Origin of the sequence: Halomonas citrativorans (assembly GCF_900163645.1) — a bacterium.
GTDB classification, from domain to species: Bacteria; Pseudomonadota; Gammaproteobacteria; order Pseudomonadales; family Halomonadaceae; genus Vreelandella; species Vreelandella citrativorans.
This window is the reverse complement of sequence record NZ_FUKM01000046.1, coordinates 115,344-172,473: the sequence shown is the minus strand read 5'-3', so window position 1 is coordinate 172,473 and position 57,130 is coordinate 115,344. Positions and strand designations below refer to the sequence as shown.

At 55.6% G+C, this 57,130-nt stretch carries 53 protein-coding genes, 1 CRISPR repeat array and 1 riboswitch (2 of these 55 only partly in view); of the genes, 23 read left to right on the top strand and 30 right to left on the bottom strand.

All coding sequences use genetic code 11. From position 1 onward, the window contains the following. From rpsD to CZ787_RS10550, 4 genes are all read left to right on the top strand, one after another. A protein-coding gene (rpsD, locus tag CZ787_RS10565; RefSeq protein WP_087108925.1) for a 30S ribosomal protein S4 crosses the window boundary here: on the top strand, positions 1-196 show its end. The gene continues 425 nt to the left of window position 1, outside the view; only the last 196 of its 621 coding nucleotides appear in the window; its start codon lies beyond the left edge, outside the window; it ends in the stop codon at positions 194-196. Between the two features lie 120 nt (positions 197-316). Further along, the gene (locus CZ787_RS10560; RefSeq protein WP_016915790.1) at positions 317-1,312 is read left to right on the top strand and encodes a DNA-directed RNA polymerase subunit alpha; all 996 of its coding nucleotides are present in this window, start codon (positions 317-319) and stop codon (positions 1,310-1,312) included. 39 nt (positions 1,313-1,351) lie between these two features. Beyond that, a complete protein-coding gene (rplQ, locus tag CZ787_RS10555) occupies positions 1,352-1,738 on the top strand; it encodes a 50S ribosomal protein L17 (protein WP_018917717.1) in 387 nt (128 codons plus the stop codon). A gap of 331 nt (positions 1,739-2,069) precedes the next feature. Then, complete coding sequence (locus CZ787_RS10550; protein WP_087108922.1) at positions 2,070-3,371, top strand: D-alanyl-D-alanine carboxypeptidase family protein; 1,302 nt, start codon at positions 2,070-2,072, stop codon at positions 3,369-3,371. 114 nt (positions 3,372-3,485) lie between these two features. On the opposite strand, the gene CZ787_RS10545 is transcribed toward CZ787_RS10550, so the two are convergent. The 5 genes from CZ787_RS10545 to thiM form a co-directional block, all read right to left on the bottom strand. Then, positions 3,486-4,223 (bottom strand): DODA-type extradiol aromatic ring-opening family dioxygenase, encoded by a 738-nt coding sequence (locus CZ787_RS10545; protein WP_087108920.1) that lies wholly within the window; start codon positions 4,221-4,223, stop codon positions 3,486-3,488. Positions 4,224-4,327: 104 nt separating this feature from the next. Beyond that, complete coding sequence (locus tag CZ787_RS10540; protein WP_087108918.1) at positions 4,328-4,756, bottom strand: DoxX family protein; 429 nt, start codon at positions 4,754-4,756, stop codon at positions 4,328-4,330. A 73-nt stretch (positions 4,757-4,829) separates the two neighbouring features. Next, positions 4,830-5,750, bottom strand: coding sequence for a LysR family transcriptional regulator (locus CZ787_RS10535; protein ID WP_087108916.1), 921 nt, complete (start codon positions 5,748-5,750; stop codon positions 4,830-4,832). Beyond that, positions 5,747-6,361, bottom strand: coding sequence for a thiamine phosphate synthase (gene thiE, locus CZ787_RS10530; RefSeq protein ID WP_087108914.1), 615 nt, complete (start codon positions 6,359-6,361; stop codon positions 5,747-5,749). Before thiE ends, CZ787_RS10535 begins: the two co-directional genes overlap by 4 nt. After that, positions 6,361-7,161, bottom strand: a complete 801-nt coding sequence (thiM, locus tag CZ787_RS10525; protein ID WP_087109153.1) for a hydroxyethylthiazole kinase — start codon at positions 7,159-7,161, stop codon at positions 6,361-6,363. Before thiM ends, thiE begins: the two co-directional genes overlap by 1 nt. A 24-nt stretch (positions 7,162-7,185) precedes the next feature. Then, a riboswitch (TPP riboswitch) is annotated at positions 7,186-7,281 on the bottom strand. Between the two features lie 227 nt (positions 7,282-7,508). On the opposite strand from thiM, the gene gloA reads away from it, so the two are divergent. Then, positions 7,509-8,042, top strand: a complete 534-nt coding sequence (gene gloA / locus CZ787_RS10520) for a lactoylglutathione lyase (protein WP_087108912.1) — start codon at positions 7,509-7,511, stop codon at positions 8,040-8,042. A gap of 1 nt (position 8,043) precedes the next feature. Next, positions 8,044-8,409 (top strand): DUF6164 family protein, encoded by a 366-nt coding sequence (locus CZ787_RS10515; protein WP_087108910.1) that lies wholly within the window; start codon positions 8,044-8,046, stop codon positions 8,407-8,409. On the opposite strand, the gene CZ787_RS10510 is transcribed toward CZ787_RS10515, so the two are convergent. Beyond that, the gene (locus CZ787_RS10510; RefSeq protein ID WP_087108908.1) at positions 8,406-9,071 is read right to left on the bottom strand and encodes a cupin domain-containing protein; all 666 of its coding nucleotides are present in this window, start codon (positions 9,069-9,071) and stop codon (positions 8,406-8,408) included. The two genes, CZ787_RS10515 and CZ787_RS10510, sit on opposite strands and share 4 nt — an antisense overlap. Before the next feature lie 134 nt (positions 9,072-9,205). Further along, positions 9,206-10,369: a class C beta-lactamase gene (gene ampC / locus CZ787_RS10505; RefSeq protein ID WP_254908613.1), complete on the bottom strand. Its 1,164-nt coding sequence runs from the start codon at positions 10,367-10,369 to the stop codon at positions 9,206-9,208. Positions 10,370-10,516: 147 nt separating this feature from the next. Between ampC and CZ787_RS10500 the strand changes: the two genes are divergently transcribed. Then, on the top strand, positions 10,517-11,389 hold the full coding sequence (locus CZ787_RS10500) for a LysR family transcriptional regulator (protein ID WP_303393865.1): 873 nt from the start codon (positions 10,517-10,519) through the stop codon (positions 11,387-11,389). Here CZ787_RS10500 and CZ787_RS10495 read toward each other — a convergent pair. The 4 genes from CZ787_RS10495 to CZ787_RS10480 all read right to left on the bottom strand — a co-directional run bounded on the left by CZ787_RS10495 (position 11,386) and on the right by CZ787_RS10480 (position 15,012). Beyond that, positions 11,386-12,435, bottom strand: a complete 1,050-nt coding sequence (locus CZ787_RS10495) for a metal ABC transporter substrate-binding protein (protein ID WP_087108904.1) — start codon at positions 12,433-12,435, stop codon at positions 11,386-11,388. The two genes, CZ787_RS10500 and CZ787_RS10495, sit on opposite strands and share 4 nt — an antisense overlap. A gap of 21 nt (positions 12,436-12,456) precedes the next feature. Beyond that, positions 12,457-13,347 carry a metal ABC transporter permease gene (locus tag CZ787_RS10490; protein WP_087108902.1) on the bottom strand — a complete coding sequence of 297 codons (891 nt, stop codon included), beginning with the start codon at positions 13,345-13,347 and terminating at the stop codon, positions 12,457-12,459. Continuing rightward, positions 13,331-14,065 (bottom strand): metal ABC transporter ATP-binding protein, encoded by a 735-nt coding sequence (locus CZ787_RS10485; protein WP_087108900.1) that lies wholly within the window; start codon positions 14,063-14,065, stop codon positions 13,331-13,333. Before CZ787_RS10485 ends, CZ787_RS10490 begins: the two co-directional genes overlap by 17 nt. 293 nt (positions 14,066-14,358) lie before the next feature. Then, positions 14,359-15,012 (bottom strand): hypothetical protein, encoded by a 654-nt coding sequence (locus CZ787_RS10480; RefSeq protein WP_087108896.1) that lies wholly within the window; start codon positions 15,010-15,012, stop codon positions 14,359-14,361. Between the two features lie 153 nt (positions 15,013-15,165). On the opposite strand from CZ787_RS10480, the gene cas1f reads away from it, so the two are divergent. From cas1f to cas6f, 6 genes are read left to right on the top strand one after another with little or no spacing between them, the layout of a single operon-like run. Then, positions 15,166-16,140 (top strand): type I-F CRISPR-associated endonuclease Cas1f, encoded by a 975-nt coding sequence (gene cas1f / locus CZ787_RS10475; protein ID WP_087108894.1) that lies wholly within the window; start codon positions 15,166-15,168, stop codon positions 16,138-16,140. After that, entirely contained in the window at positions 16,137-19,460 is a 3,324-nt protein-coding gene (gene cas3f / locus CZ787_RS10470) for a type I-F CRISPR-associated helicase Cas3f (RefSeq protein ID WP_087108892.1), read from the top strand. Before cas1f ends, cas3f begins: the two co-directional genes overlap by 4 nt. Positions 19,461-19,493: 33 nt before the next feature. Next, complete coding sequence (gene csy1, locus CZ787_RS10465; protein WP_087108890.1) at positions 19,494-20,885, top strand: type I-F CRISPR-associated protein Csy1; 1,392 nt, start codon at positions 19,494-19,496, stop codon at positions 20,883-20,885. After that, on the top strand, positions 20,882-21,853 hold the full coding sequence (gene csy2, locus CZ787_RS10460) for a type I-F CRISPR-associated protein Csy2 (protein ID WP_087108888.1): 972 nt from the start codon (positions 20,882-20,884) through the stop codon (positions 21,851-21,853). The genes csy1 and csy2 overlap by 4 nt, the downstream gene beginning before the upstream one ends. Before the next feature lie 27 nt (positions 21,854-21,880). Continuing rightward, complete coding sequence (csy3, locus tag CZ787_RS10455; protein WP_087108886.1) at positions 21,881-22,915, top strand: type I-F CRISPR-associated protein Csy3; 1,035 nt, start codon at positions 21,881-21,883, stop codon at positions 22,913-22,915. A 3-nt stretch (positions 22,916-22,918) separates the two neighbouring features. Further along, the gene (cas6f, locus tag CZ787_RS10450; RefSeq protein WP_087108884.1) at positions 22,919-23,488 is read left to right on the top strand and encodes a type I-F CRISPR-associated endoribonuclease Cas6/Csy4; all 570 of its coding nucleotides are present in this window, start codon (positions 22,919-22,921) and stop codon (positions 23,486-23,488) included. Positions 23,489-23,617: 129 nt separating this feature from the next. Continuing rightward, positions 23,618-30,191: a CRISPR direct-repeat array (repeat unit 28 nt; unit sequence GTTCGCTGCCGCCCAGGCAGCTCAGAAA). Positions 30,192-30,302: 111 nt separating this feature from the next. Here the strand turns inward: cas6f and CZ787_RS10445 are convergent. Next, a complete protein-coding gene (locus CZ787_RS10445) occupies positions 30,303-30,608 on the bottom strand; it encodes a hypothetical protein (protein WP_087108882.1) in 306 nt (101 codons plus the stop codon). 64 nt (positions 30,609-30,672) lie between these two features. Continuing rightward, positions 30,673-31,548 (bottom strand): alpha/beta hydrolase, encoded by an 876-nt coding sequence (locus CZ787_RS10440; protein WP_419866536.1) that lies wholly within the window; start codon positions 31,546-31,548, stop codon positions 30,673-30,675. 165 nt (positions 31,549-31,713) lie between these two features. Here CZ787_RS10440 and CZ787_RS10435 point away from each other — a divergent pair, with 165 nt between their 5' ends. The 4 genes from CZ787_RS10435 to ntrC all read left to right on the top strand — a co-directional run bounded on the left by CZ787_RS10435 (position 31,714) and on the right by ntrC (position 37,389). Next, positions 31,714-32,742, top strand: a complete 1,029-nt coding sequence (locus CZ787_RS10435) for an acyltransferase family protein (RefSeq protein WP_087108880.1) — start codon at positions 31,714-31,716, stop codon at positions 32,740-32,742. 487 nt (positions 32,743-33,229) lie between these two features. Beyond that, a complete protein-coding gene (gene glnA, locus CZ787_RS10430) occupies positions 33,230-34,636 on the top strand; it encodes a glutamate--ammonia ligase (protein WP_087108878.1) in 1,407 nt (468 codons plus the stop codon). Between the two features lie 270 nt (positions 34,637-34,906). Then, a complete protein-coding gene (gene glnL / locus CZ787_RS10425; protein WP_087109146.1) occupies positions 34,907-35,965 on the top strand; it encodes a nitrogen regulation protein NR(II) in 1,059 nt (352 codons plus the stop codon). Further along, a complete protein-coding gene (gene ntrC, locus CZ787_RS10420) occupies positions 35,962-37,389 on the top strand; it encodes a nitrogen regulation protein NR(I) (RefSeq protein WP_087108876.1) in 1,428 nt (475 codons plus the stop codon). The genes glnL and ntrC overlap by 4 nt, the downstream gene beginning before the upstream one ends. A gap of 17 nt (positions 37,390-37,406) precedes the next feature. On the opposite strand, the gene CZ787_RS10415 is transcribed toward ntrC, so the two are convergent. The 4 genes from CZ787_RS10415 to CZ787_RS10400 form a co-directional block, all read right to left on the bottom strand. After that, on the bottom strand, positions 37,407-37,943 hold the full coding sequence (locus tag CZ787_RS10415) for an alpha/beta fold hydrolase (protein WP_087108874.1): 537 nt from the start codon (positions 37,941-37,943) through the stop codon (positions 37,407-37,409). A 5-nt stretch (positions 37,944-37,948) separates the two neighbouring features. After that, positions 37,949-38,080 (bottom strand): entericidin A/B family lipoprotein, encoded by a 132-nt coding sequence (locus CZ787_RS10410; RefSeq protein WP_087108872.1) that lies wholly within the window; start codon positions 38,078-38,080, stop codon positions 37,949-37,951. 1,153 nt (positions 38,081-39,233) lie between these two features. Next, entirely contained in the window at positions 39,234-39,773 is a 540-nt protein-coding gene (locus CZ787_RS10405) for a phosphatase PAP2 family protein (RefSeq protein WP_087108870.1), read from the bottom strand. After that, positions 39,736-40,899, bottom strand: coding sequence for a glycosyltransferase family 4 protein (locus CZ787_RS10400; protein ID WP_087108868.1), 1,164 nt, complete (start codon positions 40,897-40,899; stop codon positions 39,736-39,738). Before CZ787_RS10400 ends, CZ787_RS10405 begins: the two co-directional genes overlap by 38 nt. 486 nt (positions 40,900-41,385) lie before the next feature. Between CZ787_RS10400 and CZ787_RS10395 the strand changes: the two genes are divergently transcribed. Then, positions 41,386-42,384, top strand: a complete 999-nt coding sequence (locus CZ787_RS10395; RefSeq protein ID WP_087108866.1) for a mechanosensitive ion channel family protein — start codon at positions 41,386-41,388, stop codon at positions 42,382-42,384. Between the two features lie 2 nt (positions 42,385-42,386). On the opposite strand, the gene CZ787_RS19100 is transcribed toward CZ787_RS10395, so the two are convergent. From CZ787_RS19100 to phnD, 4 genes are all read right to left on the bottom strand, one after another. After that, the gene (locus CZ787_RS19100) at positions 42,387-42,512 is read right to left on the bottom strand and encodes a hypothetical protein (RefSeq protein WP_254908610.1); all 126 of its coding nucleotides are present in this window, start codon (positions 42,510-42,512) and stop codon (positions 42,387-42,389) included. 19 nt (positions 42,513-42,531) lie between these two features. Next, on the bottom strand, positions 42,532-43,335 hold the full coding sequence (gene phnE / locus CZ787_RS10390; RefSeq protein ID WP_087108864.1) for a phosphonate ABC transporter, permease protein PhnE: 804 nt from the start codon (positions 43,333-43,335) through the stop codon (positions 42,532-42,534). Positions 43,336-43,351: 16 nt separating this feature from the next. Then, positions 43,352-44,155, bottom strand: coding sequence for a phosphonate ABC transporter ATP-binding protein (gene phnC / locus CZ787_RS10385; protein WP_087108861.1), 804 nt, complete (start codon positions 44,153-44,155; stop codon positions 43,352-43,354). Between the two features lie 100 nt (positions 44,156-44,255). Further along, complete coding sequence (phnD, locus tag CZ787_RS10380) at positions 44,256-45,137, bottom strand: phosphate/phosphite/phosphonate ABC transporter substrate-binding protein (protein WP_087108859.1); 882 nt, start codon at positions 45,135-45,137, stop codon at positions 44,256-44,258. A gap of 337 nt (positions 45,138-45,474) precedes the next feature. Between phnD and CZ787_RS10375 the strand changes: the two genes are divergently transcribed. After that, positions 45,475-47,121, top strand: coding sequence for a bifunctional metallophosphatase/5'-nucleotidase (locus tag CZ787_RS10375; RefSeq protein ID WP_087108857.1), 1,647 nt, complete (start codon positions 45,475-45,477; stop codon positions 47,119-47,121). Positions 47,122-47,198: 77 nt separating this feature from the next. Here the strand turns inward: CZ787_RS10375 and CZ787_RS10370 are convergent, their stop codons facing one another. From CZ787_RS10370 to ugpA, 7 genes are all read right to left on the bottom strand, one after another. Continuing rightward, a complete protein-coding gene (locus tag CZ787_RS10370; RefSeq protein ID WP_087108855.1) occupies positions 47,199-47,567 on the bottom strand; it encodes a DUF1428 domain-containing protein in 369 nt (122 codons plus the stop codon). After that, positions 47,564-47,941 (bottom strand): YciI family protein, encoded by a 378-nt coding sequence (locus tag CZ787_RS10365; RefSeq protein WP_087108853.1) that lies wholly within the window; start codon positions 47,939-47,941, stop codon positions 47,564-47,566. The genes CZ787_RS10370 and CZ787_RS10365 overlap by 4 nt, the downstream gene beginning before the upstream one ends. Next, positions 47,938-48,780, bottom strand: coding sequence for a YciI family protein (locus CZ787_RS10360; RefSeq protein ID WP_087108851.1), 843 nt, complete (start codon positions 48,778-48,780; stop codon positions 47,938-47,940). The genes CZ787_RS10365 and CZ787_RS10360 overlap by 4 nt, the downstream gene beginning before the upstream one ends. Positions 48,781-48,885: 105 nt before the next feature. Continuing rightward, positions 48,886-50,103: an RNA polymerase sigma factor gene (locus CZ787_RS10355; protein WP_087108849.1), complete on the bottom strand. Its 1,218-nt coding sequence runs from the start codon at positions 50,101-50,103 to the stop codon at positions 48,886-48,888. A 132-nt stretch (positions 50,104-50,235) separates the two neighbouring features. Next, positions 50,236-51,291: a sn-glycerol-3-phosphate import ATP-binding protein UgpC gene (locus CZ787_RS10350; protein ID WP_087108847.1), complete on the bottom strand. Its 1,056-nt coding sequence runs from the start codon at positions 51,289-51,291 to the stop codon at positions 50,236-50,238. Between the two features lies 1 nt (position 51,292). Continuing rightward, the gene (ugpE, locus tag CZ787_RS10345; protein ID WP_087108845.1) at positions 51,293-52,141 is read right to left on the bottom strand and encodes a sn-glycerol-3-phosphate ABC transporter permease UgpE; all 849 of its coding nucleotides are present in this window, start codon (positions 52,139-52,141) and stop codon (positions 51,293-51,295) included. Between the two features lie 18 nt (positions 52,142-52,159). Next, positions 52,160-53,044, bottom strand: coding sequence for a sn-glycerol-3-phosphate ABC transporter permease UgpA (ugpA, locus tag CZ787_RS10340; RefSeq protein WP_087108843.1), 885 nt, complete (start codon positions 53,042-53,044; stop codon positions 52,160-52,162). Between ugpA and CZ787_RS19095 the strand changes: the two genes are divergently transcribed. Then, complete coding sequence (locus CZ787_RS19095; RefSeq protein WP_254908609.1) at positions 53,043-53,171, top strand: hypothetical protein; 129 nt, start codon at positions 53,043-53,045, stop codon at positions 53,169-53,171. The two genes, ugpA and CZ787_RS19095, sit on opposite strands and share 2 nt — an antisense overlap. 34 nt (positions 53,172-53,205) lie before the next feature. On the opposite strand, the gene ugpB is transcribed toward CZ787_RS19095, so the two are convergent. Beyond that, the gene (ugpB, locus tag CZ787_RS10335) at positions 53,206-54,534 is read right to left on the bottom strand and encodes a sn-glycerol-3-phosphate ABC transporter substrate-binding protein UgpB (protein ID WP_087108841.1); all 1,329 of its coding nucleotides are present in this window, start codon (positions 54,532-54,534) and stop codon (positions 53,206-53,208) included. A gap of 219 nt (positions 54,535-54,753) precedes the next feature. Here ugpB and argE point away from each other — a divergent pair, with 219 nt between their 5' ends. Then, on the top strand, positions 54,754-55,926 hold the full coding sequence (argE, locus tag CZ787_RS10330; protein ID WP_087108839.1) for an acetylornithine deacetylase: 1,173 nt from the start codon (positions 54,754-54,756) through the stop codon (positions 55,924-55,926). A 109-nt stretch (positions 55,927-56,035) separates the two neighbouring features. Here the strand turns inward: argE and CZ787_RS10325 are convergent, their stop codons facing one another. Next, the gene (locus CZ787_RS10325) at positions 56,036-56,350 is read right to left on the bottom strand and encodes a hypothetical protein (RefSeq protein WP_087108837.1); all 315 of its coding nucleotides are present in this window, start codon (positions 56,348-56,350) and stop codon (positions 56,036-56,038) included. Positions 56,351-56,535: 185 nt separating this feature from the next. Between CZ787_RS10325 and CZ787_RS10320 the strand changes: the two genes are divergently transcribed. Together CZ787_RS10320 and CZ787_RS10315 are read left to right on the top strand one after the other, a co-directional pair. Continuing rightward, positions 56,536-57,009 (top strand): YchJ family protein, encoded by a 474-nt coding sequence (locus tag CZ787_RS10320; protein WP_087108835.1) that lies wholly within the window; start codon positions 56,536-56,538, stop codon positions 57,007-57,009. A gap of 36 nt (positions 57,010-57,045) precedes the next feature. Beyond that, positions 57,046-57,130, top strand: the 5' end (the start) of a protein-coding gene (locus CZ787_RS10315; protein WP_087108833.1) for a tripartite tricarboxylate transporter substrate binding protein. 908 nt of this gene lie beyond the right edge of the window; the window shows 85 of its 993 coding nt (coding positions 1-85); its start codon is at positions 57,046-57,048; its stop codon lies beyond the right edge, outside the window.

Genomic DNA, 57,130 nt, shown 5'->3' with positions numbered 1-57,130 from the left:
TGTTGCTATTCGCGAAAAGGCGAAGAACCAGGCACGTATTCAAAACGCGTTGACCATTGCGGCCAACCGTGGCGATATCCTCTGGATTGAAATCGACGCCAAGAAGATGGAAGGCACTTTCAAGGCTCTGCCTGAACGCGGTGACCTGACTGCCGACATCAACGAAAACCTGATCGTCGAGCTGTACTCCAAGTAAGCGGCGTTAATTAATCTGCTTCTTGAAGCCTGGGCGGGATAGCAAAGCTAACCGCCCAGATGCTCTTGAGTACGGTTCTTAAGAACTCAGTATCCGTTTGGCAGCCTGAAAGGTGTTCATATGCAGCGTTCAGTGACAGAGTTTCTTCGTCCTCGCGACATCAAGGTCGAAGAAATCAGCGCACATCATGCCAAGATCGTTCTCGAACCGTTCGAGCGTGGTTTTGGTCACACCCTGGGGAATGCACTGCGTCGCATTCTGCTTTCGTCTATGCCCGGCGCTGCCGTGGTAGAGGCTGAAATTGCGGGTGTAGAGCACGAGTACAGTGCGCTCGAAGGGGTGCAGGAAGATGTCATCGAAATCCTCCTGAACTTGAAAGATGTTGCGATCAAGATGCACAGCCGCGATGAGGCGGTGCTCTCGCTGAACAAGCAGGGCCCAGCCGTCGTCACTGCTGGCGACATTGCGCTTGATCATAGCGTCGAAATCGTCAACCCGGATCACGTCATTGCACACGTCAATGAAGGTGCCGAGCTGAAAATTCAGCTTAAGGTAGCGCTGGGTCGTGGCTACGAACCGGCTGACGCCCGTGGCTCTGATGAAGAGACCCGTGCTATTGGCCGCCTGCAGCTGGATGCCACCTTCAGCCCTGTCCGCCGCGTTTCCTACTCGGTTGAAGCCGCTCGTGTTGAGCAGCGCACCGATCTCGATAAGCTGATTATCGATTTGGAAACCGACGGTACTTTGGATCCGGAAGAGGCTATCCGTCGCAGTGCGACCATTCTGCAAGAGCAGCTGGCCGCCTTCGTCGACCTGGAAGCTGATAAAGAGCAGGAAGTCGAAGAGGAAGAAGATCACGTTGATCCAATCCTATTGCGCCCCGTAGACGATCTTGAGTTGACCGTTCGCAGCGCGAACTGCCTAAAAGCCGAGAATATTTACTATATCGGTGATCTTATCCAGCGCACTGAAGTTGAGCTGTTGAAGACACCGAACCTCGGTAAAAAATCCTTGAATGAAATCAAGGACGTTTTGGCGGCGCGCGGCTTGTCCCTCGGCATGCGGTTGGAAAATTGGCCGCCCGCTAGCCTGAAGGACGACAAGGCCTCCGCGTGAGTGTCGACTCGAGTCCCAGTTTGGTAAGGAATTACAACCATGCGTCATCGTAAGAGTGGTCGTCATCTGAATCGCACCAGCTCGCATCGTCAGGCCATGTTCAAGAACATGTCTGTCTCGCTGGTCGAACATGAAGTCATCAAGACAACCCTGCCCAAGGCCAAGGAACTGCGTCGCGTTATCGAGCCGCTGATCACCTTAGCCAAGCAGGATAGCGTTGCGAACCGTCGTTTGGCGTTCTCTCGCACACGTTCCAAAGAAGCCGTTGGCAAACTGTTCAATGAGCTGGGTCCGCGTTATGCCGAGCGTCCGGGTGGTTACATCCGTATTCTCAAGTGCGGTTTCCGCACCGGCGACAACGCGCCTATGGCGTACGTTGAGCTAGTAGACCGTCCGGTTGCTGAAGAAGCCGCTGCTGAAGAGTAAATCTTTAGTTGCTGCATCTTTAAAGCAGAATGAAAACCGACCCAGCTGGGTCGGTTTTTTTATGCCTGACGTATCGAGTAATGCCGCTATAAAGCGTTAAATTGTCCGACGAGCGTGCTAGTCTAGAGTGAATTGACGGGGCCATCGGCGCTGCAGTTGTTTACCCTTGGGAGATGATTCATGGCGCATTATTCAATGCGGGGGTGTACGCGTGCAGGTCGAGGAAAAAGAGTGCGTCTCGTTTCCAGCGTAAATGAATCATCAAGGGGCAAACATGGTGACGAGGGGAGTAAACGATAATAAGGCGTCGAGGGCATGGCTTGCGGTAACGATGTTACTGCTATTGATCATCACCACCTCGACCGTGCAGGCGAATCCACGTTACGCAGGTATTGTGGTCGATCTTGATAACGGTGAAGTTTTATACGCAGAAAATGTGGATGCACCGCGTTATCCTGCTTCGCTGACCAAAATGATGACGCTGTACATGACCTTTGAGGCGCTGGAAAGCGGCACTTTAACGCTCAATGAACCCCTCGCTGTTTCTGCCCAGGCCGCGGCTATGCCCGCTACCAAGTTATGGCTTTCAGCGGGCAGTACTATTCCTGTCGATACCGCTATCCGCGCCCTGGCTGTACGTTCGGCGAATGATGTGGCCGTTGTGGTGGCTGAAGCGTTGGGCGGTAGCGAGCAGCGCTTTGCGCGGCTTATGACCGAAAAGGCGCGAGAGTTAGGTATGACTGCCACGACCTTCCGCAATGCCTCGGGACTTCCTGATGACCAGCAAATCACCTCCGCGCGGGACATGCTCACGCTCTCGGTGCGTGTCATGCAGGATTTTCCACAGTATTACCACTATTTTGGGCTTCAGGAATTTACCTATCGGGATAAACGTCATACCAGCCATAACCGTCTGGTACGTGACTATCCCGGCGCCGATGGTTTAAAAACCGGCTTTATTCGTGCCTCTGGCTTTAACGTAGCGACGACAGCGGCGCATGACGGCCGCCGTTTAGTCGCCATTGTAATGGGCGGCTTTAGCGCTGCATCGCGTGACACTCATATGGCCAATTTATTGGATAGAGGCTTTATGCGCGCTGAGCTGCGCGATCATCGTACGTGGATCGCCAATACCAGTTTTTCTCAGGAGTTTATGGGGTTTGGCGGTTCTACACCTCCCATGGCGCCTCCCAAGGTGCCAACACCCGCGCCAAGCCAAATGCTTGCCAGTATTGAAACGACCGCGTTGTCACCTGCCCCCAGTACTAGTGTAGATGAGCAACTTGCCACGATCACCGTTGAAGGCCCAGCCGAGGGAGCTCGCGCGTCTAATGCTGATCCTTTACAGGTCTTTATTCAAAGTGAACGCTTGGTGGAAGCCCCCCCGGCCGGCGCCTGGGGTATCCAAGTGGGTGCATTTAGCCAGCAAGGGCAGGCTCAGCAGCTGGCACAACAAGCGGCCCAACGCTTAACGCAAAATTTAGCCGGGCGCGTAGAGGTGGACACGCTTGAAGGCCAAACGCCGGTATACCGTGCTCGCCTGGTGGCTTTGGATGAGCGCCGCGCCCGTGAAGCCTGCCGTGAACTACAACTGCAAGGCATGGAGTGCATGGTGGTCAACGCAAGCCTTTAAGCCTTCTTTTAAATGTAAAAAAACCCCACCAGCATAAAGCTGGTGGGGTTTTTTATGGTTGATGCCACAACCCACAACGGCTTTTCACCCATGCACGCGTACGCGCACAACCACTTAGGCAAAGGCGTACGCGTTCATTGCCAGCACGCCATGCTCAACACTGCGATGGAGCGGTGTGACATCACCGCCTGCGCCCATGGCTACCAGTAACGGCTGAAAATGCTCGGGCGTTGGATGGTTTCTGCTCGCTTCAGGGGCCGCTTGCCAGGCAAGCAACGCCTCACGGTCATTGTTCACAAGCTGGGTATCGACCCACTCTGCAAAAGTGCCGACCCAGTTGGGCATTGGGTTATCGAGCGGCATGGTTTCGTAAAGGTTATGGGTCAGGCTGCCCGACCCGATTACCAGAATGCCTTCTTCACGCAGTGGTGCTAGGCGCTTGCCCAGCTCAATCAGCTTGTCGTTGGACCAACGCACAGGCAGCGATAGCGTAACGACAGGAATATCCGCCTTGGGAAACATCAACGAAAGAGGTGCCCAGGTGCCGTGGTCGAATCCTCGTTCAACTTCTGAGGCACCCAGTAATTTGGCCAAGCGGTTGGCCAGTGCAGGCTCGCCAGGTGCCGGGTACTGCTGCTCGAACAGTTCGCGGGGAAAGCCGCCGAAGTCATGAAGGGTTTCTGGCGAGGGGCTGTTACTGACTTTCAGCGTCTGACTTTCCCAGTGCGCCGAAACGACAATGATCGCCTTGGGCGTCAGTTGCTTGCCCAGCGAACGTAAAAAGTGATGGGCAGGCGTAGGGGTGAGGATCAGCATGGGAGAGCCGTGGGATATAAAAAGACTGGGTAGCATAACAACGTCTCCTGGCAGAAGGCCTTGGCAGTTACCAAGGCGCGAGCAAAGGTATGGCGGAGAAAATTTGATAAATAAAAGTCGCTAGGGTGCGCCTAAAGCGATTAGCTAACGCCACGGCTCAGTGTAAAGCTGCCGCCGCCTAAGCCTGCCTGCACGAGCAGGGCAACGGTCCAGAACGCCGGGAATTCCCAACCACCACCCACATTGGAAAACATCCAGCCGTTGCCAAGATGCACGGACGTAGCACCCAGCAATAAAGGAATCATCGCAAGGCTAATCCAGCGCGTATAAATACCCAGAATCAAGGCCAGGCCGCCGCCAACTTCGCCCAGAATCGTTAAGTAAGCTATAAAGCCTGGCAGGCCCAGTGACTCAAAGTAGCCGACCGTGCCTGGCAGGGTAAACACAAACACTTTGGTCAGGCCATGGGCGAGTGCCATCACGCCAAGTGATAGTCGCAGCAGCGCGATGGCGTGGGGCTGAAGGCTGGTCTCATGGTGGAAGTAGATGCATTCATGGGCTATCTCCATTGGGCTGTGGTGCAAGTGCAATGGAGATACTTTACGTCCGTTTGCGGCAGAGATAATCCACGCGTATTAGACATCACTGTTGCGAAATAGGCGACAATCCCATCTCCTGTTCCCAGTGAGGCGGGCTGCCCCACGCATCCGCTAACACTTCAATAAACCGTTCTACCTTGGCCGGTAAAAAGCGCCGCGCAGGATAAATAGCATGAATATCCAGCATTTTAGGAGGGATCTGTGGCAGTACCTGAACCAGGCGCCCAGCGATAATGCTCTCCGTTACCAAAAAGCTGGGTTGATGAGCGATACCGATGCCTGCCTCGGCGGCATGGGTTAAAACATCGCCATTGTTGCTTTCAAGCGGGCCTTGGGGTGTCAGCGTCATATTCTCAAAACGCCAGTCGTTATTGGCTAAACCGCTGCGGTAACGCAGGCAGCGGTGGTGCGAAAGCGCCTCAGCGTTTGCCGGCACGCCATGGGTTTCAAGGTACGCCGGAGATGCGCAAAACAGCATTTGGCAGCGCGTCAGACGCCTGGCGACCAGGCTTGAGTCGGGCAGGCTGCCAATACGAATGGCCACATCGTAGCCCTCTTCGAGAAGATCCACGCGGCGGTCACTTAAATCCAGGCGTACATCCAGGCCAGGATACGCCACCATAAAACGCGCTACCAGCGGGGAGAGGTGACGCATGCCAAAACTCATGGGGCCGTTGATGCGCAAACGGCCGCTTATTTCAGAAATACCGCTGCCTACGTCGGCGGCAGCCTCATCAAGCGCCTGTAAAATTGCTTGGGCATGCGCAAGGTAGCGCTCGCCCTCGGCGGTTAAATGCAGGCGCCGCGTGGTGCGCTGAATAAGCCGCACCCCGAGCGTTTCTTCAAGGGCCATGACAATGCGTGATACCCGCGTGCGGGAAAGATCCAGCGCCTCGGCGGCCCGCGTGTAGCTGCCAAGCTCGGCAACTTTGACAAAAGCGGCAATATGATCGAGCTGGTTCATGGTCGAGCAAACGCCCGTGCGGCCTGGTAAGGGTCAGGCTGGCCACAAATGGCGGAGATAACCGCCAAGCCATTGGCACCGGCTGCAACGACCTGCTGGGCGTGATCAGCCTTTAGCCCGCCGATGGCCACGCTTGGCAAGGTGCAGGCCGCGGCTAGCTGAGCCAGGCCTTCAAACCCTAACGGTTTAGCATGGTCCTGCTTGCTTTGGGTGGCAAACACCGGGCCCAGGCCCACGTAGTCGAGCAGTGCCACGGGGGCTGCGTGAAGCTGCTCAAGGGTATTAATCGAAAGCCCGATGATTGCCTCTGGCCCCATGGCCGTGCGCGCCTCTTGAACCGCTGTATCGCTTTGGCCGACATGCAGCCCATCGGCGCCGCTTTTCAAGGCAACGTTCAAGCGGTCATTAATCACCAGTGGTACCCCGCTACCCGCCAAGGCCGCTTTCAAGCGCTTGGCTTGTTCAATCATGTCGGTATCGCTTGCGTGTTTATCGCGCAGTTGAACAAAACTGACGCCGCCTTTGACGGCCTCAATAACGGTGCGCTCTAGCCCTGCGGCTTTACAGAGTTGAGCGTCAGTTACCAGATAAAGCGAAAGATCAAAACGCATTAGCCTTCCTCCAGCCCGGTAAACTGACGGACGTCTGTAGGCGTTAGCTGATACAAGGCGTCCAGCAGTGCTACCTGAAAACTGCCCGGGCCTTCCGCCTGTTGTCCAGCGCCGCTACCCGCGATAGCAAAGCTTGTAAGTGCGGCTAACGTGGCGTTCAAAGGAGCTTCGGGGCTGGCCGCTACAAAGGCAGCAACGGTGGCACTTAACGCGCAGCCAAGCGTAGTGACACGTGGCATAAGCGCGTGCCCGCCGCTCAGGTGCCAGTGCTGGGTTCCATCGGTAATAAAATCCTGCACACCGGTCATCGCGACAACACAGCGCTGCTGCATGGCGAGGCTAATGGCGGCCTCACGTGCTTCATCCGTAGAGGCTGTGGCATCCACTCCTCGGCCCGCGTGGGTCAAGCCGGAAAGCGTCATGATTTCTGAGGTATTGCCACGGATCACGCTGGGCTTAAAAGCCAATAGCGTTTGTGAAAGCGTTTGACGGTAGTAAGTGGCGCCCACCGCAACCGGGTCCAATACCCAAGGCGTATTGCTCTCGTTGGCCGTTCTAGCGGCAAGCTGCATACCTTCTGCCCAGTGCGGTGAAGGCGTACCGATATTGATTGAAAGTGCCCCGGCCAAGCGAGTAAATTCAGCAACTTCCTCGATAGAATGCAGCATGGCAGGGGAAGCGCCGACAGCCAGCAAGCAGTTAGCTGTGCTGTTCATCGCCACAAAATTGGTAATACAGTGCACTAACGGTGTGGTGCGTTGTACAGCGGAAAGCGCGTCGCTCAGGGGGAGTGATGTCATGGCCACCTCACAGCGTAGATCGGGTGTGATGACACCGCGACTTCCTACGCCGGTATTATCCGGTTCAGGTTCTAAGGGTGCATCTCAGCTTGAGCGTCTCAAGCGCCCCTGTCGTCTGGCTACTATCCTTGCCTTGGGCGGTGCTGTAAAGCGCAGGCGATGGGTAAGGGGGAATCCGGTAGGGTAAACGGGGCTGGAATAATGGCTGTCCTGCCCTCATGGTATGTCATCACAACGGCATCATGCGGTGTAAAACGGTTAGCTATAAGCTTGTGCACGGTATGGTTTTTGTCAAAGATAACCGCTCAATCAACTCGTTTAGCAGATAATCCCATAAGGAGCCTAAGATGACATTGCAAGGTGAACAGCATAAAGGCGTTCGTCCGGCCCCTGCGCAAACCCAAGGGTTTCGCTTAAACCATACGATGCTGCGGGCGAAAGACCCCGAGCGTTCATTGGCCTTTTACTCCCAGGTATTTGGCATGCAGGTACTGCGTCGGCTGGATTTTGAAGAGATGCAGTTTTCGCTCTACTTTCTGGCGAACCTGGAAGCCAGCGACCAGGTACCGGAAGATACCCAAGCGCGTACGGCCTGGACCTTCAGCCAAAAGGGGCTGTTAGAACTTACCCATAACTGGGGCACCGAAGACCAGGACGATTTTGCCTACCACGATGGCAATGCCGAACCGCAGGGTTTTGGACATATCTGCTTTAGCGTGCCGGATTTGGAAGCGGCCCAGGCGTGGTTTGATGAGCACGATGTGACATTCATAAAGCGGGCGGATCAAGGCAAAATGCAGGGCGTCATATTTGTGAAAGACCCGGACGGCTACTGGATCGAAGTTATCCAGGCCGACCTAATGGCGGCGATGGGCGACTGATATGGCACACCTGCTGTTTCGGTTGCGCTACGTTACCGATGAAGAAGCCATGGAAGTGCGCTCGCTACTGGCAGAACATGGCTTTGATACCTATGAAACGCAGGCCGGTTTTTTCCGCTTAGGGGTGGACGCGATCTGGCTGCGTGATGAAACCCAGCGGGAGGCGGCCGAAGCAGCACTGGCGGTGTATCAAGCCGAGCGCTTCACCAAGGCTCGGCAAGCGCACGCCGAGGCCGTGAGCCAAGGCGATGCACCTACCTTATGGCGCCGCCTGGCGGCGCATCCCTTTCAGGTCACCTTGGTAATGGTGGCGGTCGTCATGGTGGCACTGCTTACGCTGCTGCCATTTCTTGGCCTGACACGTTAATCAAGCCGCAGGTGCCCGCGTTTTAAGTAGAGCTTGACCCCTGTGCTGCCCGCACTAAGTTGGGGGGCGGCGCCGGGAGGATAGCGACACCAGCTGCCCGTCGGGTATTCGGTATCGCCGTCACACAAGGCGCCTTCCAGAACAAATGCTTCCAGGCCGCCGCCAAGCGTTGGGTAGGCAATCGTCACGCCCGCCTCCCACTGCTCCAGGCTGGCACGCTCCTGGCCAAAGGTATGTAGCATTTTATAGGTAATGCCTGGGCGACGGTCCGGCTGCCAAGGTAACCGGTGAGCAGGAACGGCCAGTTGAAGAATGTCATTGGCAGCAAACTGGTGAAGCTTCACCAGGATGAGCGCACCCTCATCGCCTATGTGTGGGGTGTGGCCCGTGCCGATAGGATTACGCAGATAGGTGCCCGCGGGGTAGCGGCCATGTTCATCACCAAACACGCCCTCTAGTACAAGAATCTCTTCCCCGCCGTCGTGGGTATGTGCGGTGAACCGGCTATTGGGCGCGTAGCGTACCAGACTGGTCGCTCTGGCTACTTCCTCGCCGATGCGATCAAGCATCATGCGCGTAACGCCTGCACTGGGCGAATCGACCCATTGGTATTGGTCCGGCGTTACGCAGGCAAAGTGGCTAAAGTCGGCGTTAAGGCGCATGGTATTGGCTCTTTGCAGTGGGGTGGTTATCGCGGTAGTGCAAGTCTCCTTATCCACAACCCAAAATGCAACGCAAAAAGACCGCCTTAATGACGAGCCTCGAAGAAGGCTCGCTGCATAAAAGCGGTCTTTTTTCAGGGGGTAGCCGCAAGCGTTGTCAGAATATGATGGGCGGCCTCAATACGCGCCTGGTTGGGATAATTGCGGTTAGCGAGCATCACGATGCCCATTCGCTGGCTGGGTACAAAGGCGACATAAGCGCCAAAGCCATTGGTTGAGCCGGTCTTGTTAAACCATACATCTTTATCTGCCGGTAACGGTGGCTGAAGCTGCTCGGCCTCGTTAGCCTCTAGCACCATCTCCATCGAATTGCCTGCTTGTAGTTGGTCAAGCGACACAGGGTAGGCGTAGCGTTCCCAACCAAGCCCCTGGGTCATATCGCCCATATTGACGTAGCCCATCCGTGTTGCCTCCAGTGCTTCGCGCAGGGGTTCGTCTACTGCTGAGCTGTCCATGTTGGCGTCAATGAAGGCCAGCATATCGGCGGTATTCGACTTTACCCCATAGGCCTCTGCGTCCAACACGCCGGGATTCACCCGAATCGGTTCATCCTCTTTTGAGTACCCGAAGGCGTAGTTCGCCTGCGCGTCTTCAGGTACCTGCAGGTAGCTGTGCTCAAGGCCGAGTGCTGAAAACACATGCGTTTCCATCAACTGAGCGTAAGGTTTTCCAAGCCGCTGGGCGGTCAGGTAACCGAGTAATCCAATGCTCGGGTTTGAATAGAGCCGATGGGTGCCTGGCGCATACGTCGGTGTCCACTGGCGATAGTAGGCGATCATGTCGTCTTCGTTGTTGACGCTATCAGGAAACTGCAACGGCAGCCCGCCCGCCGTGTAGGTGCCCAGTTCTAACAGGCTGGTGTTATCAAAGGCGCTCCCTTCAAGGGCTGGCAGGTACTGGCTGGCGGGGTCAGAAAGTGACAGAGCACCGCTGGCCTGAGCGTAAGCCGCCAGCGTCGCCGTAAACGTCTTGCTGACAGAGCCTAGCTCAAACAGCGTATCGGTGGTTACCGGCACGCCTGCTTCTTGATCGGCGACCCCATAATTAAAGTAATAGGGCGTGCCATTAACGCTCACCGCCACGGCCATGCCCGGGATACTGTGCGCATCCATCAAGTCAACGATGGTGTCGTTGACCACCGACGCTACCGGAAGGCTGCGTGGCTCATCATTCGCATAGCCAAAAGCGCTGACAAGGAGCGAACCTGCCACGATAAGCGCATTCTTTGCTGTTAACATCTTGTTCATCAGAAAACCCGTTACGTGTTGTTGATTAACATCGGGCGTTGGCCCCGCTGATTCGTTGCTTACGTTACGGCGAACCGTACAAGGTGACAAACAGCGATATTTTGCATAAGCCATTAGAAAAATTTGGGGGTCTGTATCGTGCGTCCCTACTTACCGCTAAAAGCCCTGCGCGCCTTTGAAGCGTCGGCCAGGCACTTGAGTTTTACCCGAGCGGCCGCCGAGCTGTGCGTGACGCAAGCGGCCGTTAGTCATCAAGTAAAATTGCTGGAAAGCCAGTTGAAGGTAGCGCTGTTTACCCGCCTGCCGCGCGGGCTGATGTTAACGCAAGAGGGCGAAATGTTACTGCCGGTCCTCAAGGCGTCGTTTGATCAGATTACGCACACGTTGGATCAATTAGGCGAGCAGAACTATCGGGAGGTATTGAATGTGGGCGCGGTGGGCACGTTCGCTGTCGGCTGGTTGCTGCCCAGGCTTGCTGACTTTCAGGAGCGTTATCCGTTTATTGATCTGCGCCTTTCGACCCATAACAACCGTACGGATATGGCCGCGGAAGGGTTCGACTTTGCTATCCGCTTTGGAACAGGCGCCTGGCACGGTATTGCGGCCCAGCCCTTGTTGCCAGCCTCGCTGTCGGTCAGGTGCACGCCTGACATCGCCACCCGGCTAAAGACGCCGGCCGATGTCGTGGGTGAAACATGGCTACGCTCTTATCGCACCGATGAGTGGACGCAGTGGCTACTGGCGGCGGGATTATCAAGCAGTGTTTCTGTGCCAAGAAGTATCGTGTTTGACTCTTCTATTGCCATGATAGAAGCCGCACAGCAGGGTGTAGGCATTGCCCTGGCGCCGCCTTCAATGTTCTCACGCCCGCTCACCAGCGGTGCTTTGGTACAACCGTTCAGCACCGCGGTGAGTTTAGGCGGGTACTGGCTGACGCGCTTACAGTCGCGGCCAGAAACCCAGGCCATGGCCTGTTTTAGAGAGTGGCTGACCATGGCAACCAATGCCTAGTGGCTATGGCTATGCTCGCTGTGATCATGCCCGTGGTCATGGTCATGGTCATGGTCATGGTCATGTGCATGGTCGTGGCCGTCATGCGCATGGTCATCATGGCCCGGCTGGGCCAGTGCTTCGTGCAGCACTACCGCATTGTGGCGCATCATGCCAAGGTAGGTGCTCGCTTCGCCCCCGGAAGAGAGCGCATCGGCATACAGCGTTCCGGCAATCGGCAGGCTCGTCTCTTCAGAAAGTTGCTGAATGACCGCAGGATTGGTCATGTTTTCATGGAACAGGGCTTGTACGTTCTGGTCGTTGATCACGTCCACCAGCTCGGCCATGCTGGCGCCGCTGGGTTCTACTTCGGTCGATAAGCCGGTAGGTGCCAAAAAGTTGACGCCGTAAGCATTCGAGAAGTAGCCAAAGGAGTCGTGACCAGTAATCACGCTGGTCGAGGCCGGGATCTCGCTGATGAGCTCACGAATTTCAGCATCGACTTCTGCCATGTTGGCCAGGTAGTTATCGGCGTTAGCCTGGTACTCATCGGCGTTAGTTTCATCGGCCTCAATCAATCCGTCACGAATATTGGCAACGTAAATCCGCGCTTGGGCCATATCCTGCCAGGCATGAGGGTCAAATTCACCATGCGCCTGGTCGTGTCCGTGATCATGGTCATGCCCATGGTCGTGATCGTGGTCGTGTCCATGATCATGGTAGTCGAGCTTGTTAATGCCATCGGTGGCCGTTATCAATGCGTCGTTGTAGCCGCTGGATTCAATGAGCCGCTCCATCCAGCCTTCGAACAGTAGGCCGTTGAACACCACAAGGTCCGCTTCTGTCAGTGCGCGTGCATCGCTTGGGCGAGGGGAGTAGACGTGCGAATCACCGTCAGGCCCCACCAGCGATGTTACTTCAACGTGCTCGCCGCCCACGTTCTCGACCATATCGGCCAGGATGGAGATGCTTGTCACCACCTGAACGCGGTCTGCTGCGATGGCCGCGGGCAGTGCCAGCATGGCGGATACACCAACCAATAAGCGCGAAGATAACCGTAAAGACATACCGACTCCTGTTGAATGATGTTACGTAGATGCCTCAGCGCTGAGCGGGGCTGTTTTACGCCTTAGCCGGGCAGCCAGACTGTGGTAGCGCCCAAACATCGCCGAGAAAAGATAGCCCACGCCGGCCAGCAGAATAATGCTCGGCCCCGAGGGGATATCCAGATGAAAAGAGAGCAGCAAGCCACCGGTACTGGCGACCATGGCGATCACAACGGCAATGGCCATTAGCCCCTCAAGGCGCCTGCTCCAAAAACGCGCGGCGGTGGCGGGCAGCATCATTAAACCCACCGCCATCATCGTGCCCAGCGTTTGAAAGCCCGCCGTCATGTTGAGTACCAGCAAGGCTAAAAACACGCTATGCACCCAGCCGTTGCGGCGGTTTTGGCCGCGTAAAAAAAGCGGGTCCAAACACTCCACCACCAGTGCGCGGAAGATGATGGCCAGGGTCACCAAAATCAGCGTGCTGATGCCTGCAATCAGTAGTAATGCGGTGGCGTTAACGGCCAAAATCGACCCAAACAGAACATGGGTTAAATCAACGCTGCTGCCACCCATAGAGATCAGCATGACCCCCGCCGCCAGCGAGATAATAAAAAAGCTCGCCATGGCCGCATCTTCACGCTGGCCGCCTATCTTCGATACTGCCCCGGCAAGTAGTGCCACCATTAATCCGCACAAGACGCCGCTAATACTCATAATGGGCAGCGAGAACCCGGCCAGTAGAAAGCCGATTGCCACGCCCGGCATAATGGCATGCGCCAAGGCATCGCCAATCAGGCTCATGCCGCGTAGCACCAGAAAAACGCCCAAGGGCGGGGCCGCAATGGACAGCGCTAACCCGCCGACCACCGCGCGGCGCATAAAGCCGTAATCAAACGGCGCAATCAGCCACGTATTAAGCAGTTCCAGCATGGTGCTCTCCCAGTGAAAAAGGGACTGCCTGGGCGGGCAGTTGCTGATGATGCAGTTCACTGGGTGCCACCCAGCGGGCATGGCCGCCGTTTAACATCAATATTTCATCGGCCAAGCGGCGCAAATGGTCCATATCGTGCAGAACGATAATAATCGTCGTACCGTCATCGGCCATCTGGCGCAGGATACGGATTAAAATATCGACCGTGTCGCTGTCCACGTTGGCAAAAGGCTCATCCAGCAGTAGCAGCTCGGCTTCCTGCATTAACGTACGCCCAATCAAGGCCCGCTGGCGCTGGCCACCGGAAAGCTCGCCTAAAGGGCGGTGAGCCAAGTGCGAAATACCCAAGCGCGCCATGATGTCGCGACCTTTACGGTAGTGCACCGCACAGTAGCCTTTCAGTGCCCCATGGCTTGGCCAACTCCCAGTCATGACCAGCTCTTCCACGCTCATGGGAAAGGTTAAATCCAGCGCCAACTGCTGGGGCAGCCAGGCACGGCGCTCAGAAGGAACGCTGCATATTACGTTGCCACCTGCCGGGCGAAGTTCGCCCATAATCGCCTGGATCAGAGTGCTTTTACCGGCCCCATTGGCACCAATTAACGCCGTAATAGCCCCCGGCCTGATATCGCCATCCACATGCTCAAGCACGGTGCGATGCCCCTGGGCCAAGTGCAAATTCTTAAGCTGTAAGCGTGATGACGTGCGCTGACTCATTTGGGCCACCCGCCAGCCCACACCACCAGCGCCCACAGCGCCACAAGCGGTATCGTCACCAATAGCAGCCGTTTCGTGGCCGACAATGACATTAAAGAGAAGTGGCAAGGCCCCTCCCGGTTATGGCGGTGTGTGCGATGACTCACAGAGTACCCTCTTAACAATAGAATAAGTTATAACATAACAATTGGCGAAGCCAAAAAAATTGCTGAATATTTTACGTGCTTACTGCGGCGTGACAATGGCAAACGCGCTTACTCACTCATCCCAAAGTAACTTATCCACAGGGCGTTTTAGTAACGCCATGTAGCGCTAATCTGCTGGGGAGAGACCAGCAGCGCATACTCGCCGTCCATCGTCACTGGGCCAAGCGAAACGCGGGCAGGCTGAAAGCGGTTAATAGCGGAAGACGCCTGGTTGGGCTGGGTCCAAATCTGAAGCTCATTGACCAGCATGCCCATGGCAAAGTTCATCGCCCCGTCACGCTCGCGGCCATCGGCCGCAATAATACCGCCCGCAATGCCGTTAATCACCAGCGAGTTCACCCGCTCACCCCAGCCACGGCGTGCCCGCTCGGCCTGGGCAAGTTCCAATCCCAGCGCTTGCACACCGCTTAGCTCACCACGGGCTTTTAAACGCTCATACTGCGCCAACGCCGCCTGGTGTGGCTGGCTATCCAACAATACCCCGCCAAGCGCCAATGCTGATTTCACCACACCGATCCGCGCATCAAAACGGTCATCGCGGTCGCTTGCCTCGCTTGCTTGGTAAGCATCCACCACAAGGCTTGCGCCATAAATACCTGTCCAACCCCACTCCCACACATTGGCCTGCCGAGCACCGCGCTCAAATACATCGTCGTAACCCGCCCATTCATTGGTGGGTTGCGCCAAGGCTGGTAGCGCCACAACGCACAGCAGTACGCCTAAAAGAGGGTGTAAACGCATCGGGAAAGTCCTGTCATCAAAGGGGGATGGCATTAAGCGTAGCATGTACTGGAAGGGGATTTTCGCGGAAGCCTGACGCTAAGTATGACTAAGGTCAATGGCGCTTAAAGGCGAAGGATGGTTAGATGTAAAAAAGAGTAAAGGGCGCATGTAATGGATGATTTTTCACCATCAGATCTAAAAACTATCCTGCACTCCAAGCGTGCAAATCTTTATTACTTGCAGCACTGCCGGGTGCTGGTCAATGGCGGCCGTGTGGAATATGTCACCGATGAAGGGAGCAAATCTCGCTATTGGAACATCCCCATTGCCAACACCACCTCGATACTGTTGGGCACCGGCACTTCTATCACTCAGGCAGCCATGCGTGAACTGGCCAAGGCAGGCGTGTTGGTTGGGTTCTGCGGAGGCGGTGGCACGCCGCTGTTCGCTGCTAACGAAGTCGATGTAGACGTCGCCTGGCTGACCCCGCAAAGCGAGTACCGGCCCACCGAGTACCTACAATATTGGGTACGTTTCTGGTTTGACGATGTAAAACGCCTAAACGCCGCTCGGGCATTCCAGCAAGCCCGTTTAACGCGTATTGAAGCGCTTTGGACAAACCGCGTAATGAAAGATGCTGGATTCAATATTGATAAGGAGCATCTACACAGCGCACTTCATCACCACCGCCAAGCGATCACACAAGCGCCCAGTACCGTGGATTTACTGACGCTGGAAGCACGCTTAACCAAAACGCTCTTTAAATTGGCGGTTAATGCCACCGATTACGGCGACTTCACCCGTGCCAAACGTGGCACAGGCGCCGACCCCGCCAACCGCTTTCTCGACCACGGCAACTATCTGGCCTACGGCTTGGCCGCCACCGCCACGTGGGTGCTGGGCATTCCGCATGGCCTTGCCGTACTGCATGGTAAAACCCGCCGGGGCGGCTTGGTGTTTGACGTGGCAGACCTAGTCAAGGACGCCGTTATTTTGCCTCAGACGTTTATCTCCGCCATGCGCGGTGATGAAGAACAAGAATTTCGCCAAGCATGTATTGAGCGCTTAACGCGCACTGAATCCCTCGACTTTATGATCGACACGCTCAAGGACGTGGCACAAGCGCTAGGGAGCGGTGAACCATGAACGTGCTGCTGATTTCCCAGTGCAATAAAAATGCGCTGAAAGAAACCCGCCGCATTCTCGACCAGTTCGCCGAGCGCCGGGGCGACCGCACCTGGCAAACGCCCATCACTCAGGCGGGGCTTGATACGCTGCGTAAACTACTGCGCAAATCCGCCCGAAAGAACACCGCCGTGGCCTGCCACTGGATTCGTGGCCACGACCACAGCGAGCTGGTTTGGGTAGTGGGGGATGCCGCGAAGTTCAACCGGCGCGGTGCTACGCCGACCAATACCACGCGGCGTAATATCCTGCGCGCAGAAGACGAGAACGATTGGCACAGCGGCCAGTTGATTCACCTTCTGGCCTCTATGGCCGCGCTCTTTCATGATCTGGGTAAGGCCAGCGAGGCTTTTCAGCTTCGCTTGCAGGGCAAACTTGAAGGCCGCAATCGTTACCGCCATGAGTGGGTATCGCTGCGCTTGCTGGAGGCTTTCGTTGGTGAAGATGACGATGCAGCGTGGCTAGCGCGTCTTGAAAGCCTGGAGGAAGAAGACGACGCCCACTGGCTTGAAAACCTCCGGTGTGACGCGCCGGTTAATTCGGAGCAAGTACAGCCATTCGGCCGTTTACACCCGGTGGCAGCGGCGATTGGTTGGCTGATCGTCAGTCACCACCGCCTTCCCGCCTTGCCCGCTTACGATGATGAGGGCAACCAGAAATGGCTAGGCGCCAAAGCGCCACTCAATACAGGTAATTTGCCAACGTTGCCAAAGGCTATTTCCGCCGCTTGGAACGAGCGCGTAGAACCCGCTGCCGAGAAAGACGTAGCCCCTTACTGGCGCTTTCTTCACGGCTTACCGGTAACGGAAAAACCGTGGCGCGAGCGGGCGCAGCGCTTGGCCCGCCAATTAGGGAAGCTACAGCCTGCACGGCCCCCGCTTGAGTCTCCCTACGTGATGCACTTGGCCCGTATGGCACTGATGCTGGCGGATCATTACTACTCCAGCCTGGCGGGGATGGGGCGGCTAACCGGACCTTGGAAGAAAACGCTGTATGCCAATACGGCCACGGTTAACGGCAAGCGCCAGATGAGCCAGCCATTAACGGAGCATCTGCTGGGTGTGACACGTGCGGTGGGGGAAATTGTTCACCGCTTACCTGATATGACCAAGGCGATGAGTGGTATTACGGGGCATAAAGGCTTCAAGGCCCGTAGTAAAAATCCGCGTTTTCGCTGGCAGGATAAAGCGTATGATTTAGCCGTAGGCCTGCGTGAGAAAAGTCACCGTCAGGGTTTTTTCGGTATCAACATGGCCTCGACTGGATGCGGCAAAACGATTGCCAACGGACGCATCATTTATGGCCTGAGCGAGCCTGACCTTGGGGCACGCTTTTCGATTGCTCTAGGGCTTCGCACGCTGACGCTGCAAACGGGGCAAGCCTACCGTGAGCGCTTGGGGCTGGGCAGCGATGACCTCGCGGTACGTGTGGGCGGGTCCGCCAGCCGTGCGCTGTTCGAGCACCAGCAGTCGCAGGGTGGTTCGGATTCGCGGGCTGATTTGTTAGACGAGCAAAGCCATGTTCACTTCGAAGGCAACGTGGATGCGCATCCTCTCTTGAGCAAGGCGGTGGCCGACCCTCGCGCACGCTCCCTCATCTGTGCCCCCATTCTCGTTTCCACTATTGATCATCTGGTACCCGCCACCGAAAGCCTGCGTGGGGGCCATCAGATAGCTCCGATGCTGCGCCTGATGAGCAGTGACCTGGTACTGGATGAGCCGGACGACTTCGATATTGCTGATCTGCCCGCGCTTACAAGGCTGGTCTATTGGGCGGGCATGTTGGGTTCAAGGGTACTGCTTTCCTCCGCCACGCTGCCTCCTGCGCTGGTTCGCGGCCTTTTTGACGCCTACCGGGAAGGCCGCGCTGAATACCAGCGGCACCGGGGTGAGCCGGGTGCACCCGTCGAGCCGGTTTGTGCCTGGTTTGATGAGCACAGCTGCACACAGGAAAGCTGTGTCGATGGCGCACGCTTTGTTGCCGCACACGACACGTTTGCCCGCAAGCGCGCTGCTAAACTAGCGTCGCAGCCGCCACTACGCCGTGGTTACCTCGTGCCTTTTTCGGCGCCTTCATCACTGGAAGCCATCGCTGACGCTTTGGCACAAACGGTAATTGACCAAGCCATCGCGTTGCACGAAGTGCATCACACGCAGGATCCGCAAAGTGAAAAACGGGTCAGTTTCGGCCTGGTACGCATGGCCAATATCGCGCCACTGGTCGCCGTGGCGCAGGCGCTTTATCTATCCGAAATTCCCGAAGGAAAGCAGATTCATCTATGCGTTTACCACTCGCAGTTTCCACTACTGCTGCGCTCGCGGCTGGAGGCGCGGCTTGATCGTGTGCTGGACCGCCGAGATGAATGGGGCGTTTTTACGCAGCCGGATATTCAAACGCAGTTAAAGGGCGAGGCAGCCGATCACTTATTTATCGTATTGGGCTCGCCCGTTACTGAGGTAGGGCGCGATCACGATTACGATTGGGCTATCGTTGAGCCGTCTTCCATGCGCTCGATTATTCAACTGGCTGGGCGTGTTCGCCGCCATCGTCCAACGGCTGTCAGTAAACCCAATATCGCGCTGCTTGATACCAACGTGAAACATCTTGAAGGAAGGCGACCCGCTTTCAGCCACCCAGGCTTTGAGACCGAGCAATTCTGGCCATTAAGTGCGCACAGGCTCACCGACTTACTGCGTAAAAATGAAATCGACCCAATTGATTCACGCCCACGCCTGACACCCGCTGAGGCGCTTGATCCCGCTGGCAAGCTGGTCGATCTGGAGCACGCACGCCTGGCCTCATTGATGGTTGAGGGCGCAGAACCGGTAGGCGCGCGGCGACGCAAGCGTCGGGGCGAGGCGCCCAAGGTCGATCTCGGTGCTTATCTTTTCTATCGGCCTGCCACGATGACGCTAAGCGCCGCTGCTCTACAACACGCCCCGTTTCGCGAAGATAACGCTCAGGAGAGCGAATTTGTGCTGATGCCGGACGAGGCGGAAGAGGATTACCTGTTTTACAGCATCGAACAGAGCGGCCTTGAAGAGAAGCTGACCCCTGCAGAGCGAGAACTGGATCGGTTGCCGGATACGCTACTGGAAAATCCGCGCATCACGCCTTGGAACGAACCGGACTATATGACGGCTCTTACAGAACAAGCGGACGCCATGGACATGAGCCTTGAACGCTGCGCCAAGCGCTTTGGCCGAATTCGACTGAAAACCGACTACGCCCCTTACGGATGGCACTTTCATCCTGCGTTGGGGTTTGTGAGAAAAAAGTAAACTCAAACTAAAAACAGGGGAAAAAGGAGCGTTATGACTGAACCACCAAACGAAACGTTATCGCTTAAAGTGCTTATTCATGACTTCATTCAGAACCGCTTTGCGACCAAGACAGAAAAGCTGGCAGCGGACGAACCCGCCTATCTCAAGCTGCAAGAACAGTTCGCTCCGCAAACCTGGCTGGCCGATGCCGCGCGGCGTGTCAGTCAGCTTCAGGTCGTCACGCATTCGCTCAAGGCGGTCCATCCGGATGCCAAGGGCACCAACCTCTATGTGGAGCCCGGATCGCTCGACCGTGGCAGCTTGATCGGCAGCCACTGCTTGCCTAGTGACTTTCAGGGCGACGTGGTCGGCAACGCCGCCGCGTTGGACGTCTACAAGTTTCTCAAGCTTGAATGGCAGGGGCGTTCGCTGCTGGAGCGGGCGCTTGACCAGGATAGTGAATTGGTCGATGCGCTCAGCAAGAATAGTGAAGAAGCGCAGGAGTGGATGTGCGCTTTTGCCAATATCGTTGAGCCAAAAGGAACACCCAGTTCACATGCGCGGGGTAAACAGGTGTACTGGCTGGTGGGCGACGAACCTGTTGATAATGCCAACTACCATCTACTAGCGCCGCTTTATGCCACCGCCTTAACGCATCCGTTTCATGCCCGGCTGAGCGAAGCACGCTTTGGCGAGCATGCGAAGGCAGGGCGCAAGGCACGCCGTGATAGCGCTGCCTTCGAGGGTGGTTACAGTGACTATCTTAACTTGGCCGTACAAAAACTGGGTGGCACCAAGCCACAGAATATTTCCCAGCTCAACAGTGAGCGCGGTGGGCAGAACTACCTGCTTGCCTCGCTCCCGCCGAGCTGGGTTTCTCGTGATGTAACCCCGCCGCTTCGCACGGAGTCGGCTCTACCTCACTTTGGCCGACGAGCGCCGGTTCGCCAACTGGTTAATGATTTAGTCAGTTGGATAAAACAAAATATGCAAGAGGATGAGCGGCGCGCCTTGTCTGGAAAAGCGCCAAGGAAAACGTATCAGGATAGAGATTTGCACGACGATCTAACGGCAATGTTATCCGATGAGCTTTTGATGTTTACCCATGAGCTTCATCGTTTAGCGCCGGGCTGGTCAAAAGACAGTGAGTGTCGATTAGTAACAGCTGAGTGCTATTGGCTCGACCCCGGGCGAAGCGAGTTGGATTCCGATTTTGCAACCGCACGACGTCAATCTGATTGGCATGAAGAAGTCTCTCGGCGTGTCGCGGGTTGGCTAAAAAATACGCTGACCAAACGCCTGAATATCAGTTTGGGTGACCCGGAGCATGAGTTTTGGGCAAACAAGATTGAGCTGGTTTTGGAAAAATTCCGACGTCAGTTGGAAGATCTGGAGGACGCTTTGCGCGACGATGACGGAAGCCTTCTGGGAGATTCCCCATGATTGATCATCTCCTTTTGCTTCCTCGGCTGCGCATCCAGAACGCCAATGTCATTTCCAGCCCGATGACCTGGGGCTTTCCCGCCATGAGCGCGTTCGTCGGTGTTCAGCAAGTGCTGGAGCGCAATCTGCCTGACGACATCAAACTGGTCTTTAACGAGATTGGCGTGGTGTGCCACCACATTGAGCCACAAGTGACCGAAGGTGGTTTCATCAAGGCGTTTCACTTGACGCGTAACCCGGTCGACAAGAGTGGTTCTACAGCCGCCATTGTCGAAGAAGGGCGTGCGCACTTGGAAGTCAGCCTGTTGATTGGCGTGGAGTCGGAAGGCGGCGACCTTGGCAGCGCTGAACGCCGCCGCGATATCGCGCAGGCGCTTTACGAGCAGGTTCAGGGCATGCGTATCGCGGGTGGCAGCGTGATGCCTTCGCTCGACACTCAAAAGCGCCACCGCCCGGAGCTGGTCAGCTTTAGCGCCATTGAAGTAGACAGAAAAAAACAGTGGCAGCGCCTCAAGCGTCGTCTTCTCCCCGGTTTTGCTCTGGTGCTGCGCGACGATCTACTTGCCGAGCACACCGCCACGCTAAAAAAACACGACGAAACCGCCACGGCTCTGGATGCCTGGCTCGACCTTTCCCGGCTTAACCACGAATGTCACGTCGAGCAGGTGAAGGGCAACAACGACGACAAAGAGAAAGAGGTGGTGCGATGGAACGTGCGCCGCCCTTACCCTGGCTGGCTAGTGCCGATTCCGGTTGGCTACGGTGCTATCTCGGAGCTATACGCGCCCGGCGATGTTACCAACGCCCGCGACCCTAAGGTGCCATTTCAATTTGTGGAAAGCCTCTACTCCATTGGCGAGTGGGTAAGCCCGCATCGCTTTCAAACACCCGAGGATCTGATGTGGTTCGTGGAGAACGACCTGGATCGCGGTATTTATCGTCTGCAAAACGACTACGCCAAGCGCTGACACAAGACTAATCAAAGGGGAAATGACATGGCCAAGAATGACACACTCAAAACCGCTTCTGTGCTCGCTTTCGAGCGCAAGCTCGATCCTTCCGACGCGCTGTTCCGTGCCGGAAACTGGGAAGACCGCACGCAGGTAGCACAATGGAACTTCGTACCGGTACGTGAAAAATCGGTGCGCGGTACGATTTCCAATCGCCTGAAAGCCAAGGACCAAGACCCGCTCAAACTCGATGCCGCTATTGAGAGCCCCAACCTCCAAACGGTAGATGTCGCGACTCTGCCCCACGACGCCGACACGCTGGCGGTTCGCTTTACGCTACGGGTACTGGCTGGTGCCGGTACACCTTCTGCCTGCAATAACGCTGAATATCAGAAGCAATTGGCGCAGACAGTATCGGGCTACGTGAGCGAACACGGCTTTGGCGAGCTGGCTCATCGATACGCCTGCAATCTTGCCAATGGCCGCTTCCTGTGGCGTAACCGCATGGGCGCTGAGGAGGTTGAGGTTGTCGTTAGCCAGATGAAGGAGGGCCAGCCCGAGAAGACTTGGACCTTCAATGCACTTGAACAGTCCACTCGCGATTTTACCGGCGATAAACAGACCCAAGAGCTGGGAGCTGCTATCGCCCAAGCGCTGGCAGGCAAGCAGTACCTATTGCTTGATGTTGTCGCGTTCGCCCGTATTGGTGCTGGTCAGGAAGTTTTCCCCTCGCAGGAACTGATTCTGGATCGCTCCCGTGGCGACAAGAGCAAGACGCTCTACAGCATCGGTGATGACAAGCAGGCGGCCATTCACTCCCAGAAACTCGGGAACGCCTTGCGCACTATCGATACCTGGTACCCGGCGCCTGAAGATGGCAATCACCTGGGTCCCATTGCCGTCGAACCCTACGGTTCGGTGACCACGCAAGGTACGGCTTATCGCCAGCCCAAACAGAAGGTGGATTTCTACAACCTGCTGGATAACTGGCTGCTGAAAGACCAGGTTCCGTCCGCCGAGCAGCAGCACTTTGTTATGGCCACCCTGATTCGCGGCGGCGTGTTCGGCGATGCGGGGTAAGCCATGGATCACTATATCGATATCCGCCTAAGGCCAGACCCGGATTTTCCCGAGCCAATGCTGATGGGCGCGCTTTATAACAAGCTGCATCGGGCGCTTTTCGATCTGGAATCAAATGCTATCGGCGTCAGCTTTCCGCTGTGTAAACACGGCGTTCGCGCCCGCAGCTTGGGCGGACACCTACGCTTGCACGGCACCCAAGCGAGCCTTGAACAACTGATGGCTGTTCAGTGGCTAACCGGCATGCGAGATCACGTTAGTGTTAGCGACGCGTTGGCGACCCCGGCCAATGCGAAGCATATCAACGTCGCGCGCAAGCAGTTCAATACAGGAAGCCCCAGCCGTGCGAAGCGCTATGCCAAGCGGCATGATATTTCAGAAGAAGCAGCGCGTGATATCTACGCAAAAGTAGCGGAAAAGCGTATTGAGTTGCCGTTTGTGCAGATCAGTAGCCGCTCTACACAACAGCGTTTTTGCTTATTCATTGAACATGGAAAGCCGCAGGAAAAAGCGGTGGCAGGCACATTTAACCATTATGGCTTAAGCAGTAACGCCACCGTGCCCTGGTTTTGACCCTTTTTCTTTGTATGAATAAGGACCGCGATTAATCAACCACTTAGCGGTATCTCCCAGGAAAGGGTGATACCGCTTTTTTTGGGCAAAGCTCTTTAACAATCAGTAGATTATTTTTGGTAAGCTCTAGTTCGCTGCCGCCCAGGCAGCTCAGAAATCCAATTCTTCACGATGCAGGCGCGCGGTTTCGTTCGCTGCCGCCCAGGCAGCTCAGAAAACTGTACAACTGGCCTCGATGTATGACGTGATGTTCGCTGCCGCCCAGGCAGCTCAGAAATGATGAAGTAGCGTTCAAAGTTGAGCCTGAGTGTTCGCTGCCGCCCAGGCAGCTCAGAAAGACAGATTGAAAGGCTTACGAAAGGTTATAGAGTTCGCTGCCGCCCAGGCAGCTCAGAAAGAATAGCTTTTCAAGCACCCGTATTTCGTTGAGTTCGCTGCCGCCCAGGCAGCTCAGAAATCTACGGGCGCTCTAACCGATCTTAGCTTTAAGTTCGCTGCCGCCCAGGCAGCTCAGAAAACGGGGCGCTCAATAATCGTATGGCCGACGATGTTCGCTGCCGCCCAGGCAGCTCAGAAACGCAGCTCATAGCGCGCGTTTTTCCACGCATCGTTCGCTGCCGCCCAGGCAGCTCAGAAATCAAGAAAATTAAGTGGCCAGACAAGGTTAAAGTTCGCTGCCGCCCAGGCAGCTCAGAAAGTTACGGGCCAGAGATTGCCCAGCTTTACCAAGTTCGCTGCCGCCCAGGCAGCTCAGAAATGCAATATCCAGGCTGTGCGATGGCTCTAACGGTTCGCTGCCGCCCAGGCAGCTCAGAAATAGGGTGATTGGTGCCTACTTTGTGGCGGCGGGTTCGCTGCCGCCCAGGCAGCTCAGAAAATGAGCTTAAGACAAAGCTGACAGTAGCGTCGGTTCGCTGCCGCCCAGGCAGCTCAGAAATGAGCGCTGTTACATCGTCGCAACATCGGCCCGTTCGCTGCCGCCCAGGCAGCTCAGAAACGATAGCGCAGGAAATGGCGCGCTCTTGGGAAGTTCGCTGCCGCCCAGGCAGCTCAGAAATTCTTGCTCAAAAAGGCATGATGAAACTTCATGTTCGCTGCCGCCCAGGCAGCTCAGAAATACTGGGCGCTAATGGAGCGTGAGAAACGGCTGTTCGCTGCCGCCCAGGCAGCTCAGAAATATACCAGCTTGGCGGCGGCGGAAAAGAATACGTTCGCTGCCGCCCAGGCAGCTCAGAAATGGATCGAAACCATTTTCTAGCTTGAACCGATGTTCGCTGCCGCCCAGGCAGCTCAGAAATGATATCCAGATGATCATTTTGATAGTGCAGAGTTCGCTGCCGCCCAGGCAGCTCAGAAATACAAAGAAGCGAGGGCCGCGTGATGCTTAAAGTTCGCTGCCGCCCAGGCAGCTCAGAAATACCCTCGCCTACCTACCTCCAGTCGAGTCTGGTTCGCTGCCGCCCAGGCAGCTCAGAAAACCATGCCCAAGTCCTCAAGCGCACGATCAACGTTCGCTGCCGCCCAGGCAGCTCAGAAAAAGCAAGCGCAAACCAACACTGATGGATAACCGTTCGCTGCCGCCCAGGCAGCTCAGAAAACTAATCTCGTTTAGTATCGCAAACTGATCAGGTTCGCTGCCGCCCAGGCAGCTCAGAAAGTTACGCCGCCAGACTTTGGCGATGCCGAGCTGTTCGCTGCCGCCCAGGCAGCTCAGAAATAGCGCGGCTGAATTTGAAGCGTCATGGAAAGGTTCGCTGCCGCCCAGGCAGCTCAGAAATGAAACGAAAGAAGCCCCAGGTGCTGTAACACGTTCGCTGCCGCCCAGGCAGCTCAGAAAGTCATCGCGCACCTTGCCTAGTCCGTAGCAGTGTTCGCTGCCGCCCAGGCAGCTCAGAAAGAAACAGCGGCTCAAATGCACGCGATTTATAAAGTTCGCTGCCGCCCAGGCAGCTCAGAAAATGTGGTCGCTGACGCTCGACGGAATTTCCGTGTTCGCTGCCGCCCAGGCAGCTCAGAAAAGCGGGTACGCTCAGCTGCCAGTGGCTTTTATGTTCGCTGCCGCCCAGGCAGCTCAGAAAGCGATGAATTGATTGACTCGGCATCTGTATGCGTTCGCTGCCGCCCAGGCAGCTCAGAAAGCTACAGCACCAATGCGGCGGTTACCCCCACTGTTCGCTGCCGCCCAGGCAGCTCAGAAAAACATGACGGCGCGGGCAGCATCGTTGATACGTGTTCGCTGCCGCCCAGGCAGCTCAGAAAGCTCAAGGCGTCGAGGTTGCATCCCGCAACTTCGTTCGCTGCCGCCCAGGCAGCTCAGAAAATAGTGTTGATTACCCGCTGGAATGTAGAGAAGTTCGCTGCCGCCCAGGCAGCTCAGAAAACCTGTTGCATCGGATGCTTTCAGGATTGAGTGTTCGCTGCCGCCCAGGCAGCTCAGAAACATTGGTACCCGCGTGATGCGCCGGGAATACGGTTCGCTGCCGCCCAGGCAGCTCAGAAATGACCGATGGTGCCGAGCGGGCCGGCGAAGCCGTTCGCTGCCGCCCAGGCAGCTCAGAAAGATAAGACGCAGTACAACGCGTGGCTGGGGGAGTTCGCTGCCGCCCAGGCAGCTCAGAAAAGCTTGAGCTAAAGCGAGAATTCCCCGATCTCGTTCGCTGCCGCCCAGGCAGCTCAGAAAGCTGAAATCAAAGTGGCCAAAATTGAAAAGGGGTTCGCTGCCGCCCAGGCAGCTCAGAAAAAACTCTATTAGGCGGTCGCGTGTTGCGTACAGTTCGCTGCCGCCCAGGCAGCTCAGAAACAGACGCGCCGCCAAACAGGCCGCCAACATAATGTTCGCTGCCGCCCAGGCAGCTCAGAAAGGCACCCGTGCGATAGCTAATATTTTTCGCGGGTTCGCTGCCGCCCAGGCAGCTCAGAAAGGTATCAGAGATAGAGAACCTTCTTCTGTTACGTTCGCTGCCGCCCAGGAAGCTCAGAAAATACTCAGCCCCTTTACCACGTGGGAGCGCATGTTCGCTGCCGCCCAGGCAGCTCAGAAAAACCACCGCACGGCTTACCCTCACTGCCCGGCGTTCGCTGCCGCCCAGGCAGCTCAGAAAACGAGGGGCGCTGGACGACGCTTCCGTTTCAGGTTCGCTGCCGCCCAGGCAGCTCAGAAACGGACGAGTGGGAGGAGTTCGTCGATTACTGCGTTCGCTGCCGCCCAGGCAGCTCAGAAAATTCATACAGTCGCTTACGGGCGCGCTTTCCTGTTCGCTGCCGCCCAGGCAGCTCAGAAAGCGAGCCAAGTGCCACTCACGAATTTCAGACAGTTCGCTGCCGCCCAGGCAGCTCAGAAAAAGCGCGGGATGCTGCGCGAGCGTCTGCAAGCGTTCGCTGCCGCCCAGGCAGCTCAGAAAGACCAGCTTAGCGGCGCGTTTTACCAGCATATGTTCGCTGCCGCCCAGGCAGCTCAGAAAAGCCGCCACTCGAAGTGGCAGCGGGCATAACAAGTTCGCTGCCGCCCAGGCAGCTCAGAAAAGTGGCCACGAGTGAGCCACACGCGACTGGGTGTTCGCTGCCGCCCAGGCAGCTCAGAAATGAAGAGACACACAATTTAATGGGCCCCGATGGTTCGCTGCCGCCCAGGCAGCTCAGAAATGAGCAAGATCAAACCAGCCGGTAGCTAAACCGTTCGCTGCCGCCCAGGCAGCTCAGAAATACACCAAGGCCACGGCACCGGCTCCAAAACCGTTCGCTGCCGCCCAGGCAGCTCAGAAAGCCACCAGCGCCGCTGAATAAAGCCAGCTCATGTTCGCTGCCGCCCAGGCAGCTCAGAAAACATCAATTTTGACTTCCAGATTCAGGCGCTTGTTCGCTGCCGCCCAGGCAGCTCAGAAACGACAAAATGACGGCATTCTCCCGCCCTTCCCGTTCGCTGCCGCCCAGGCAGCTCAGAAAAAGCCTCCGACGATGACCAGTAGCGCCGCGACGTTCGCTGCCGCCCAGGCAGCTCAGAAATCATCGAAAACCGCATCACCGAGCAGATGATGGTTCGCTGCCGCCCAGGCAGCTCAGAAATATCCCATGCGCAAGAGGATTTAGCGGCGTCGGTTCGCTGCCGCCCAGGCAGCTCAGAAAAGCATGATTAAGCTGGAGGTTGAGCATGCCGCGTTCGCTGCCGCCCAGGCAGCTCAGAAAGGAAGGGTCGGCCTTGGTGGCAAGCTCTGCCAGTTCGCTGCCGCCCAGGCAGCTCAGAAATGAGCGCGTCGATGCGATGCGCAGGAGCATCGGTTCGCTGCCGCCCAGGCAGCTCAGAAACTGATTTCAACGGTCTATCAAAGCAGATCGTGGTTCGCTGCCGCCCAGGCAGCTCAGAAAATGATGTCGCCCTGCCCCAGATCGATGAACTGGTTCGCTGCCGCCCAGGCAGCTCAGAAACTCAAATTCCGTCGTGAATATCCTGACGCTTTGTTCGCTGCCGCCCAGGCAGCTCAGAAACACGGCACGCTGCTCTATCGTTAGCTCAACGTGTTCGCTGCCGCCCAGGCAGCTCAGAAAAACATCATCGTAGGCGACCAGCATCAATCGACGTTCGCTGCCGCCCAGGCAGCTCAGAAAATTGGCGACAACTCTTCGGAAATTGAAAATACGTTCGCTGCCGCCCAGGCAGCTCAGAAATCAACGCAACCAACATAGATGTGGACAATCTCGTTCGCTGCCGCCCAGGCAGCTCAGAAAACCGGAGCGGCTGAAATGTTGCGATGCACTGGGTTCGCTGCCGCCCAGGCAGCTCAGAAAATCGACACTTTCCGCAACGCCGTCAATGGTGTGTTCGCTGCCGCCCAGGCAGCTCAGAAACAAAGCCACCGCCGCCGCCGTATGCGCCTGCGGTTCGCTGCCGCCCAGGCAGCTCAGAAAATAGAGACCGTCCTGCATGCTGAACGACCCTTGTTCGCTGCCGCCCAGGCAGCTCAGAAATCAGCCTCGCGGCCCATGCCCAGCAAGCGCTGGTTCGCTGCCGCCCAGGCAGCTCAGAAAATCACGGCGGCGGAAAGTGAGCAGGCGCGCAAGTTCGCTGCCGCCCAGGCAGCTCAGAAAGCATGGCCGAGATTTCCGACCGCATGGATCAGGTTCGCTGCCGCCCAGGCAGCTCAGAAATCACCAACGGCACTGCTAAGCGACTTCATCGAGTTCGCTGCCGCCCAGGCAGCTCAGAAACAACCCCCACTCGAAGTGGCGGCGGGCATAACGTTCGCTGCCGCCCAGGCAGCTCAGAAAGATATCGATGCACCAGATCATTAAGGTCATGAGTTCGCTGCCGCCCAGGCAGCTCAGAAACGGTGATGTGCAGCAACGACAACCGGCGCGACGTTCGCTGCCGCCCAGGCAGCTCAGAAAAGAAAGAACCCCACTTCATGCACCCAGAACTCGTTCGCTGCCGCCCAGGCAGCTCAGAAACCCAGCGCGGCCTGCTCGGCAGCTTGGCGGGCGTTCGCTGCCGCCCAGGCAGCTCAGAAAGATCGGCAGCAACCACCAACCAGGGCGGCGCCGTTCGCTGCCGCCCAGGCAGCTCAGAAACATTAATTCACGCGTAAATTCACGCATAGCGCGTTCGCTGCCGCCCAGGCAGCTCAGAAAGCAGAAAAAGCAGCGCTTCAAGATCAAACGACGTTCGCTGCCGCCCAGGCAGCTCAGAAAAGCGCGCGCAACGCTTCAAGGCGGCTGCCGTGGTTCGCTGCCGCCCAGGCAGCTCAGAAATGACGCTTTCATCAAGCTCCCCGACAAGCGTTGTTCGCTGCCGCCCAGGCAGCTCAGAAAAGCACCCACCAGAGCGCCGCGAAAAAGACGACGTTCGCTGCCGCCCAGGCAGCTCAGAAAGCAACACGATGACGCTCGCCCTTAGCGAGCGTGTTCGCTGCCGCCCAGGCAGCTCAGAAAACAGTGCGGCGAATCGACCCCGCTCAAGAGGCGTTCGCTGCCGCCCAGGCAGCTCAGAAAACATCGAGCACCAGTTGTGCGTGCCCGATATCGTTCGCTGCCGCCCAGGCAGCTCAGAAAGATGATCCAGGCGCGCCGCCAAACAGGCCGCCGTTCGCTGCCGCCCAGGCAGCTCAGAAACTAAACCAGCCGTCCGCTAGGGTGGTTATGTCGTTCGCTGCCGCCCAGGCAGCTCAGAAAAATCCTTGCGCTGTGCCTTGAATGTCGCCAGCGTTCGCTGCCGCCCAGGCAGCTCAGAAAAGAGCAGATTATTACCCATAAGCGTGCATGCGGTTCGCTGCCGCCCAGGCAGCTCAGAAAATCACGAAGCTCTGTGCTGTGGCAAATTATGCGTTCGCTGCCGCCCAGGCAGCTCAGAAAAAGTGTCACGGTGCCTATCCAGCCGACCGATAGTTCGCTGCCGCCCAGGCAGCTCAGAAAAGGTGCAAACCGTCCGCGATGCAGTCATGCAGGTTCGCTGCCGCCCAGGCAGCTCAGAAAGATTGCTGATACCCAGGAGCGCGAGCTATGAATGTTCGCTGCCGCCCAGGCAGCTCAGAAAAACCTCTCTATTGATCGTCGCTGGACCAACTGGTTCGCTGCCGCCCAGGCAGCTCAGAAAGCCTCAACACTACCCATTACCGCAGCGTTATCGTTCGCTGCCGCCCAGGCGGCTCAGAAAATACACACGCCGATGTTGCCAGTGTTATAGCCGTTCGCTGCCGCCCAGGCAGCTCAGCAAACTAGACAAGCGTTACTATCTTTTAGTGCTGCCTTGAAATTAACGCTAGCGTTCAGCTTTAAGCAAAAGAGCCTCAAGGGAGGCTCTTTGAAATAACGGTGTTGGAACCGCTTATTTGTCCTTGTCCCAGTGTTCAAAGGCGCGCTTGTCATCGGGCAGCCGGACGATGTCACCGATGTTGAGATCAGGAAGGCCTTTAATATGGTGGCCTTTGGTATCCATGATGGCGGCAACGCTGCCAATACTAACGGCGTCTTCTTCTCGGTAGGCTTCCACTTTTACGTGGACAATTTTGCCTTGGTAGCGGGCGGATAAAATATCGCCGGTGCCAATGCGGGCGTGTTCATGGTGGTCGTTAGCAAACAGTTTGGATACGCTGTCTTTGCCGGGATCTTCCCATTCGATATGTCGATGCATCGTGGTTTCCTTGTAAGTGGGCCGAAAAACACAAGTGTAGTTTGATTTTTATTAGTTTTGCTAGTTATTGGTTAATGGGAACCTTGCCAATGTGCTGAAACATAAAGGTTAAGGCCGCAGGTAGGCTGGCACGCCAAACGCGCCAAGTGTGCCCGCCGGGGTAGAGGTCCAAGCGTACATCATTAGGCTGAATGCGTTCCATGGCTTGGCGTAGCTGGCGGGCGTGAAACTCGGCGTCGTACACATCGCTGCGTCCTGCGCTAATGTAAAGTGGCACGATCGGGATGTCGCTCTCTTCTGCGCTGGGTCGGGGCGTTACGTTAATGCGATACGCTTCAAGGTAAGCGGGGTAGTTGAGCTGATCCCATAAAGCAGTATCAAAATTGCCTTGTTCATCCAGGAACGCGGGATGGCGGTGTGCTGAAGAATTGCTCGGCGGATACGGAAGATAGCTTGCCGGGCTTAGCGCTGCGGCGGCGGCAAACATCTCGGGCTTTTCCAGGGCAAAATTAAGCGCGCCAAACCCTCCAGCGGATAGCCCGCCTACGCCGCGAAGCGCTCGCGTGGCGCCCACTCGGTACTGGTTTTCAACATGCGGCATCAGGTCGTTAAAAAAGGCGCTGCGGGCGGCCTCATTATGGCCGTCTACCCACCAGCTGCGGCTACCGGGCATGATGAAAACGGCAGGCGGAATGTGCCCTGCGCGAATCAAACGATCAGCGGTTTGGGCAAGGTTGCCCTTGGCTAGCCAGTCTCGTTCGTTGCCAAAAGAGCCATGGAGCAGATAAACCACTGGGTAAGGCTCGGCGGCATTGGCGTCATAATGGTCGGGTAGATACACGGTGTAAGGGTAGTCGTGGCCCAGCGTGGGCGAGTCAAAGGTGTCGTAGTGCACCTCGCCAGCAACGGCGGTGTTAAACAGGCTCCATAGGCCCGCCAAGGCTGCCAGGCTGGTCAACAAGGAACGTAACAACCCATGAAATACACTTGAAAATGAGAAGAGTGACAAACAGCCTCCGGGAATTATCGCAGGGTTATAGCGTCGTACACCGTACCCGCCGACACTGTTCAGCGCAGGCGAATGTCAAGCATACATGGAGCAGGTATGCATAAAAGGATAGAGGAAATTTACTGGTTGCGTGCGTACGGCTGCGTGGCCGTGTTTTTATTTCATTTGCTGGACCACGTTAATCAGCGTGTGGATAACCTGGCCACCGACCTGATGCGCCTGCCGTTGGTATTGGGCACGCCGATCTTTTTGTTCATTTCAGTGTTTGTGTTTGCCATGCGCTATGACAAGGCAGTGCCGCCCGGCTTTTTGGCCCAACGGGTGAAGTACGTCATGCTGCCTTATCTGGTTTATGGCTTTATCTACTCGACAGCCGAGTGGGTTCAGCTGTATATGACAGGGGAGCCGGTAGGCTTTGCCGCCAATGCGCTGGAGTACTTTGTTTTCGCCGGGTGGCACGGTTATTTCTTGATTATCGCCATGCAGTTTTATATCGCTTATTGGCTGTTTACCCGTTGGCAGCTGTGGCGCTTTAACCCGGTGCCGTGGCTGTGGGTGAGCTGTTGGGTGAGTATGACGTACTGGGGAGTAGCGTATTGGCTGGGTGTGGCGCTGCCGGGGTATCTGCTCTGGGTGGCGCCTCTGGGCTGGATATATCTGTTCTTTCTAGCCCTGGTGCTGGTGCGTTACTACCCCTTTGATAGTGGAGCCCAGGCACCGCTGCGGCCTTTATGGATGCAGTACCTGTCGTGGCCTTTGTGGCTGGTCGTGTTGGTTTGCCTGCTGGTCGCGGCCAGTGTGGCGGGTTGGTTGCAGTTCTCATCCAAGGAAGTGTGGGTGATACCGCTGTTCATGCTCTCAACGTTTGTAGCGATGCGTTATTTAAAAGACATCACAGCGCCTCGCTGGGTGCGCTATATCAATCAGTATTCGTTTGGTATTTACCTGGCGCACCCCATGTTTTTTGCCATTACCGATGCGTTGGTGATGCCGTTGGCGCTGCCTATCACGGTTTACGTGCTGTTGCTGATAGTGATGGGTGCCACGGGCTCTATCCTGCTCAATAAAATGGCGAACACCACAAAAGCCGGGGCCATGATGTTTGGCAAGCGGCTAAAAGTGTAGGGCGTTGACGCGCCGTGCGGTGGGCTGGAAGCTGAGAGGGGCGCTCAATGTCTTTTTATGCACCAATTAGGTGCGCTTATACTTATATTTGATCTATTTTGGGTCAAAAAAACAGGTCAGCGTGTGTTTAGAAGCCTCGGGAAATATTTATGCGTCATAGAGAGGCATGCAGGCGCATTTTTTATATACTTTAAAACAACAGGTTAGTGATTTAGTAGGACATGTTGGTGCAGGGTTGGCATGTTCTCTGCATTATACTTGTCAGCGGCTAGCCACCGTAGGCAGATGCCTCTCGGCGTGCTACAACAATAGCCGGTTTGAAATGATCGCTAGGCGATGTGTGATTCAATTTCAGGCAAACGTTAAGCGAATAAAAAGGATAGGCCTGTCAGGCACGCACTTTATTAAATGACGGGGTTTGTCTAATAACACTTTTATCGATAGCTTACTGTTACATGCTTTAAGCCACGCCCATATCGGAGGCACAATGTCAGCCAAGACTCTCGCGCTAATTGAAGAACATGATGTTAAGTGGGTGGATCTGCGTTTCACCGATACTCGTGGTAAAGAGCAGCACGTTACCGTGCCTGCCCGCGATGTAGACGAAGAGTTCTTCGAGAATGGCCAAATGTTCGATGGCTCCTCAATCGAGGGCTGGAAAGGCATTAACGAATCCGACATGATCCTGCGCCCGGAAGACGGCACTGCTTTCCTCGACCCCTTCACCGAAGACGCTACTCTGATTTTGCGTTGCGATATCATCGAGCCTGCCACGATGCAGGGCTATGACCGTGACCCGCGTTCTATCGCTAAGCGCGCTGAGGCGTACCTGGAGTCTACCGGCTTGGGCGATACTGCTTTCTTCGGTCCGGAGCCTGAGTTCTTCATTTTTGACGAAGTGCATTGGAAGACCGATATTCAGGGCTCCATGTACAAGATTTCTTCCGATGAGGGCGCTTGGGCGACCAGTAATCAGGTAGAGGGCGGCAACCTAGGGCACCGTCCGCGCGTTAAAGGCGGTTACTTCCCGGTTCCTCCGGTCGACAGCTTCCACGATATTCGTGGCGCGATGTGTAACACCCTGGAAGCGATTGGTCAGACCGTTGAAGTTCACCACCACGAAGTGGCGAATGCGGGGCAGAACGAGATCGGCGTTAAATTCAATACGCTGGTGAAGAAGGCGGACGAAGTTCAGGAAATGAAGTACGTGATCCACAACGTGGCCCACGCGTACGGCAAAACCGCGACCTTCATGCCCAAGCCGCTGGTTGGCGACAACGGTTCTGGTATGCATATTCACCAGTCGTTCTGGAAAGATGGTCAGAACCAGTTTGCCGGTGATGAATACGCAGGCCTGTCGGAAATGGCGCTGTATTACATCGGCGGTGTGATCAAGCACGCACGCGCTCTGAACGCCTTCACCAACGCCTCGACCAACTCGTACAAGCGTTTGGTACCGGGGTTTGAAGCGCCGGTTATGCTGGCTTACAGCGCCCGTAACCGTTCCGCCTCTATCCGGATTCCCTATACGGTAAGCCCCAAAGGCAAGCGCGTTGAAACCCGCTTCCCTGACCCGACCGCTAACCCGTACCTGTCGTTTGCTGCTCTGCTAATGGCAGGTATCGACGGCATCAAGAACAAGATTCATCCTGGCGATGCCATGGACAAGAACCTGTACGACCTGCCGCCAGAAGAAGGCAAGTTGGTACCGACCGTTGCCAACAGCCTGGACCAGGCTCTGGAAGCGCTCGACGCTGACCGTGCGTTCCTGACCGAAGGTGGCGTGTTCACCGACGATATGATTGATGCCTATATCGAACTCAAGATGGAAGAAGTGGAGCGTATTCGCATGACCACGCACCCCATCGAATTTGATATGTACTACAGCTGCTAATCGCGTTTTGACGCGATAGCCCTAAAACCCCGCTTCGGCGGGGTTTTTTATTGCACTTAACCAGTGAGAGGGTGAGCCTTAACGGTACTCCATGCACTAAAATAGTGCATGTGGTGGATCGCACCCTGGCAGGTTGCGCGCTTAACGCTCGTTGAAACAAGTCTTGGCCCCCACAAGGCGTGCATGCTGATGAAAGGGGCCAACCTGGCGTGCTTTTTGCAGTTTCTCTTACGTATTGAACGTTTTTATCAGCGACATTCAGGACACTTCATGTATCAGCGTTTACTAGAACATCTCTCCATGGCAGTGCTGCTGCTGGACGGTGAGCTCCGCGTACGCTGGATGAACCCTGCCGCCGAAGCGCTGTTGGCAGTAAGCTTTAGCCGTGTGCAGGGGAGCAGCCTGGATACCCTGCTGGGCGGTGATGAAAGTATTGACCAGGTGTTGGCCAAGGCGCGGGATGCCTTTCATCCCTACACCCAGCGCGAGGCGCGCATTACCCCGGTTAACGGTGAAGCGCTGACGGTGGATTACACCGTGACGCCCCTGTCGGCAGACGAGCTTCTGCTGGAAGTAGAGCCTCGTGACCGCTTGATGCAAATTTCCCGCGAGGAAGCGCTAACCACGCGCCAGGAAACCATCAAAGTGCTGGCCCGGGGCTTGGCCCATGAAGTGAAAAATCCGCTGGGCGGCATCCGCGGGGCGGCTCAGCTATTAGAGCGTGACCTGGATAAGCCTGAATTGCGTGAGTTTACCCATATCATCGTGGAGGAGGTTGACCGCTTGCGTGATCTGGTGGATTCGATGCTTGGCCCGAATCGCATTGTTAAGCACGCGCCGGTGAACATCCACAAAGTGCTGGAGCGGGTAAGAACGCTGCTGGTGGCTGAACATCCGAATATCACCATCCACCGCGATTACGACCCTAGCCTGCCGGACCTTTCCGGGGATGAGGCGCAGATGATCCAGGCCGTGCTTAACGTGGCCAGGAACGCCGTGCAGGCCATGAGCGATGCCGAGACCCCTGTGCCCGAATTGATGCTGCGCACCCGTGCCCGGCGTCAGTTCACCCTGGGTGCTGAGCGCCACCGGTTAGTGAGCGAGGTGGGTGTGATCGATAACGGCCCTGGTATCCCGGAAGGACTTAAAGAAACGCTCTTCTACCCGATGGTGTCAGGGCGTGCTGAAGGCAGCGGATTGGGGTTGTCCATCGCTCAGTCGATCCTGCATCAGCATCAAGGGTTGATTGAATGTGACTCACGTCCCGGGCACACCGAGTTCCGCTTACTGATTCCATTGGTTATTAATTGTACCGGAGAAGCATCATGATAGAGGCGACACGTAACGAGGTTGCACGGGTGGTCGTTGTGGATGACGATCGCGCTATCCGCTGGGTGCTTGAACGTGCATTGGCACAGCCGGATCTTGATGTAGAGTGCATAGAGCGCGCCGATACAGTACTGGAACGACTGCTGAAAACCCCACCGGATGTGCTGGTGACTGACATTCGCATGCCGGGCATTGATGGGCTGGATCTTATGTCGCACATCCGTGAGGCGCACCCGGATTTGCCGGTCATCATCATGACCGCTCATTCGGATCTCGACAGTGCAGTGGCTTCTTATCAAGGCGGTGCGTTTGAGTACCTGCCCAAGCCGTTTGATGTGGATGAAGCGCTGGCGCTTGTGCGCCGGGCGGTGGCTCATGCGCGCGAGCGCCAACGGCCGATCAGCGTTCCCGAAGGTTTGAACGCAGAAATCATTGGTGAAGCCCCGGCCATGCAGGAGGTGTTTCGGGCCATTGGGCGGCTCTCTCATTCGCATATTACTGTGCTCATCAATGGCGAGTCGGGCACCGGTAAAGAGCGTGTAGCCCAGGCACTCCACCAGCACAGCCCCCGGGCGGGCAAGCCGTTTATTGCCCTGAACATGGCGGCTATCCCGCGTGATCTGATTGAGTCTGAACTGTTTGGCCACGAAAAAGGCGCGTTTACCGGGGCCGCTGCCCAGCGCCAGGGGCGCTTTGAACAGGCCAACGGCGGCACGCTGTTTCTGGATGAGATCGGTGATATGCCGGCTGAAACCCAAACTCGCTTGCTGCGCGTATTGGCCGACGGTGAGTTCTACCGAGTGGGCGGACATACCCCGGTCAAGGTCGACGTGCGGATTATCGCCGCGACACACCAGAACCTTGAGTCGCTGGTGGATGATGGGCGCTTTCGTGAGGACCTTTTTCACCGCCTGAATGTTATCCGCATTCACTTGCCGCGTCTTGCCGAACGCCGTGAGGATATCCCACGACTCACACGGCATTTTCTGGCTGAAGCCGCCAAAGAACTTGCCACCGACATCAAGGTACTCACGGCTGAAACCGAGGAGCACCTGACGCGCCTGTCGTGGCCGGGTAACGTGCGCCAACTGGAAAATATCTGCCGCTGGTTAACGGTAATGGCGTCTGGGCGTGAAATTCTGGTGGAGGACTTACCGCCAGAGCTACGCTCCCCCCAGGCAACTGAAAGCGGTGGCCACGGCGACTGGCGCACCGCCTTTCGGGAATGGGCCGACCGTGCTCTGGCCGAAGGGCATACACATCTGTTGGAAGAGGCCGTACCCGACTTTGAGAAAATTCTGATTGAGACGGCGTTAAAACATACCGGTGGGCGTAAAGGAGAAGCAGCGGAATTGTTAGGCTGGGGGCGCAATACACTAACGCGTAAATTAAAGACGCTGCTACCCGCCCTGGCAGACGAATAATGGTGCCACTGTTCGCGCTAAACGAGCATTGATTGCTTGGTAAGCGTTTGGCACTGCGTTAGAAAACGCTCAAAGTCGCTCAGTATGGTGTCCAGGCTAGCGTGAAGACGATGGTCGTCATCAACCATCCGTAACGAGAGTTGCTGTAACCGGGCGCGTTCAATAACGGGGCCGGGCAGTACGACGTCATCCTGCCAGCCGTGGATGATATGGGTAAGCTGAGCCTGAATCATCGGCGAGGTTTCGGGGTACGCCGGTAAGCCAAGCGCAGGGGCAAGTAAAAAACAACCTAAAAGGGGATGCTGAGCGCTAACCGCAGCGCTCAGCCATCCTCCCAAGCTTGAACCCGCTAGCACGCACGCTGCGGGGTTATCATTGCGTTTTGACAGAGTATCCAACAGGTGATCCAGCCGCCTGGGGGGCTCTGCCATGCCACGGTAATCCATAACGACCGGCTCACAATCATCGAGCGTTTCGGCGATCCCTTTGAGTGCCTGAATTTTCAAGGCACCGGGCCCGCTTTCCAAGCCGTGTGAAAGATAGACGGTCATCATTATGGTTATTCCGCTGCTCTTTCAATCGCCTGGCCGCCTTCCGAGATATCCTCTCCCGCGCCATGAATCGTATTACAACCGCTGATCGCCAGCAGTGTGGTTAATAGCACTACACCCATCGCCCATGTGCGTTTCATTGAATGATCCCTTCTTGTTGATCAGAAATAGTCGTGAGTAGAAACAGTCTTGCGTAAAACCATTCTTACATAAAACAGTACGGCTGCATCAGCAACGCAGTAGCCCATACCAAGCGCGCCTTCGAAGTATCTTGCCTTCTCTTTATATTAGCCAGCAATAACACGTTAGGGTAATAAGTAGTACGTTTTGGCCGAAATAAAGTGAGCAATGGCCAAACGTTCAGCTTCCCCAGTGGCGCTTAGTGTCACGGTTGCCATCTAATGGGCAGGTATTTTTTGTCGCATGTGCCTTTTTTGCACACGGTTAAAGAGGGTTTTAGTTGTTTTTTAGAAAAGTATTTTTGTTTCAAGTCATTGATTTAATTGTTTTTATGTTTTTATGTTGGTGGTTGGCCTAAAGCCTGCAATATCATGAGTAGGAACAACATGAGCGGATTGGTAGGAAGTAAGGGAAGGCAGGAGCCAAGTAGAAGAACAGGACGTTAAAGGACACTCATCCGCTCATTTGTATTAGCATAAGGATATGCTAATCGTCGAGGCCAAGGATTGGCTGAGATGCAAAATGACCACTTCGCGTAAGCGATGTGGTTTTTTTGCGTTGTGTGTTTTTTTAAGTTGTTGAAAGTTATAACATTGTTGCTTTCTGCTTATAATCTGCAAAAGATTTGTACAGATGACGTCGCCGATTTAGTCTATCCTTGCAGCATACTAAATCTAAGCGGTTAGAACATGCCAATGCAGTAGCCGCGCATTTCAGGAACAAGCGTTATGGCGATGGGATTGATGTTATGCATGTTTGTGCTGTTCTTGGTGTTTTCCGCCATCGGGTTATACATGATGTTTAAAAGCTCTTTTATGGTCACAACAGAAAACCACGAAGACATACCGCCCGATATTTGATGTTTACCGCCCAACGGCGCGTTCTAAGAATGATACATACACTAAACGATCATGCCCACGAAAGTGGGCATGATCGTTTGGGGTGAGCATAACGCGGCGGGCTATTTTTTCTGCCAGCGGCCACGGCCTCTGTCGGGCACCATGCGTCCGATAATGAATGCGAGAGGGCGTATGCCGTCTTCGCAAGACCAAGTAAATGACAGGGTTGGTTTTAACGTAGTGCGTCGTGGTTAAATTGGCGAATAGTTAATGTTTAGCCTGCCCAATAGAGGCTAAGTAGAGCAAAGCCATAACCCATAGCGGCGCCTGCAAGAACATCGCTAATGTAGTGTAATCCAAGCCCAACACGAGAAATCGCAATCAGTAAGGCCAAAGGCACTACTAAAGGAAGCAACCACGGCGTATGGACTGCCACCAGTACGCTGAACAGCATGGCATGCATGGTGTGGCCGCTAGGGAAGCTGTAACGGTCACGCGCAGGCTCCCCGCAATGCACGCCCCCCAGGTAGGTGATAAAAGGCCGCTCGCGGCACAGGCGCGTTTTGACCAGGCGGTATACTGCCATCGCCAGCAGTGCGATGCTGGCGTATTGCACCATACGCCAGGTTCCATCCGGCTGTAGCCAAGGCTGAGCGGCTATCAGCAGTACCCAGATAGGCCAGTCACCTATTCGACTGGCGGCCTGTAAGAGAATTCGCCACGGGCGAAACAGGTTGAGTCGTGTCACCCGCTGGCAGAGGCGCCACTCCAGTAAATCAAGACGATCGAATACGACAAGCGGGCGCGGACGCATGGTAATTCTCCTGGGCTTGCTGAAGGTACTGCATAAACTGGTCTGCAATGCCCGACCAGCTTTGCTCAAGCGCGCGAAGGCGCGCAACACGCCCTAGCCGTGCATAGTCGGCGGGGTGTTGGCAAAGCTCGACGGCCGCTTGCTGAAACGCGTCGCCATCATCAAGCGCTATCGTCATGCCGTTTTGATCATTTTCGATCAGTTCAGCGCTTGCTGCGTATCGATAGGCCACAACAGCCAGGCCACTGGCCATGGCTTCCGTAATCACATTGCCCCAGGTTTCTGACAGCGAAGGGAAGACAAAGATATCGGCGCTGGCATAGTGGCGGGCTAATTCGTGTTTATCGACGAATCCGGTGAAGTGTGCATCAGGTAGCGCCTTTTCAAGCTGCGCACGCGCTGGGCCATCGCCCACAATGACCTGGGCCATATCCGGGCGTACTTCACGCATGGCTTGCAGTGTTTCCTGGAGTAGCGTGAGGTTTTTCTCAGCGGCTAAACGACCGACATAAATGGCCACGGGCTGATGGTCACTCACTCCCCATTGGCGGCGTAACGCGCTATCCCGAAAAGCGGGTGAAAAGCGCTCTCCGTCGATCCCGCGTGACAGCACCTTAACACCGTGAATGCCTTGGCGGCGTAGCGTCTCGGCTTGTAAATGGGTGGGGACTAGCGTGGTGGTACAGCCATTATGAAAGTAGCGCAAATAGCGCCGCGTGGCGGAGGATAACCAGGACACGCCGTAATCGTGGCAGTAGTGGTCAAAGTTGGTATGCCAGCCTGCCACCAGAGGAATATTGAGTTGCCGCGCCGCATGTCGTGCGGCCCAGCCAAGCGGGCCCTGGGTCGCAAGATAGATCGTATCAGGGCGGTGCTTGCGCCAGAAACGACGCAGCTTGGCTGGCGTTACCAGGCCCACGTGCACCTCCGCATAACCGGGTATAGCGACAGATTTAACCTGCATTTCCTGGGCAATATGCGTAGCGCTACCGGGCACTTTGGGGCGCGGGCGAATCACATCGACCGTTACGCCTTGCTGGTGCAGTTCGTGGTTAATGCGGCTTAACGTGTGCGCAACGCCATTGATATCGGGAGACCACGTTTCACTAACAATACATAGCCGCATAAGCGATACGCCCCTTAATCATATTTTAACTTAGTGTGGCCGGTAACGATGACATTGCCAAGTCAGGAAAGTGAAAAACTAGTGACATAAATATCAATCGTCGTTTATTTAATTATTGGTAGGCCTGTTTTTTAACTGCGTTATTATTAAGAGATTACAACCTGATAAAAGCGACTGAAAGAGGAATTTTATAATAAAAGACTCGTTGGTTATTTTTTTACCGTTGGGTGAGCTGCAGTATTATTAGGACAATAGGATTTTTCATGGACAACTAAAAAGAGCCATGGGCGCATGCCACTACGTTCTGCGATGTTGCTTGAGCATATTGGTAGTGCATTGCTAAGAAGTGATATGTTTAATTAGGCTCTAATGACGTTTTAATAAAGAAGATTTGCCATGCCCGGATGGGTATTCATGAATGAACACGGGTTTACATGGCGATGAAGCTGGGCGAAATTGGCGGCGCCTGGAACAAGGAACGGAAACATGATGATCAACGACTGGATAAATGCGGGACTCTTGATAGCTTTTCTGACGGTCGCGCTGGCCTCCGGTTTTATCATGCGGAAAAGAAAGAGCTGGTCCCACAGCATCTCCGTTCACGTTGTTCTGTTCGCCGCGAATGCGGGTTTCCTGCTGACTCTGAACAAGACCATCAATCAGATACTGGTCGACAGGAAGGTCTCCGCCATAAAGCCGGATATCATTGACGACCTGACCTTGGTCGCTATTGGTCTGACAGCCATGCAGCAAACCTTCCTGCTGATTAACCGCCTGACGGCCGATCAGGTAACGAAGGGAAGCGATAAAACCTCGGCCACAAGCATCGCCCGCATCCTTAAACTTGCAATGGCGCTGGTGTTACTGCTTTTGTTCGGTGAACATCTGGGCCTGAGCTTTTCCGGCCTCTTGGCCTTTGGCGGCTTCGGCGGCATCGCCATCGGTATTGCCGGGCGGGATGTTCTAAGCAATGTTTTCTCCGGCGTGATGCTCTATTTCGACCGCCCCTTCAAGTTTGGCGACTGGATTCGGTCTCCGGACCGTAATATTGAGGGTACCGTCGAGGAAATCGGTTGGAGAATGACGAAGATCATCACCTTCGATAACCGCCCGCTCTTCGTCCCTAACTCCGTTTTCTCAACGATCAGCGTCGAAAACCCGGGGCAGATGCGCAACAGGCGCATCAGCACTACGGTCGGCCTCAGGTACGAGGATGCCGACAAGGTTGCCGCTGTCGTCAACGATATTCGCGCGATGCTTCATAAGCACGACGGCATTGATTTCACGCAGACCCTCCTCGTCTACTTCAACGAATTTGCGGATTCCTCGCTAAATATCATGGTCTATTGTTTTACCAAGACCACGAAATGGGCTGAATGGCTGGCGATCCAACAAGATATCTACCTTAATATCATCACCATCGTGCATGGTCATGACGCTGATTTTGCCTTCCCCTCTCGGACTGTCTATCTTGAGAAGGATTAAACTCACGCCGCCGACGCCCAGATTAAGTCGGTGCTGGCATTGGGGCGCATAAACAGACTCTCCCGCTCGGCCATTTCGTGTTTGCGGGGGTCGAACTCCGCCAGCTTTTGGCCGTGGAGTTTTTGCAAGGACTTGCTGCTCTGCCCATTAAATAACGCGCTTGCGAATTTGCGATGACAGCTGCTCAAAGCCAATCACGACCACCAGAATGAATAAAATAATAGTCAGTGCGCGGTCAAAATTGAAAAGCCGCATGGCAGCGGCTAACTCAACACCGATGCCGCCAGCGCCGACCAGGCCTAACGTAACTGCTGAGCGCAGAGCCTTTTCGACGCTATATAGGCTAGTCGCGGTCATGGAGGCCAATGTCTCCGGCAAAATAGCGCCGCCGATCACCGAAAGCTTACCCGCACCGGTAGCGCTAAGCGCTTCGGAAGGGCCGGGGTGGACTTCTTCGATACGTTCTGAGAAAAAACGCGCCGCAAAACCAATGGTGTCCATGATGATCGCCAGCACGCCGGCCATGGGGCCCAAGCCAACGGCCACCACGAAAATAAGCGCCCAAATCAAATCGGGAATGGTGCGCATCGTCGAAACAATAAATCGCGTTAGGATGCGAACCCAGGGGGCAGGTGCGGTATTGCGTGCCGCCAGTAAGGCAAACGGTAGGCTAAGTATTACCCCAATGGTTACACCCACAATGGCAATGTTCAGTGTTTCAAACATCGACCATGCCAATACATCCAGGTTGCTGAGATCGGGGGGGAAGGCGCGGCCCAGGAAATGGCTCAGATTCACGACCCCGCGCAGCAAGCGTTCAAGCGTTACATTGGTCGCCATAGCCCCTTGAATAAACAGGGCTAAAAACGCCAGCGCGATACCCCAGGTAAACAGTGACGGTCGTTTAAATCGGGGCGGTAACGCCGTGGTAAGGGGGCGATTAGTAGACATGGGCTGCTCTCGGCGGCTAGTGGGTGACGGGCGTTAAACGAGTAGGGGTGGAAAGCAACGGCTGATCGACACGGGTTTCGCCTTGATATAGTTGCTGCATATCGTCTAACGCAACCTGTTGGCGTGGTGCATCCAGGACAATTCTTCCTGCTTTCATCCCCACAATACGGTCGCCGTACTGCTGGGCGAACTCCAGCTGATGCAGCGTGCAGAGCACCGTCATGCCTCGTTCTGCCACAACATCCAGCAATAAGTCCATGATTTCACGGCCTGCTTTAGGGTCGAGGCTGGCAACAGGCTCATCTGCAATAATAATTTCGGCATCCTGCATAAGCGTTCTTGCGATGGCGACGCGCTGCTGCTGGCCACCCGAAAGTTCCCGACATTCAGCCTGTGCTTTATGCGCCAACCCTACTCGCTCAAGTGCCGCCATCGCCCGCTCACGCAGCTCAATGGTGGCAAAACAGGAAAGGCTGGTGAGAAGCCCTAAGCGCTGCTGGCCGAGTGCACCATATAAAACGTTTTGGAAAACGCTAACGTTTTGCACCAGATTGAACTGCTGGAACACAACGCCTATTTTCTGGCGTAGCCTGCGTAGTTGGGCTGCTGACAGGCCCGTTAGCGGCTCGCCAAGGATGTGGATACTGCCTTGGTCGTGAGGTGCCAAACCATTGAGACAGCGCATCAATGTCGATTTTCCGCATCCATTGGCGCCCAACAAAATAACGCATTCGCCTTGGGTAACGCTGAGATTCAAGCCGCGCAGCACATGAAGCTTTGCGTAGTATTTATGCAAGTCAGTAATCGTGATCGCATTCATACAAAAACCTCCTGCGTTACTGCCAGGAGGGGGAGGTTATAGGCCATCATGTTGAAACCTTTAAACAGCACGTCCCTTGTGCATGTTGGATAACGAATCGTTAAAGGGGGATGCCCGCAGCTTCGTACGCTTGACGCACGACGTCGTAATCTTCATTGGTGCGGTCAAAGCCCAGTGATGAGTCTCGGTTTAAGAATTTGCCTTCGTTGCGCTCTGTGGCAATCAATGCACTCCACAGCGTATCGGCATTGGCATTTAGCGTGTCTCGCAGTGCTGTTTTACAGGCATCATCTAAAGAGCCCCGCATAACCACTGGGTCGCCAGGCAGTACATCGCTAGTGGCGATAACACGGTATTCGCCGTTAGGGTCCATTGCCTGAATCTCATCAATGTCGCGATTGCCGCCGCCCATAGCATCGACATCGCCATTGACCAGGGCGGCAATACGCGCGTCGCCGGCCATGATAATTTCCAGATCCCGGTTAATATCCAATCCGGCATCCACCAGCATTTGGCTTGGGAAAATATGCCCACTGGTAGAGCCAACATCCTTCAGCGCCACGCGGTGACCTGCTAAATCAGCAAGAGATTCGATATCGCTATCGGCGGGCACATAGAAGCTGCTGCCATAGTGCGGGCGCTCGATGGCGAACAGGATTTCAATATCGCTTTCGCGGTCGAACAACACGAATTCTGAAGGCCCGGCAAATACCAGATCCACATCGTCATACTGCAGCGCCGTACCCGCCGCCGTACGATTGCTTAGGCTAAACATTTTAAGCTCAAGGCCGGTCGTTTCCTCAAACGCCTCAGCGAAGGGGCCAAACGCTTCTGCCAGTGGCCCCATGCCTTCAATACCCGTATCGGCCATGCGCAGTGGGTTAGGGCAAATGCCGCTTAAATCTTCATTGGCATAGGTGGTGGCGGTTGTTGCCAGCGTTGCGGCGGTGGAGAGTGCAAGCGCGAGGAGTGACTTGTGCATTGTGAGCTTCCCAAGAGAGGAGATATCAGAGGCAACGCAGCTGTAGCTTGCCTAGCATGGAATGGTGGCTCCATAGAGTGGCAGCTGTTGATGACACTTAGGTGTAGCTAAGATGACGATCGTATCTCTATCTCATGACATGGTGGCTTGAACGGTGAGGGCTATTTAGTCTGCCTGTTGCCGTGAGTGAAATGAGGTAAAAGGCTATTTTTGTATCACTTAAGCTAAGGTAAATGAGTGCGCTGAAATGACATGCATAAGGACCGTCACCAATTTGTCAGGCTGTTAAGGCACGCTATTGTTTTGCTATAACGCTTATATAAAAGGAACCATGCTGATGCGTCTTATTCCTCACAGTATTGCGCTAGGGATAGCGGCGGGGCTGCTTACTACCTCGGCGTATGCTGCGCCCTATACGCTGACCATTTTTCATACCAATGACCTGCACGGGCGAACCGACCACTATCCTCAGCTCATCACCACGCTGGCCGAGGCGCGCGAGCGGTTCGGCGACGGCCTGCTGCTGGACGCTGGGGATATCTTTTCGGGTACGCTCTATTTCACTGAATACCAAGGGCAGGACGCCGTTGAGTTCATGAATTTGATGGGCTATGACGCTTTTGTGCCGGGGAACCATGAGTTCGACCTGGGCGACCCGGAAGAGGGGCATCAGGCCCTTGCCGCTTTCTTTGCTGCCGCAGACTTTCCTATTGTGGGCGCGAATCTGGACTTCTCTACCTCGCCCGAGTTTGCTGATCTATTAGGCGATTCGATCAGCGCTGGGCTCGAACATAAGCCTAAGCCTGGCCATCTTTACGATGGCATTGTGGTAGAGCAAGGTGGCGAGCGAATCGGCATCTTCGGGCTAAGCACGCAAGGCAGCGAGACCGTCTCCAGCCCCGGTAAGGTTACCATTGGCGATTACCGAACGGCCGCTGAGGCGATGGTGGCAGCGTTCGAAGCCCAAGGGGTCAACAAGATCGTCGCGCTTACTCACCTGGGTTACGACAGCGACCCGAGTATGGGCAATGACCTGCTGCTCGCCCAGCACGTGGAAGGAGTGGACGTGATCATCGGCGGGCACAGCCATACTCACTTGCAAGCCCCTGTTATGCTAACCGAAAACGACCGGGGCGAGCCGATAGCGCCCACCGTGACTGGTCAGGCAGGCGAGTACGGTCAGCATCTGGGCGTCATGCAGGTAACGTTCGATGATAATGGCAACGTACTGGAGGCCAACGGGGAGCTGCTTGCCACCGCAGAGCGCGAGCCAGACGCCGAAGCTGCCGCCCTCTTGGCGCCGTATACCGCGAAAATTGAAGAAGTACGCGATACGCGGGTGGGCGCTCGGGTGGTTTCAGCCCTGCCTAACCCCCGCCACGGCAATGGTGATGAACAAAGCGTACGTGCCGATGAAACAGCGCTTGGCAACCTGATTGCCGATGGTCAGCTTGCTGCCGCTCGCCGGGTGAACCCGGAAACCGTGCTGGCCATTCAAAATAGCGGCGGTATTCGTGAACCCATCGCCCAAGGTGATGTGAGTGTGGGTGAGCTGGTTGCCGTGCAGCCGTTTGGCAATCGGTTAGCGCTGGTGAGCGTGATGGGCGCGGAGCTTTTGGAAACGTTCGAAATCGGACTGGCAAATGCCCCGGATGAAAACGGCGGTTTCCTGCAGGTGTCGAACGGTACCGAGTTGGTATATGACAGCCGCCAACCCGTTGGTGAGCGTATTGTAAGCTTGAAGGTGACGCAGAATGGCACGTTGAAGCCGGTAGATCCTGAAAGTACCTACACCATCGCCACCAACCACTTCACCGCTGCCGGTGGCGACAGCCATACGGCGCTAGAAGCCGCCTATGAGGATGAGCGCAGCACCATTGTTGGCAATACCGACTGGGAGATGTTGCGCGACTATATGGTATCGGTTGGCGAAGTGGAGTATCAGGTCGAAGGGCGCATCACGGACCAGACTCGCCAACATTAAACGTGGATGACGGGCCGTCCGGACGTTACGTAGAGGCGGCCCTTATTCAGAGTCATGAAAGCCACGCAGAAGCCTAGTCACTCATCGATAAGCGTGGCAAAACTACCGAATATCGCCCGCTTGCCATCAAACGGCATGGGGTTGATATCCGGCTGTAAGCGCGGGTCCTTCATGACCTTGGGCATCGCCTCATCATGCACGGCGCGGGATGGCCATTCGATCCACGAGAAGATAATGGTTTCATTATCCTTGCGCTGAACAGCCATGGAGTAAGAGGTGACTTCCCCTTCGGGGATATCCTCGCCCCAGCACTCTACTACCCGCAGCGCGCCATGCTCTTTGAAAACTTCGGCAGCAACACGGGCGTGCTCTATGAATATTTCTTTATTAGCCGTGGGCACGGCCGCGACGAAACCATCAATATAGCGTTGAGTGGTGGTGCTCATGATGCTTCTCCAGTCTGGGCTTTGGGCGGGAGTTCTCGAATGGGACGTACTTCAATGCTGCCGAGTCTCGCGGGTGGGATGCGGCTGGCTAGCTGTAGCGCCTCGTTTAAATCACGCGCTTCGAGTAGGTAAAAACCGGCCAGCTGTTCTTTGGTTTCCGCAAACGGACCGTCGGTAATCACTGTCTCGCCATTGCGTACACGCACCGTGGTAGCGGTGTCTATTGGCTGCAGCGCTTCACCGGCCAGGTAACTTCCTTGAGCACTCAATCGCTCTACCCCCGCGATGCACTCCTGATTAAGGTCATGCCACTCCTGGTCGCTCATGGCACTAATAAGTTGTTCCTGGTAATACACTAAGGCCGCATATTTCATGGCGTCTCTCCTTCAGTAGAAAGGCAACTATCCGCCGACACATTGATCATCCACTGCACGCCAAAGCGGTCAGTGGCCATGCCAAACCCGGCAGACCAGAATGTTGGTTCAAAAGGCATGATCACCTCTCCGCCTTCGGAAAGTCGTGTAAAGGTTAGGGAGGCTTGCTCGATCTCCTGATACTCCAGCTGGATCTGCGCGCCTTGTGGTGGCATGTACTGTTCAGGCGCCATGTCGGCGCCCATCAAGCGACGACCGCGTAGGTTCAGCGAGGCGTGGATGATGCGGTCATGCAGGGAAGGTGGTACATGTTCCGCCGCAGGGGTTTCTGCGTAAGTCAGCAAGCACTCTATGTGGCCGCCGAGCACGTCGGCATAGAACTGCATGGCTTCCCGGCAGGTGCCAGGAAAGCCGACATACACATTCATGGCATCCGGTACACGGGCATGGTCGGTATGCTTATCCAGGCCTGCGCCGGGCTCAAACTCCTCAAGTGTAAAGTAGCGCCTTAGCTCAAGGAGTACGTTGCCGTCGGCATCCAGCGTTGGCCACTGTTGTGCCCACTCCAGAGCGGCGTCAAGTGAAGGTGCCTCCAGCACGCTATAACCAGCGATACGTTCACTGGCAGGAGCCAGAGGGCCGGGGAGGATAGTGGGAGTGCCGTTATTGAACTGGATCAGGCAGCCATCGCTTGTCGGATGTAAGCCGTTGCCGCTTATGAGTACGCCTGCTTGCATCATGCGCTCGTTGTAATCAGCCATGGCGGCAAGCATTTCCTGGGATGGCATAACGCCATTTTCGGTGGCCGCATCGGCACGCCGTATCAGCATGAATTTCATTGAGAGTCTCTTTTATTGTGGTGGATACTCTCTAGACGTCTGGCGTGTCCGCAAATCGACAGGCCTGCAGATTATTTTTTTATAACGATGTTTTTATAACGATGCTTAAAGTTCGGCTAATTTACTAAGCAAAAAGCGTTTCTCTGGATCCTGAGAGGTTAATGTCAGGGCCTTTTGGTAAGCATCGCGCGCTGCGTCATTGTTGCCTTGCCGACGTAGCAAATCCGCTTGTGCCGCATACAATAAATAGTAGCGAGAGAGTTGAGGGTGATGAGACAGCTCATTAAGCAGGCTCAATCCGGTTGCTGGGGAATCATGCATGGCAACGGCCACCGCGCGATTCAAGGTCAGGACAGGCGATGGGTAATGGCGGCATAAAGCGTCATACAGCCTAACAATTCGTGCCCAGTCGGTTTGCCCGGGGTCATGGGCTTGAGCGTGTACGGCGGCAATAGAGGCTTGAAGGGTATAAAAACCAACAGGGGTAAGGGCGAGTGCCTGTTCGAGCCACTCCATACCTGTGTGAATTTCCTTCTGGTGCCATAAGCGCCTATTTTGCGCTTCCAGTGTGACCAGACCGCCTTGTTTATCCTGGCGGGCATCCCGGCGGGCGTTAGTGAGCAGCATGAGTGCCAGTAGCCCAAACACCTCACCCTGGGGTAGCAACGCTGCCAGTTCCTCGCCAAGACGTAGCGCCTCGCGGGTCAGGCTGATATCGACCACCGCCGTGCCGCTACTGCTTGAATAACCTTCATTGAAAACCAGGTAAATAATCTGGAGTACGTCCGGCAAACGCTCGGGCAATGTGTCTGGCGCAGGTACCGCATAGGGAATATGCGCATCGCGAATCTTGCGTTTTGCTCGTACGATGCGCTGTGCCACGGTTGAAGGTTTCATCAGTAGGGCACGGGCGACTTGCTCAGTGGTTAGCCCGCACATCTCACGTAGTGTTAGCGCAAGGCGTGCTTCTATGCTCAAGCTTGGGTGGCAGCAGGTAAACAGCAGCCGCAGTGAGTCATCTGCGATAGCGACATCGTCGAATTCCCAGGTTTCTTCTATCGGTAATAGCAAGTGTGCCCGGCGGCGTGCTGTACTGCGTCGACGAATTTGATCGATTCCGCAGTGATAGCCGGTGCGAATCAGCCACGCCTGAGGGTTATCGGGGGAGCCTTTGGCAGGCCACTGTTGAGCCGCGGCGACAAAGGCATCTTGCATGGCTTCCTCAGCAAGCTCGAAATCGCCCAGCAGACGGATCAGGGTGGCCTGAACACGTCTGGCATGAGTACGATAAAGGGTGTCGAGTAAGGAGGGGGGAGCACGCATGGTAGAAGACCCATTCGCATCTATAGGGGCGCCAAAGTGGATAAGAGTCAATAATGCTTTCTCAAAACTAGCCTATAGCGCCCCTTTTTACTTGCTCTTTTTCTACTGGCTGTTGTTTTCGTAAAAGGCGAGTCAATCCCCCGTGCGCTGGCCGGTTACACTGTTAAACGGGTGCAGCGCTTCGCGGGTGACATAGAAGCGTAGCGTTTCGCCTTCGTTGACCGGCGGCTGGCCGCTTACCCGAATCACGGTAGGCTGGTCGCTGTCGGCGAGCCGCACGTAAAGATGGCTTTCGGCGCCGGCGGCTTCAAAAAGCTCAAGCGTCGAATCGACCACCAGGTGTGGAGCATCGGGTGGCGATAGGCGCATATCGTCTGGGCGAATGCCTACTGTGTCGGTATCGGTGGGAAGATCGTTTAGCAGGTCATGGGTGCCGCGCGTTTGCAGGTATTCAAGCGGCACCATATTCATTGCAGGTGAGCCGATAAAGCCTGCTACAAACATCGATGCAGGGCGCGCGTAGATCTCCATGGGCGTGCCCACTTGCTCTATTTTGCCAGCGCTAAGCACCACCAAACGGTCGCCTAGCGTCATCGCTTCTAACTGGTCGTGGGTCACGTAGAGGCTGGTGGTCTTCAAGCGGCGCTGAAGCTGTTTGATCTCCACACGCATCTGCACGCGTAGCTTGGCGTCCAGGTTGGAGAGTGGCTCGTCGAACAGGAAGGCCGCGGGCTCGCGCACCAATGCCCGGCCCATGGCGACGCGCTGGCGCTGACCGCCGGAGAGCTTGCGCGGTTTGCGCTCCAGATACTCTTCGATTTCAAGCATCTTGGCTGCTTTACGTACCCGTTCTTCGATCTCGGGCTTTTTAAAGCCACGGTTTTTCAACCCGTAAGCGAGGTTGTTGTATACCGTCATATGCGGATAGAGCGCGTAGTTCTGAAACACCATGGCGATATCGCGCTCGGCGGGTTCGAGATTGTTGACCACTCGATCACCAATCTTGAGCGTACCGTCGGTAATCGTTTCAAGCCCGGCTACCATACGTAACAGCGTGGATTTACCGCAGCCCGAAGGCCCTACCAGCACCACAAACTCACCGTCTTCAATCGCAAGATCGACGCCTTTCACTGCCTGAACATCGCCAGCGTAGGTCTTTCTAAGCCCTTCCAAGGTAATACTGGCCATCTTATTTCTCCGTCTCGGTCAGGCCTTTCACGAACAGTTTTTGCATAAACAGCACCACTAATACCGGCGGCAGCATGGCAAGCGTGACGGTCGCCATAATGAGGTTCCAGGCGGGTACGCGGTCGGACGAGGCCATCAGGCGCTTGATGCCCAGCACGATGGTGTAGAAGTCTTCGTCGGTGGTGACCAGCAGTGGCCACAGGTACTGCACCCAGCCGTAAATAAACATGATCACGAAGAGAGCGGCGATATTGGTGATTGATACCGGCAGCAATATGTCCTTGAAGAACTTCATCGGCCCGGCGCCATCTACCCGGCTGGCTTCCATCAGCTCTTCGGGCACGGTCATGAAAAACTGACGGAACAGGAAGGTCGCGGTCGCCGAGGCAATCAGCGGAAGCGTAAGCCCTGCATAGGAGTTCAGCATGCCCAGATTGGCCACAACGGCGTAGGTGGGGATGATACGAACTTCGACCGGTAGCATCAGGGTGATGAAAATGATCCAGAACGCCAGCATGCGAAACGGGAAGCGGAAATAGACAATCGCAAAGGCGGAAAGAATCGAAATGGCGATCTTACCGATCGCGATTGTCAGCGCCATGATCAGCGAGTTACCCAGCATCAGCCAGACCGGCGGCGTGCCGCCTACCTGCCAACCGGAGCTGAGCATCTGTCGGTAGGATTCAAACATGTTGTCGCCGGGAAGCAGCGGCAGCACTCCACGCACGAAGGCGCTGGATTCGTGGGTTGAGGCGATAAAGGCCACGTATACCGGAAATGCCACCACCAATACGCCTGCGATAAGCACCAGGTGGGTCAGAATATTTAGAAAGGGTCTGTTTTCAACCATGTTTACTTCCTTAACGCACTAGTAGTTGACCCGGCGTTCCACGTATCGGAACTGGATAAACGTCAAGATAATCACGATGCCCATCAACATGACCGACTGGGCGGATGAGGAGCCTATATTCAGTCCCGCTACGCCATCGGTGTAGACCTTGTAGACCAATGTCATGGTGGCTTGGCCAGGTCCGCCAGCGGTGGTGGCATCGATCACCCCGAAGGTGTCGAACATCACGTAGTTGATGTTGATGATCAGTAGGAAGAAGGTGGTGGGCGATAGAAGCGGGAGCACGATGGTCCAAAAGCGCTTAAAGGGGCCCGCGCCATCAATGGCTGCTGCCTCCATGAGCGACTGCGGAACCGACTGCAGCCCTGCCAGGAAAAACAAAAAGTTATAGGAGATCTGCTTCCAAGCGGCGGCAATGGTGATCAAAATCATTGCTTGAGTGCCCGAAACGCGGTGATTCCAGCTGATACCGAACCAGTCGAGCAGATGCGGCAGGAGGCCGATGGTGGGGTTGAACAGAAACCACCACAATACACCTGCTACCACTGGGGCGACGGCGTAGGGCCATACCAGAAGCGTGGTGTAGAACTTGGCGCTCTTCAGCACACGGTTGACGCAAACGGCCAGTAAAAGCGCCAGGCTCATGGAAAGCACCGTCACCGAGACGGAAAAAATCGCGGTGCGCCCCAGCGCGTTCAGGTAGCTGGGGTCGGCCAGAACGCGTGCATAGTTCTCCAGACCGACAAACGTTGTTTTAAAGCCGAATGCATCGGTGCGCTCGAAGCTCGATTTAACCGCCTGGCTTGCCGGCCAGATAAAAAACACCAGCGTAATCGCCAACTGCGGCGCTAACAGTAAGAAAGGGAGCCACCGGTTTTGATAGGTGGAACGTTTGGTCTGCATGACACATCCTGTCGTACGGGCGTTGGTGCGGCTGGCCGCTGTGCTCAGCTGCCAGGAAGTAAGCCATCCCATAGGCCCCGGTGACTTGGGCGTATGGGATGGCTCCTATAACAAACCCCGGCTATAAAAGCCGGGGTTTGTTGACAAGTAACGAGAAGCGCTTAGTTATTGGCTGCCTCAAAGTCGCGCAGGATCTGATTGCCGCGGCTTGCCGCGTCATCCAGGGCCTGCTGGCCGCTCTTGTTGCCCGCCAGCACGGCTTGGAACTCTTCATCCAGAACCATGCGCACTTGGGGGTAGTTACCAAAGCGCAGGCCTTTGGAGTTTTCCGTCGGCTCGTTCAAGTTGATCTGCTCAATAGCGATATCCGCGCCTGGGTTCTCATCGTAGTAACCCTGCTCTTGGCTCAGCTCATAAGCGGCAGTGGTAATCGGCAGGTAGCCGGTGCCCTGGTGCCACTCGGCCTGAACGTCAGGCAAGGAGAGGTACTCAAGGAATTCAGCAACGCCGGTGTACTCGTCGTCTTCATGGCCGGAAAGCACCCACAGAGTCGCGCCGCCGATGATTGAGTTTTGCGGTGCACCGTCTACGTCGTCGTAGTAGGGCAGCATGCCAAAGCCTACGTCGAAGTCGGAGTTAGCCAACACATCGGCGCGTGATGCTGACGAGTTCATGTACATCGCGCAGTCGCTGGAATAGAACGAAGGTGCCGCGTCCGGGCCGTTTGCTGGGCCTGCGTAGCTGTAGACGCCGCTATCCGACCACTCTTTCAACTGATCCCAAAAGCGCGCCTGTACGTCGCCGTTAAAGGCAAACTCGGTATCCATCCCGCCGAAGCCGTTTTCCTGGGTGCCGATGGACTGATTGTGCAGCGCTGAGAAGTTCTCAAGGCCGACCCAGTTGGCCGCATAGGCCATGGTGAAGCCGCAAGAGGCTGCGCCTTCATCGACAATCTGTTGGCCCATCTCGCCCATCTCAGCCCACGTAGTAGGCGGTGATTCAGGGTCGAGGCCAGCCGCTTCAAAAATGGTTTTGTTGTAGTAAAGGATTGGCGTGGACGAGTTGAACGGCATGGAGAGCATATTGCCGTTGGTGTCGGTGTAATAACCGGTTACCACAGGCAGATAATCAGCCGGGTCAAAGGTGTTGCCGTGCTCTTCCATCAGCTCAAATACCGGATAGATAGCGCCTTGGGCGGCCATCATGGTGCCGGTGCCCACTTCGTAAATTTGTACGATGTGAGGCTGCTCGCCTGCGCGGAAAGCGGCAATGGTGTTAACCATGGTTTGTTCGTACTCACCCCGGTAGGAGGGCGTAACACGGTACTCATCCTGAGTGGCATTGAAGTCTTCGGCAAGCGCGCTCAAGCGCTCGCCCAGCTCGCCGCCCATGGAGTGCCACCAGGTGATCTCGGTAGCGGCGTGGGCGGAAACACTCAGCGTAGCCGCGGTGATACCGGTAGATAACGCGCGTAACATAAAACGAGACATGTAAGCTCCTTTTGGGCCTGGCGCGAGCCAGGTGGCACAATGCGTTTTTTAAGATTTGTGGGTGCACTGAACAATAATGAGTGTAGATGACATTTTGATGAATGCTAACTGGACCAAGGTTTTATAAAGGCTTTGGGTTTTATCCAAGGGCGTTGGTAGTAGGCGCTCTGCGAGGGCGATGATAGGGTTGAGACAATGTGCATAACCAATGAGAGTCGTATGAGTGACGCAATAGCGCTATTAACCAAACTGGTCTCTTTCGATACTACCTCCCGTGGCTCTAACCTGGCGCTGATCGAGTTTGTCGAAGCTTATCTTGAAGAGTACGGCGTCGCCTCCGAACGGGTGATGAGCCCCTGCGGCACCAAGGCGAACTTGATTGCCCGTATAGGCCCTGACGCGCCGGGTGGGGTGATGCTCTCCGGCCATACCGATGTGGTGCCGGTGGAAGGCCAGCCTTGGTCGACAGATCCTTTCGCCCTGCATGACGGCCAGGACGGTAAGCTTTACGGGCGTGGCACCTGTGATATGAAAGGCTTCATTGCCTGCGCTCTTGCCATGGTGCCCACGTGGGTGAAGGCGTCCTTGCAGCAGCCGGTCTATTTTGGTTTTTCCTATGACGAGGAGGTTGGCTGTGTCGGTGCGCCTGCGCTGATCAAGCGCTTCTACGAGCACTACTCAACCACCGCGCATGTCATTGTCGGTGAGCCGACCAGCATGCAGCCCGTCGTGGCCCAGAAGGGCGCCACCAATCTGCGTACCACCGTCGTAGGGCGCGAAGCGCACAGCAGCCAGGTCAATCAGGGCACTTCGGCCATACATGTAGCAGCACGCTTGGTTACCTTTATCGAAGACACCATGGCGGCGTTGGTGAAAGAGGGCAAAGTGGATGAGGCGTTCAACGTACCCCACACCAGCCTCCACGTTGGCAAGATCAAGGGCGGTACGGCGATCAATATCATGGCGCGTGAGTGTCAGTTCGAGTGGGAAATACGCCACCTGCCCACCGAGACGTTTGATGAGGTATTCGCTCGTTTTGAAGCGTATGCCGATACGTTAAGTGCCGAGCTAAGGGCGCGTGGCAAGGACGTACAGATTGTGACCGAGCCGCTGAATGTAACGGTGCCAGGCCTGGCCGACCGAGATAACCACGCCGTACTGAGCTTGGCTAAAGACCACCTGCCCGATACCTGCTGCAATCACGCAGTGGCCTACGCCACCGAGGCGGGGCAGTTTCAAGGCCAAGGGTTGCAAACGATTATTCTGGGCCCGGGCAGTATCGCTCAAGCGCATCAGCCGGATGAGTATATTGAGAAAAGCGAACTTGAGGCGTGCCTGGCGTTTATGGGCCGTTTGGGAGACGCGCTACACCAACCCTATCACGCTGATTAGACAAGCACTTGGAAACGTCGTGGGGAAAGGTAGCTGGGAACGTGTTTGAAAACGGTGTGAATGGACGCATTTCAACCCACCCGCTCAACGGGTGGGAGCCTCCTCCACGTTAATGATGCTGGTGGTTCTGCTCGAAAAGCTCGGCTTTGGCATTGCGCATTACATCTTCACACGCCTGCTGGTGCGCCAGTTGGGTCAATAGCTGCTGGGTGACTTCAAACCCTTTGCCAAGGCAGGTATCTACCTCCTCACGGCTTACCTGAGGGGTCACATTGCAATTAACCTTAAACGTACGACCAACACCGTCCAAACGGTCGGCTATCGCGCGCAGTCGCCAGGCGACTCGCTCTTTCCAGTTAGCTGATTCTTCTGCGCCTTCGTTTACGCTAAACGTGCACTGCCATTCGGGTTTGTAGACCTTCATGAGAACCTCCGCTGCATTTGGAAAGAATATTGGGTCGTGTTTCGTACTCCGTAAGCCAAAAAAATCTTGCTCAGCCACTATACGCTTAACATGAGGCCAAAATCGAACTAAAACATAGGCCATGTGTAGGACGGTTTTAAGGATTATCGGTTAGGCTTAAGTGACCGTGATATATGAGCCTTTCTATGATGTCTCTAATTGAAAAAAGTTGCCCTTGCGGTACAGGATTGTCGACTGACGTATGCTGTGGCCGTTACCACGATGGCGCGCCAGCCCCTACCCCGGAAGCGCTAATGCGCTCTCGCTACAGTGCCTTTGCGCTGAATCTATGCGACTACGTGCTTGCCACTTGGCACGTGAGCACTCGCCCGGAAGCGCTATCACCGGACCTTAACACCGAGTGGAAATCTCTCATCATTGTTAAAGCAGCATCTGAAGAGACGCCCTCCAACGCCGATAAAGGCTATGTTCACTTTCGCGCTTATTTCAAAGAGCGTGGCCGCTGGCACATGCTTGAAGAAAACTCGCGTTTCGTGTTTGAGCAGAGCCGGTGGTGGTACGTGGATGGGACGCCAGAGGTCGTGCGTCTCAAGCCGCGGCGTAACGACCCCTGCTTTTGTGGTAGCGGCCGAAAATTAAAGCTATGTTGCAAAGAGTAGCTATGCGTTAACTAATAAAAACGAGGGGTTGATGTCATGGCGTATAGTGGCAGGGGACTAGCTCGCTATTGCATCACATTAGGGTTTGTCAGTGGGTTGTTATTGTGGGGAACGGCGCTCG

Coding starts and splice junctions, on each gene's coding strand:
- CZ787_RS10510 (WP_087108908.1), bottom strand. CDS start 9,071: ATGCGCCTTAACGCCGACTTTAGCCACTTTGCCTGCGTAACGCCGGAC.
- CZ787_RS10375 (WP_087108857.1), top strand. CDS start 45,475: ATGCGTCTTATTCCTCACAGTATTGCGCTAGGGATAGCGGCGGGGCTG.
- phnC (WP_087108861.1), bottom strand. CDS start 44,155: ATGAATGCGATCACGATTACTGACTTGCATAAATACTACGCAAAGCTT.
- thiM (WP_087109153.1), bottom strand. CDS start 7,161: ATGACATCACTCCCCCTGAGCGACGCGCTTTCCGCTGTACAACGCACC.
- CZ787_RS10540 (WP_087108918.1), bottom strand. CDS start 4,756: ATGGAGATAGCCCATGAATGCATCTACTTCCACCATGAGACCAGCCTT.
- phnD (WP_087108859.1), bottom strand. CDS start 45,137: ATGCACAAGTCACTCCTCGCGCTTGCACTCTCCACCGCCGCAACGCTG.
- cas1f (WP_087108894.1), top strand. CDS start 15,166: ATGGATGATTTTTCACCATCAGATCTAAAAACTATCCTGCACTCCAAG.
- CZ787_RS10410 (WP_087108872.1), bottom strand. CDS start 38,080: ATGAAACGCACATGGGCGATGGGTGTAGTGCTATTAACCACACTGCTG.
- CZ787_RS10495 (WP_087108904.1), bottom strand. CDS start 12,435: ATGTCTTTACGGTTATCTTCGCGCTTATTGGTTGGTGTATCCGCCATG.
- CZ787_RS10400 (WP_087108868.1), bottom strand. CDS start 40,899: ATGCGGCTATGTATTGTTAGTGAAACGTGGTCTCCCGATATCAATGGC.
- CZ787_RS10355 (WP_087108849.1), bottom strand. CDS start 50,103: ATGCGTGCTCCCCCCTCCTTACTCGACACCCTTTATCGTACTCATGCC.
- CZ787_RS10360 (WP_087108851.1), bottom strand. CDS start 48,780: ATGAAATTCATGCTGATACGGCGTGCCGATGCGGCCACCGAAAATGGC.
- csy1 (WP_087108890.1), top strand. CDS start 19,494: ATGACTGAACCACCAAACGAAACGTTATCGCTTAAAGTGCTTATTCAT.
- ampC (WP_254908613.1), bottom strand. CDS start 10,369: ATGTTAACAGCAAAGAATGCGCTTATCGTGGCAGGTTCGCTCCTTGTC.
- gloA (WP_087108912.1), top strand. CDS start 7,509: ATGACATTGCAAGGTGAACAGCATAAAGGCGTTCGTCCGGCCCCTGCG.
- CZ787_RS10535 (WP_087108916.1), bottom strand. CDS start 5,750: ATGAACCAGCTCGATCATATTGCCGCTTTTGTCAAAGTTGCCGAGCTT.
- CZ787_RS10550 (WP_087108922.1), top strand. CDS start 2,070: ATGTTACTGCTATTGATCATCACCACCTCGACCGTGCAGGCGAATCCA.
- CZ787_RS10435 (WP_087108880.1), top strand. CDS start 31,714: ATGCATAAAAGGATAGAGGAAATTTACTGGTTGCGTGCGTACGGCTGC.
- CZ787_RS10350 (WP_087108847.1), bottom strand. CDS start 51,291: ATGGCCAGTATTACCTTGGAAGGGCTTAGAAAGACCTACGCTGGCGAT.
- thiE (WP_087108914.1), bottom strand. CDS start 6,361: ATGCGTTTTGATCTTTCGCTTTATCTGGTAACTGACGCTCAACTCTGT.
- CZ787_RS10365 (WP_087108853.1), bottom strand. CDS start 47,941: ATGAAATATGCGGCCTTAGTGTATTACCAGGAACAACTTATTAGTGCC.
- CZ787_RS10480 (WP_087108896.1), bottom strand. CDS start 15,012: ATGCGTTTACACCCTCTTTTAGGCGTACTGCTGTGCGTTGTGGCGCTA.
- cas6f (WP_087108884.1), top strand. CDS start 22,919: ATGGATCACTATATCGATATCCGCCTAAGGCCAGACCCGGATTTTCCC.
- CZ787_RS10560 (WP_016915790.1), top strand. CDS start 317: ATGCAGCGTTCAGTGACAGAGTTTCTTCGTCCTCGCGACATCAAGGTC.
- CZ787_RS10490 (WP_087108902.1), bottom strand. CDS start 13,347: ATGCTGGAACTGCTTAATACGTGGCTGATTGCGCCGTTTGATTACGGC.
- csy2 (WP_087108888.1), top strand. CDS start 20,882: ATGATTGATCATCTCCTTTTGCTTCCTCGGCTGCGCATCCAGAACGCC.
- CZ787_RS10485 (WP_087108900.1), bottom strand. CDS start 14,065: ATGAGTCAGCGCACGTCATCACGCTTACAGCTTAAGAATTTGCACTTG.
- cas3f (WP_087108892.1), top strand. CDS start 16,137: ATGAACGTGCTGCTGATTTCCCAGTGCAATAAAAATGCGCTGAAAGAA.
- phnE (WP_087108864.1), bottom strand. CDS start 43,335: ATGTCTACTAATCGCCCCCTTACCACGGCGTTACCGCCCCGATTTAAA.
- ugpE (WP_087108845.1), bottom strand. CDS start 52,141: ATGGTTGAAAACAGACCCTTTCTAAATATTCTGACCCACCTGGTGCTT.
- CZ787_RS10325 (WP_087108837.1), bottom strand. CDS start 56,350: ATGAAGGTCTACAAACCCGAATGGCAGTGCACGTTTAGCGTAAACGAA.
- argE (WP_087108839.1), top strand. CDS start 54,754: ATGAGTGACGCAATAGCGCTATTAACCAAACTGGTCTCTTTCGATACT.
- ugpB (WP_087108841.1), bottom strand. CDS start 54,534: ATGTCTCGTTTTATGTTACGCGCGTTATCTACCGGTATCACCGCGGCT.
- CZ787_RS10395 (WP_087108866.1), top strand. CDS start 41,386: ATGATGATCAACGACTGGATAAATGCGGGACTCTTGATAGCTTTTCTG.
- CZ787_RS10515 (WP_087108910.1), top strand. CDS start 8,044: ATGGCACACCTGCTGTTTCGGTTGCGCTACGTTACCGATGAAGAAGCC.
- ntrC (WP_087108876.1), top strand. CDS start 35,962: ATGATAGAGGCGACACGTAACGAGGTTGCACGGGTGGTCGTTGTGGAT.
- glnA (WP_087108878.1), top strand. CDS start 33,230: ATGTCAGCCAAGACTCTCGCGCTAATTGAAGAACATGATGTTAAGTGG.
- ugpA (WP_087108843.1), bottom strand. CDS start 53,044: ATGCAGACCAAACGTTCCACCTATCAAAACCGGTGGCTCCCTTTCTTA.
- CZ787_RS10445 (WP_087108882.1), bottom strand. CDS start 30,608: ATGCATCGACATATCGAATGGGAAGATCCCGGCAAAGACAGCGTATCC.
- CZ787_RS10415 (WP_087108874.1), bottom strand. CDS start 37,943: ATGATGACCGTCTATCTTTCACACGGCTTGGAAAGCGGGCCCGGTGCC.
- CZ787_RS10405 (WP_087108870.1), bottom strand. CDS start 39,773: ATGCGTCCGCGCCCGCTTGTCGTATTCGATCGTCTTGATTTACTGGAG.
- CZ787_RS19095 (WP_254908609.1), top strand. CDS start 53,043: ATGACACATCCTGTCGTACGGGCGTTGGTGCGGCTGGCCGCTGTGCTC.
- rplQ (WP_018917717.1), top strand. CDS start 1,352: ATGCGTCATCGTAAGAGTGGTCGTCATCTGAATCGCACCAGCTCGCAT.
- CZ787_RS10320 (WP_087108835.1), top strand. CDS start 56,536: ATGATGTCTCTAATTGAAAAAAGTTGCCCTTGCGGTACAGGATTGTCG.
- glnL (WP_087109146.1), top strand. CDS start 34,907: ATGTATCAGCGTTTACTAGAACATCTCTCCATGGCAGTGCTGCTGCTG.
- CZ787_RS10545 (WP_087108920.1), bottom strand. CDS start 4,223: ATGCTACCCAGTCTTTTTATATCCCACGGCTCTCCCATGCTGATCCTC.
- CZ787_RS10370 (WP_087108855.1), bottom strand. CDS start 47,567: ATGAGCACCACCACTCAACGCTATATTGATGGTTTCGTCGCGGCCGTG.
- csy3 (WP_087108886.1), top strand. CDS start 21,881: ATGGCCAAGAATGACACACTCAAAACCGCTTCTGTGCTCGCTTTCGAG.